The organism is Paenibacillus sp. MCAF9 (assembly GCF_052114265.1).
In the GTDB taxonomy this organism is placed as follows: Bacteria; Bacillota; Bacilli; order Paenibacillales; family Paenibacillaceae; genus Pristimantibacillus.
In genome coordinates, this window is the sequence record NZ_JBFREL010000032.1 from 1 (window position 1) to 56423 (window position 56423).

Genomic DNA, 56423 nt, shown 5'->3' on the forward strand with positions numbered 1-56423 from the left:
CCCTCAAGATGAGATTTCCCAGTATGTAAGACCCCTTGAAGACGACGAGGTTGATAGGTTCGGGGTGGAAGCACAGCAATGTGTGTAGCTGACGAATACTAATCGGTCGAGGGCTTATCCTAAACACGTTTACTGTGACCCATACATCCGGTAGACAGCAGCATAAAGGCTTCAGCAAGCCTAATCTTTCGTATCCAGTTTTCAGGGCGTAAACACCTTGAAGGACTTTGGTTGGATCTTTTCTGAGGAGACTCAGGACTGCATTTCAACGAAAAATCCAGTTTGGTGGCGATGGCGGAGGTGAACCACGCGTTCCCATACCGAACACGACCGTTAAGCCCTTCAGCGCCGATGGTACTTAGACCGCAGGGTCTTGGGAGAGTAGGACGCCGCCAAGCACGAGAGACCTATCGCATAATATGCGATAGGTTTTTTGTTGTTTTTGCATGCAGAAAATAAGCATTAATCATATAAATGAATCTGGCTATGTATAAACAGCATGCAAGCGTACCAAGCTAATGGAAAATCAATTTTGCCGAGCACTTGACCTTTTGCTGAAATTGCATATAATAAAATCAAGGTCAAAGAAAGTCAAAGTCAGTTGTCCGAATATTCGGTGTATATTCTGATTTGATTGCAAGACCTCATTAATACCTATGTTTCAACTTTAGTTTTATTGGTTATTTCTCAGGGAGGTTGGTGGTTTGCGTAACATTTCCGATCTCATCGAACAGTACTTGAAGCTTATGCTTCAAGAAAGTCCAGAGGGCGCAGTAGAAATTCAACGCAATGACCTGGCTGACAAATTTTCTTGTGTACCGTCGCAAATCAACTATGTAATTAGTACTCGATTTACCATGGAGAAAGGATACATGGTTGAAAGTAAGCGCGGCGGCGGAGGCTATATCCGAATACAACGGATTGAGCTTCCTGCATTAAAGGCGATTCAATTCCATATCGAAGAAACGGTTGGAGAATGTGTCGATCAAGGTGCAGCGGAAGGGCTTATTTATCAGCTTGAGGAAGCAAGACTTATCACTAAGCGCGAGGGAAATCTGCTCCGTGCGGCTGTGCATCGCGATACCATTGCATTGAAGCTGCCGCTAAGGGATGAAATTCGTGCAAGGTTGTTAAGGTCCATGCTTATCTCATTGTTGGTCAAATAATGACAAACCGTTTATACCGGGAGGAGGGATCAGGCTTGTTTTGCCAAGATTGCGGTAAAAAACCGGCTACGCTTCATTTCACAAAAATCATTAATGGCGAGAAGACCGAATTTCATATTTGTGAAAGCTGTGCTCGTGAGAAAGGCGAAGGCATTCCAGGCGCGCCGAATAGCTTTTCTATTCATAGCTTACTATCGGGGCTTCTTGATTTCGAACAGCTTGGCGGGTCGACGATTACCGGCATCAAGCAGCCAGCGCTGCGCTGCGAGGAATGTGGACTGACCTATACACAGTTTAGCAAAATCGGTCGATTCGGCTGCAGCTCTTGTTATCAGTCGTTCGAAGGTAAGCTTGATCCACTTCTCAAACGTATTCACAGCAGCACCGTACACAGCGGTAAAATACCTAAGCGCTCAGGCGGGCAAATCCAGTGCAAGCGCGAGATTGAACAGCTGAGGCGGGATCTGCAGGAGAAGATTGATCAAGAGGAATTTGAAAGCGCGGCTGAGCTGCGTGATCGAATACGTGAATTAGAGCGCAAAATGGCAGACCTGTAGGCTGGCATAGAAGGAGTGAAGGAACCTCTTGACTAAGCATCGATTCTCACAGCATGCACTCAGCGAATGGATGAAGGACGCAGGTCCTGAATCTGAAATTGTCATTAGCAGCAGAGTGCGAGTAGCCCGAAATTTACGTCATCAGCCTTTTCCATTACTTGCAACAAATCAGCAATCTAAGGATGTCATGGATCAGCTGACTGAAGTTAGCCAGAGCGGCAAGCTGCAGTCAATTGGATCATTTGAGACCATTATTTTGTCAGATTTAAGCGAGCTTGATAAAAGGGTGCTTGTTGAAAAGCATTTAATCAGTCCCAATTTAGCGAACGAATCGCGATGTGGGGCCGTTATTTTAAGCGATAATGAATCAGTTAGCATAATGATTAACGAAGAAGATCATTTGCGCATTCAATGTCTGTATCCAGGTTTCCAAATCCAGGAGGCATGGGCATTGGCCAGCGGAATTGACGATATTTTTGAAGAGTCGGCTGATTATGCATTTGATGAGAAACGCGGTTATTTGACGACATGTCCAACGAATGTGGGCACAGGCATAAGGGCATCCGTCATGATGCATTTGCCGGCACTCGTTTTAACGTCTCAAATCAATCGGATATTGTCAGCTGTTACACAGGTAGGCTTGGCGGTAAGAGGCTTGTACGGCGAAGGCAGTGAAGCGCTTGGGAATTTATTTCAGGTGTCTAACCAAATTACGCTGGGGCAATCCGAGAATGAAATTATTGAAAATCTTTATGGTGTTGCAAGGCAAATCATCGAGCATGAGAAAGCGGCACGGGGACGTCTTATGCATGAGTCGCGGCTGAGGACAGAGGATCGCGTGAAGCGCTCATACGGTATTTTAGCATATGCTTCAATTATGGATTCCAAGGAAGCTGCGCAGCGGTTGTCAGATGTGCGGCTTGGTGCAGACCTTGGCATTTTATCAGATGTAACGCCACAAGTGTTGAATGAACTTTTGGTCATGACTCAGCCTGGATTTTTACAACAAACCTTCGACGAGAAGATGAGTCCAGAGCAGAGAGATTTCAGGAGAGCAGAACTCATACGCAAGCAATTGCGTGGTGAAAAAGGCCATGGGGGTGCGTAAATATGATGTTTGGAAGATTCACGGAGCGAGCACAGAAGGTGCTTGCATTGGCGCAAGAAGAAGCGGTTCGTCTCGGACATAACAATATTGGTACGGAGCATATTTTGCTAGGCCTTATACGCGAAGGGGAAGGAATAGCGGCTAAAGCATTAATTGGACTAGGACTTGGGCTTGAGAAGATCCAAGATGAAGTTGAGGCGTTGATCGGTCGCGGTCAAGAGCAGCCCAACAACATTGCCTATACGCCACGCGCGAAAAAAGTAATTGAGCTTTCGATGGATGAAGCAAGAAAGCTTGGACATACGTACGTTGGCACAGAGCATATTTTGCTTGGTCTCATCCGTGAAGGAGAAGGCGTTGCGGCACGTGTGCTCAACAATCTTGGCATTAGCCTAAATAAGGCTCGTCAACAAGTCCTTCAGCTTCTTGGCAGCAGTGAAGCTGTTTCAAGCAATCACGGTTCGCCAGCGAATGTTAGCACGCCTACGCTCGATGGACTTGCAAGAGATTTAACTGCTTATGCGAAGGAAGGAAATCTGGATCCTGTGATCGGCCGGAGCAAAGAAATTGAGCGTGTAATTCAAGTGCTTAGCCGCCGTACGAAGAACAATCCAGTACTAATCGGGGAACCGGGCGTCGGTAAAACAGCAATTGCCGAAGGACTCGCGCAGAAGATTATCGAGAATGAAATTCCCGAAACTTTGCGTGATAAGCGTGTCATGACGCTGGATATGGGCTCCGTAGTTGCAGGTACAAAGTACCGTGGTGAGTTTGAAGATCGATTGAAGAAAATCATGGATGAGATCCGCCAAGCGGGCAATATTATTCTATTCATCGATGAGCTTCATACGTTGATTGGCGCAGGCGGAGCAGAGGGTGCAATCGATGCATCTAATATTTTGAAACCTGCATTAGCACGCGGTGAACTGCAATGTATCGGTGCAACTACTCTTGATGAATACCGCAAATATATTGAAAAAGATGCAGCGCTTGAGCGTCGTTTTCAACCTATAACGGTTGATCAGCCATCTCCAGAAGAAGCGATTCAAATTTTGTACGGCTTACGCGATCGTTATGAAGCTCATCACCGTGTGAAAATTACGGATGAAGCTATCGTGCAAGCAGTTAAATTATCGGATCGTTACATTCCGGATCGGTTCTTGCCAGATAAAGCGATTGACCTTATTGATGAAGCCGGTTCAAAGGTACGCTTGCATTCTTACACTGTACCGCCAAACTTGAAGCAGCTTGAAAACCGTTTGGAAGATATCCGCAAGGAGAAGGATGCAGCGGTTCAAAGCCAAGAATTCGAGAAAGCAGCAGCACTTCGCGATACGGAGCAAAAAATTCGCGAAGAGCTTGATATTACCAAAAACCAGTGGAAAGAAAAACAAGGCCGTACTGATTCTGAAGTGACACCAGAGGATATTGCTCAGGTTGTAGCTAGCTGGACAGGTATTCCTGTTAGCAAGCTGGCTGAAGAAGAGACGGAACGACTTCTGAAAATGGAAGATATTCTTCATGATCGCATCATTGGTCAAGATGATGCCGTGAAGTCGGTATCCAGAGCGATTCGTCGTGCGCGTGCCGGCTTGAAAGATCCGAAGCGTCCAATTGGCTCATTCATTTTCTTAGGTCCAACGGGCGTTGGTAAAACGGAGCTCGCCAGAGCACTTGCAGAAGCGATGTTCGGAGATGAAAATGCGGTTATCCGTATCGACATGTCGGAATATATGGAGAAACATTCGACATCCCGTCTAGTCGGAGCGCCTCCTGGTTATGTAGGTTATGAAGAAGGCGGACAGTTAACCGAGAAAGTTCGCCGCAAGCCATATTCCGTTGTGTTATTAGATGAAATTGAGAAAGCTCACCCTGAAGTATTTAACATATTGCTTCAGGTGCTGGAGGATGGTCGATTGACTGATTCCAAAGGCCGCGTTGTCGATTTCCGCAACACACTGATTATTATGACTTCTAACGTTGGAGCGGATCAAATCAAGCGTAATTCCTCGCTCGGCTTCACAGCCGTACAGGATGCGGGACGCGACTTCCAGCAAATGAAGGATAAAGTGCTTGGCGAGCTTAAGAAAAGCTTCCGTCCGGAGTTCTTGAACCGTATTGATGAAAGCATCGTGTTCCATTCGCTTGGCGAGGAGCATATTGCTCAAATCGTAACACTCATGTCGGATGAGCTTCGCAAGCGTCTGCGTGAGCAGGAGGTTGACTTCATCTTGACGGATGCAGCAAAAAGCTTCCTTGCGAAGGAAGGCTACGATCCGCAATATGGAGCTCGTCCGCTTCGCCGGGCAATTCAAAAACATATCGAAGACCGTTTGTCCGAAGATTTGTTGATGGGTAAAATCCAAAAAGGCGATACGTTCACAATCGATGAGAAGGATGGCGGTCTAACCGTTACCAAATCGATTTCCGAACAAGAGCCAGAAGAATCCACTACAAAATAAGCATGATAGTAAACTGTCTCGCAATCAGAATAGCTGCTTGCGGGACAGTTTTTATTAATGCAATAAATTGACAATGATAATCATTATCGTATAATAAGGCTATAGCGTTACATAGAATGGAGGAACAACGATGATAGTTGTCACCAATACGATAAAAGTAAAAAAAGGCCACGGGGAGACGGTGGCGAGTAGATTTCAAAACTCCAAAGGCATAGATTTATCGCCTGGTTTTGTGCGCATGGAAGTGTTGTTAACGGAAGGCTTAGAAGAATATGATGAGCTTAAAGTAAGCACGACTTGGGAAACCAAAGCTTCCTTTGAGGGCTGGGTGAACAGTGATTCTTTTCGGCAAGCGCACGCTCATAGAGGCGGGGGACAACAGGGCGAGGCAGGTCAGCAAACGGAAAGTGTGATGCTCGGCTCACAATTGACAACGCATCGCGTTTTGGTTGCTCGGCAAGCTGGAATTGAGCTTAAGCAGCATTAATTCTATTTATTTATCATTTGGAGCTCTAATAAATATTCTGCGTTGTGACTAATCTTTCGCTCTCTTATCCACTGTGGATAACGAGGGCGTTTTTTATGTTGTATTTATAGAAAAAGGCTTTGGGGATATGTTGATGAGTTGTGGACAATGTTGATAACTTGTTCGTAATTCTGTGGATAACAATGAAAAGACGTGAAATGGATAAGCTTAGCTGTGGGAAACGAATAATAAGCAGGTTATCTCCTTTTTTTCATTAACAATGTGGGTTTATACATGGAGGATAAAATGGTAAACTTTATGTAGTGTGATTTTAAGCACAATCGCTAGGGCTGGCATCATTCATTTACGCTGGTTCATAACGTTTAAGGAGTACAGAATGGCCAAAATTAAATCAAAATTTGTTTGTACGGAATGTGGAACAGAATCGCCAAAATGGCTGGGGAAATGCCCCGGCTGCCACGCTTGGAATTCGATGGTGGAAGAGAAAGAAACCGTTGTGAAAACGAAGGGCGTCGGATTGTCGTCGTTTCATGCGAAAGAAAAGCCGCAGTCCATCATACATATAGAAAGTGGGCAAGAGCCTCGTATAGAAACAAGGATGCTTGAGCTTAATCGGGTGCTCGGCGGAGGTGTTGTTCCAGGCTCGCTAATTCTTGTTGGCGGAGATCCCGGAATCGGAAAATCAACGCTGTTGCTGCAAACGTCTCATGCGCTTGCGGTGAAGGGATTGAAGGTGCTCTATATTTCTGGGGAGGAGTCCGTGCGGCAAACAAGGCTAAGGGCAGATCGACTTGGTGCGCTGACGGAATCGCTTTATGTATTATGCGAAACCAATATGGAGCAAATTAACGATGCCATAGAATCAGTCCAGCCGGATTTTCTCGTTATTGACTCCATTCAAACCGTCTACGATCCAAATGTTCAATCGGCTCCCGGGAGTGTATCGCAGGTAAGAGAATGCACGGCGCACTTTATGCGAGTGGCCAAAATTAAAGGAATTGCGACGGTGCTCGTCGGCCATGTTACGAAGGAAGGCGCGATTGCGGGGCCAAGGCTTCTAGAGCATATGGTGGATTGTGTTCTTTATTTTGAAGGGGAGCGCCATCATACGTACAGAATTTTAAGGGCAGTCAAAAACCGCTTTGGCTCGACGAACGAGATTGGCATTTTCGAGATGGGCGAGGATGGACTGCGAGAGGTTTCGAATCCTTCTGAGCTGTTTTTATCGGAGCGTCCGCTTGGTGTATCAGGGTCAACCGTAGTTGCAAGCATGGAAGGCACAAGGCCTGTGCTTGTTGAGCTTCAGGCACTTGTGGCCACAACTAATTTTCCATCCCCGCGCAGAATGTCAACGGGTATCGACCATAACCGTATGGCACTCATTATTGCGGTGTTGGAGAAGCGGAACGGCATGTTTCTACAAACACAGGATGCTTACTTGAACGTAGCTGGCGGAGTTAAGCTTGACGAGCCGGCAGTCGATCTAGCAGCGGCGGTCAGCATAGCCTCCAGTTTTCGCGATGCGCCAACGAAGCCGTATGACGTTATTTTTGGCGAGGTAGGATTGACGGGAGAAGTGCGTGCGGTATCGCGTGCTGAGCAAAGGGTGAAGGAAGCAGAGAAACTAGGTTTTAAACGTGTCATAATGCCAGAGAAAAGTTTAAAAGGGTGGAAACCGCCCGCAGGCATAGAAATTATTGGCGTATCTACAGTGTCGGAAGCACTTAAGGCAGCGCTTGGATAGGGGGGCAGATGATGAAGGAACCTACACAGCTTGAAATTATGAATCAATTATTGCAATTAGTCGCACCAGGCACCCCTTTTCGGGATGGGCTTGAAAATGTGCTTCGGGCGAAAACGGGGGCGTTGCTGGTTGTTGGCTACAGCCCGGAAGTAATGGAAGTCGTAGACGGAGGTTTCTCCATTAATTGCGACTTCTCGCCTAACTATTTGTATGAGCTTGCAAAAATGGACGGAGCTATTATTTTGAGCGAGGATATGCGCCGAATTTTGTATGCGAATACGCAGCTTATACCAAATAGCTCCATTCCGTCGATCGAAACGGGAATTCGGCACCGTACAGCTGAGCGGGTTGCAAAGCAGACAGGCAAGCTTGTTGTATCCATCTCGCAGCGTCGTAATATTATTACTTTGTATCAAGGCAATCTGCGTTATTCGCTGAAGGACATGGGCGTTATTTTGACGAAGGCCAACCAAGCGATTCAAACGCTCGAGAAATATAAAGCGGTGCTTAGCCAATCCTTTACGAATCTTTCAGCGCTTGAATTCGAAGAGCTCGTTACTCTGCAGGAAGTAGCGCATGTTATTCAACGTGTTGAAATGGTGCTGCGCATCAAGATGGAGATCAAGCGTTATGTAAATGAGCTTGGAACGGAAGGGCGGCTCATCAGCATGCAAATGGATGAGCTCGTTGGCGGAGTAGAAGAGGATGCTTGGTACTTACTTAAGGATTATGCCAAAGAAAATTCGGATGAGAAAATACGGGAAATTCGGGCAGGTCTGAAGAAGCTGAGCTCGGATGAGCTGCTTGATGCGCCTCCAATCATCCGTTTGATCGGTTATCCACATACGAGCAACATGAATGATGAATCTGTGTCACCGCGCGGTTACCGCCTGCTGAATAAAATTCCAAGATTGCCGCTCATTATTATGAACAATCTGATTGAAAACTTCGGTCGATTGCCTCATATTCTGATGGCGACAATTGAAGAATTGGATGAGGTTGAAGGCATTGGTGAGGTGCGGGCACGTGCGATTAAGGAAGGTCTAAAGCGGATACAAGAGCAGATGTTCATTGACAGGCAAATTTAAATCCCATACAATGGATTGAATGTGGTCCTGTAACGTGGAGATACATTCGTTAAGGGTTTTGGGGCATAGTAGAGAAGAGGTGGAAAAGATGATCACAAAATCGATACCGAGCCTTCTCACGGTGGGGAACTTATTCCTAGGAGTAATCGCCATCATTCTTGTATTCAATGAAAAACCAGATACTGCGGCTATGATGGTGTTAATCGCCATGCTGCTTGATGGTGTTGACGGACGCGTTGCTCGGGCGCTGAACGTTCAAAGTGAATTCGGTAAGGAGCTGGACTCATTATCCGATGTGATTTCGTTTGGCGTAGCTCCAGCATTTATTATGTATGTAGTTGCTTTTCAAGATCTAAATCCAGCCTTGGCTTGGATCGTAACGGCATTGTTCCCGATTTGCGGGGCACTGCGGCTTGCTCGTTTCAATGTAATATCAAGTGCGCCAGGTTATTTTATCGGTCTTCCGATACCGGCGGCTGGCGGAGTGTTAGCGACATTAGCTTTATTTCAAAATGACATTTATGTATCCGTGTTGCTTGCAAGCACAGTGGTGCTTTCCATTCTTATGGTTAGTACGATTAAATATCCGAATTTCAAAAAGGTCGGTATTCCTAAGAGCGCAGTATGGGTTGTCCCTATTGTTATTGTTGTATCTGTCGTATTAGGTCTATTGTTCAAAAATGACTTATCCAAAATTTTGTTTGTACCGCTGCTTCTATATGCGCTGTACGGCCTAAAAAAAAACGTTGATCGCCGTTTGCCCAAGCGAAACCGCAAGCGGAAGAAACGTGATGAAAACGCAGAAGACCCTGTTCAAACGGAAAAGCCGGCTTAGTAAAATAGCGTTTCAAGCACAGATCTTTGTGCTTGGGCGCTATTTTTTTTCGTTCTTATAGTCCCTTTTAGCAATCTGTTATGGAATAATTTTGAAACTAATCATCTTCCAAATTCGTATTTAATAGGCGGTCAAAAACGAATTCGAATGGAGAAGATGCTGGTTTGAAACGACTATTTAGTATTAAAAAGCCTTCTTTATGGACCAAAACGATTGTTACTGCTGCTTTATCAGTCAGCCTGCTGGCTCCAGCCGTCTATGCGGCTCCCGTGGAACCGAGTGCTGCGCCTGCTCCAAAAGCGTTAAATGCTGAGAATGCGACAACATTTTTAAACGATTTTTTTGCAACGGAACAAATCAAATCGCAATATGTAGGAGCTTCTGTGGTTATTGTGAAGGATGGGAAAACAGTAGCGCAGCGAGGATATGGCTTTGCAGACCTGGAAACAAAAAAGCCGATTGACCCTGCTTCGAGCGTGTTTCGCATCGCGTCAGTGTCCAAGACCTTTACGGCAGCCGCGGTTATGCAGCTTGTAGAACAGGGGAAGATCTCTCTTCAAGACGATTTCACCAAGTATGTGAAGGATTTGAAGTTCGACAACCCGTTCGGCAAGCCGGTTACGATTGAGCATTTACTTACGCATACGACGGGTTTTGAAATACGTGATCCGCAGCCAGAGGATATACATAGCGACTTCAAGAAAATAGTTGAAATTGAAGACTATGTTCGGGGGCATATGCCCTCTGTTGTTCGGGAGCCAGGCAGCGCCTACATGTACGATAACTTTGCGTCGATGCTGCTTGGATTGATCGTACAAAAAGTCAGCGGTTTACCTTTTAACGATTACATGGAACAGAAAATATTCAAGCCGCTGAAAATGGATTCAAGCCGTTTTTTACTTGATAAAAAACTTAAAGAAAATCTAGTTTCGGAATACGACGCTGCGAACGGCAAACATGAATTATACGCAGTTACTCCTACTGTAATGCCGCAAGGGGGAATGTTCTCTACTGCTGAGGACATAAGCAAGTTTATGATTGCTTTCCTGAATGGCGGGTCATCAGAATCCGGCAGCATTCTTAAGCAAGCAACCGTTGATCAGATGAAAACGTATCGCTCTTCGATTCATTCATTGCTGCCGAACACTACTTATGGATTTGAGGCACCTATTCAGCTTCCTGGTGCGGGAAGCAGTTCTTCCGTGATTGCCAAGTTTGGAGATATTGTGGGGACAAGCTCGCTTATGTTCCTTATTCCGGAACAAAAGACAGGAGTATTTATCACGTACAACAAGCTGGGCCCTCTTCGTGATTTCTTCTATCAGTCGTTTATTAAATCGTTTTTCCCGGCGTATGCTGAACCTGCCAAGTTCGACGCATTCACGCCGAGTACGAGTGATTCATTAAATAAATTCACGGGCATTTATACTGACCTACGTCTTGGACAACTAAATACATCAATAGAAGCAGACGGCAAAGGGAGCTTGATGATTTCAGATGCTTTCCTTGGACCGCGTGCACTTAAACAAGTAGATAAAAATCTGTTTGTAGATAGCCTTACGGGTAAATTCACTGCATTTGTGTTAGGGTCAGGCGATGAAGTGCTTTACTTTAAGGAGCCGTATCTGAATCCGCTCGGCTATGGGATGAAACATAAAGCGCCAACCTTGTTTGCTGATATTGCGAAAGACCACCCTTATGAGAAGGCAATCTATACGCTGAAAACATTAGGGCACTACTCCGATATTGAGGATGAGAAATTTAATGCTGAGCAATCAGTCACTCGGGGACAATTTGTTAAGCATCTGATGGAGATTAGCGGATTAAAAGGAAGCAGTACGGAAGTACTCGTATTTACGGATTTGGAAGGCCATTCGGCCGCTGCTTTTGTTCAGCAAGCGTATGAGCTGGGGCTGGTCAAAGGTACAACAACGAATCTGTTTGAGCCGGATCGCAACATTACTCGACAAGAAGCGGCTGTTATGATGTGGCGCGTCTTCTCTCAGCAGTATCCAGCAGAGTTGTTTGAGTCGGTTAAGCTCTCCGGTGAGACTGATAAATGGGCGCTGCCAGCTGTAAAGATGATCGTTAAGCTCGGCATCTATGGACCAGAGGTTCAAGAGCCAGAGAAAGGTGTTTTCAATTACGCTTCTAAGAAAGTTTTGAACCGCCAAGAGGAAGCTGCTATTTTATATTCTCTACTTACACGTCCGTTAGATGTTATTGTTTCTGGATTCATGCAACAGAAGTAGCACTATTAGCGCTAAAAAAGAGGCCTCCCAAAGTGGGAGGCCTCTTGCGTTACTCGGTGCTCGGGAGGAAGAGATAGCTATAGTCTCTTTCCTGCGCGATTCATATGATGCATATTTACGTTAAGTTAAACAGGCCTAAAGTTGAGCATTTGTCGTATTCATCCGCAATAACTTCATCCAGTTGAATGTCCAGCAAATTACATAAAGCAGTCATATAAAACAAGTTGCGGCCAAGATCGGCCTTGAGCGCATCGCGGCAATGCTCGCATACGGCTCCAGTGAGATGACTTTGCAGCGTCGTTTTCGCATTTTCAAGATTTAGTTCGTCCGAGTATTGTTGTTTGCGGGCATTTAGTTCAATACATCCACAGTCTGTGACTGCTTTCGTGACTGCGCGATTTACCGAAGCGCCTGACTGTCCAAATTTGGACATAACATCTAGCAAGCTGCGGTGCCGAAGCAACAATTCGGATACTTGCTGCTGAAATTGATCCAGTGTAGGAGCGCTCATCGGTTCCACCTCTTTCACCAACCTCTTATGTTTTCTTCCTAATATCCATTATAAGCCTCCTATCTCCCTTTTACAAAATGTGAATTATTAAAAATTATAAATGTTTTCAATTAATCCGTGCCCCCACGGTTAGCAATCCAATTATTGGAACATAATTATAGTGGAGGTGAACCATAATGGTTAGACGAATAATTCAAATATTGGGTATGTTGTTCGGTGGTATGGCAGGCGGTGAAGTATACGGATGGATAAATGGAGCGGCCGTATGGTCTGGCTCATCCTTCGGAATGCTACAGCGATCCGGCACTTATTACATGAATGTAGCAATTGGCGCGGTTTTTGGTGTAGTTGTAGCAACGATGGTTGCAGGGCAAGTCATTCGCTATATGCAGAAGGGTGCGGAGCAAACCGCAGCGCTTCCTATGCAGCAGCTGATTGCTGGAGCTGGCGGTCTTCTAGCAGGTTTATTGCTTACTGTTCTAATCTATCCCGCAGTATCGGGTCTAGATGGTATAGGAAGTCTCCTTCCTGCTGCTATGATGTTATGCTTCGGTTATTTGGGCATGCGAATTGGCCTGCATAAGCAGGAGGAGCTGGCAGAAGGCTTTGCAGCTCTGCTGGAGAAACGGAGAGTCGCGCCTGTAAATGAGGCGGGTGGTTACGAGGAGCATAAGATACTCGATACCAGCGTTATTATTGACGGCCGTATTGCAGACATCTGTAAGACTGGATTTATTGAAGGCACGTTAGTCATTCCTGAGTTTGTGCTTGAGGAGCTGCAGCATATTGCTGATTCATCTGATTTATTGAAGCGCAATAGGGGACGCCGTGGACTTGATATTTTGAACAAGATTCAAAAAGAGCTGGACGTAAAGGTTCTTATTTATGAAGGAGATTTTGAAGAAATCGGAGAAGTAGACAGCAAGCTGGTCAAGCTGGCTAAGGCGCTTCATGGTAAAGTTGTTACCAACGACTTCAACTTAAACAAAGTATGTGAGCTTCAAGGCGTGTCGGTGCTCAATATTAATGATTTGGCTAATGCTGTGAAGCCGGTTGTTCTACCTGGAGAAGAAATCATCGTACAAGTGATAAAAGACGGCAAAGAGCATGGACAAGGTGTCGCATATTTGGATGATGGCACCATGATCGTCGTTGAGGGCGGACGTGAATATATCGGGACAACGATGGAAGTGCTTGTAACGAGCGTGCTTCAAACCTCTGCGGGCCGAATGATATTTGCAAAGCCGAAGCTGTTGGAAAAAGCGCAGTAACAAGGTATGATAGTACTATTGTTATAGCGCAAACGGCTAACGTCGACAAAAGACGGCACAAGCTCGTTTCGCAGAGAAACGTAAGTTTATTTATAAGAAGCTAGGTTTATAAATACTTATGTTTTAACTCAGTGTGAGGCGGGTCGAGGCATGGGAGCAGATTGGGGAGTTATCATCGTAGCAGCCGGACGAGGCACGCGGATGGGAACGAAAGAAAGCAAGCAGTATTTGAAGCTGGCGGACAAGCCTATTCTTGTGCATACGCTAGAGCTGTTTCAATCGATGGATTTGGTAAATGAAGTGGTTCTGGTCGTAGGCAGCGAGGACGTGGAGCGTTGCCGCAATTGGGCTTCCCTATATGGCATAACGAAGGTAACCGCTATTGTTGCCGGGGGGAAAGAACGACAGCACTCGGTATACTTAGGTCTGCAGGAGCTGAAAAGCGACTGGGTGATGGTGCATGACGGTGTACGTCCGCTGGTATCGGCGAATGCCGTCTGCGCTTGCTGTTCGCAGGCTGAGCAGAGCGGTGCATCTGTGCTGGCTGTTCCAGTAAAGGATACGATTAAACAAGTCAATGAAGCGGGAGTTATCGTTTCGACTCCGGACCGCCGAAGCTTGTGGGCGATACAAACGCCGCAAGCTTTTCGACGTGTTCTACTGCAGGAGGCGCATGAGCGCGCACTTGCAGAAGAGTTCATTGGAACAGATGACGCAATGGTTGTAGAGCGCATGGGCGCAAGCGTTACTGTTGCAGAAGGCGAATATACGAATATTAAAATTACGACGCCTGAAGATTTGCCGTGGGCGGAATTTTTGCTTGCGAAGCGTCATGCCGATAGGGCAGAGGGGAAAGGTGAGCAAGGATGATTCGAGTTGGAAATGGATTTGATGTGCATCAATTGGTAGAAGGCCGTCCGTGCATTATTGGGGGAGTAACGATTCCTTATGAGAAGGGACTTCTAGGTCATTCTGATGCGGATGTTCTGTTGCATGCAATAACGGATGCAATACTGGGCGCGCTTGGACTTGGCGATATCGGCAAACATTTTCCGGATACAGATGCCGCGTTTAAAGATGCAGACAGCTTAAAGCTGCTGGAGGAAGTATGGAAGCTTGTGCGTGAGCGCGGATATAAGCTTGGGAACATTGATTCCACGATTATTGCTCAAAAGCCCAAAATGCTGCCATATATTCCGCAAATGGCTGAAATTATAGCGAAAGCGCTTGAGGCTGATGTAACACAGGTGAATGTGAAAGCAACGACAACCGAGCAGCTTGGATTCACAGGACGCGGTGAAGGAATTGCAGCGCAATCCGTTGTCTGTCTAATCAAGGATGTGTTATGATCGGGAGTATTCATTAATCAGCATATGCTTGCGAGACTAGATTTTGCTTCGCAAAACTTTACCTGTATATGCTTACGAAGCCAGTTTGTGCTTCGCAAAACTTTACCTGTATATGCTTACGAAGTTAGTTTATGCTTCGCAAAACTTTAAGGAGGTTATTTATATGACTGCAGAAGTTCGTGTACGTTATGCCCCATCTCCAACGGGTCATTTACATATTGGAAATGCAAGAACGGCCTTATTCAATTATTTGTTCGCGAGAAACCAGGGCGGTAAATTTATTATTCGGATCGAAGATACGGATGTAAAGCGCAATGTTGAGGGCGGAGAAGAGAGCCAGCTTAAGTACTTGAAATGGCTGGGCATGGATTGGGATGAGAGCATCGATATTGGCGGCGGGTACGGACCTTACCGTCAGACTGAGCGTCTAGATATATACAACAAGTACTGGCAGGAACTGCTTGATCGTGGTCTTGCTTATCGCTGCTACTGCTCGGAAGAGGAGCTTGAGAAGGAGCGGGAAGAGCAAACGGAGCGCGGCGAAACACCTCGTTATTCCGGACGCCATCGCAATCTGACGGAAGAACAGCGCCAAGCATTCGAAGCGGAAGGACGTGTGCCGAGTATTCGTTTCCGTGTACCGGAAAATCGGACTTATGCTTTTGACGATATCGTAAAAGGCTCAATCAGCTTTGATACAACAGAGATGGGCGATTTCGTCATCGTGAAGAAGGACGGTATCCCGACTTATAACTTCGCTGTAGTACTGGACGATTATTTGATGAAAATCAGTCACGTATTGCGTGGAGAAGACCATATCTCGAATACGCCGCGCCAGTTGATGATTTATGAAGCTTTTGGCTGGGAAGCTCCAAAATTCGGCCATATGACGCTAATCGTGAATGAGCAGCGCAAAAAACTAAGTAAACGAGATGAATCCATCATTCAGTTTATTTCGCAGTATGACGATCTCGGTTATTTGCCGGAAGCGATGTTTAACTTTATTACATTGCTTGGATGGTCGCCAGAGGGTGAACAGGAAATGTTTACTCGCGAAGAATTGGTTAATGTGTTTAATCCTGAACGTCTAAGCAAAAGCCCTGCCGTATTCGATACGCAGAAGCTTAGCTGGATGAACAATGAATATTTGAAAAAAGCGGACTTGAACCGTGTTGTTGATCTTTGCCTGCCACATTTGCAAAATGCGGGTCGAGTCGCTGCTGAACTTGATGCAGAAGGCAGAGCCTGGGTGACTGCACTAGTGGCGCTTCATCAGGACAAACTGCGTTCCGCCTCAGAAATCGTTCCAATGACAGAGCTATTTTTCCGTGATACGGTAGAGGATGAAAGCGAAGCGGTAGAGGTTCTTGCCGAGGAGCAAGTGCCAACTGTTTTGCAGGCCTTCCTGTCAAAAATCGAAGCGGGAGAAACAGCCTTTGAAGTGGATGGCATCAAAGAGATGATCAAAGCTGTACAGAAGGAAACTGGATTTAAAGGCAAGCAGCTGTTCATGCCGATTCGTGCAGCCCTTACTGGACAAACGCATGGTCCTGATTTGAATCAATCGCTTGCTTTGCTAGGCAAAGATAAGGTTGCTGATCGTCTGCGCGCGCGTTTGGCAGGATCTTTAGCTTAATTCTTGTAGATGAGAGTATGCATAATGCCCTTGTCACATTTTTGGGTATTCGGTATACTATGACTAATAAATGAATGAATCAAACGGCCATGAACAGGAGAAGTACGTTTGCTTGTGGATTCGCAGAGAGGACAACCGTCATTCGAGTCGGAGTCGCATCACAATGTGACTATGAGGAAACGTAATGGGGCTGCAAGTTGTCTGGTCCGCCGAACGGAAATATGCACCTGGGAGCTTTGTTCCGAGCTGTGTCAGCAGGTAATGCGCAATGATGAGGATGGCGGCGACGCTTAATCGGCAATATTGGCATATATTTGTCTGGACAGGGTAGGCAGCAACGTATCGTCTGCGTTAAAGACCTTAAGGTGAATAAACTTCAGCGAGGATAGCTGTCGATTTATTCAAGCAGAGTGGAACCGCGAGATCACACGCCTCTGCAGCATATTATGCTGCAGAGGCTTTTCTTTTATTAGAAATTTATGAGCGTAGGAAAAAGGGGCATTGTTTATGTTTCGTCATTTTCGATCGGACATACTAGCTGTTTTTGAGAATGATCCGGCTGCTCGCAGTCGCTTCGAGGTTATTTTCACCTATTCAGGTGTGCACGCTATTTGGGCGCATCGCATTGCCCATCCCTTATACCGTAGAGGTTGGTATACTACAGCGCGCTTGATCTCCCAGGTTAGCCGCTTTATGACAGGCATCGAAATTCATCCAGGTGCTCGTATCGGCGAGCGATTGTTTATCGATCATGGCATGGGTGTCGTCATTGGTGAAACCTGTGAGATTGGTGATGATGTCGTTATTTATCAGGGAGTAACTCTTGGCGGAACGGGTAAAGAAAAAGGGAAGCGTCACCCGACAATTGGCAATAATGTAGTTATTGGCTCAGGAGCGAAGGTGCTCGGCTCATTTCAAGTGGGCGAATTTTCTAACATAGGATCAAACGCGGTTGTACTCAGAGAGGTTCCTGCCAATTGTACGGTAGTTGGAAACCCGGGACGCGTGGTCAAAAGAAACGGCGAGCGTGTAGGCGATCGACTTGATCATACGAAGCTGCCCGATCCGGTCATCGAAATGTTCCGTACAATGCAGAAGGAAATAGACGAATTAAAATCCGAGCTCGATAAGCTTCGGAATCCTGTAGCTGGAGGAGAAATACGAAAATGACAGTATCCATTTATAATACAGTATCGCGGCTAAAAGAGCCTTTTGTATCGCAAGAGCCAGGTAAGGTGAAAATGTACGTTTGCGGACCAACCGTTTATGACTACATTCATATTGGAAACGCTCGTCCGGTTATTTTCTTTGACGTTGTTCGCCGTTATTTGGAGGATGTAGGTAATGAAGTTCAATATGTTGTTAACTTTACAGATGTCGATGATAAGCTGATTCGAAAAGCAGAGCAGCTTGGTACGACAGTCCCTGAAGTAGCGGAGACGTTTATTGCAGCATTTTATGCAGATATCGAATCGCTGGGTGTTCATAAGGCGACACTTAATCCAAGGGTAACGGAGCATATTCCGCAAATCGTTGCGTTTATTCAAGGCTTGATAGATAAAGGCTATGCTTATATGAGTGATGGAGATGTTTATTATCGTACGTCTGCATTCGCGGATTACGGCAAGCTCTCCCATCAAAATATTGAAGAGCTTCAATTCGGTATTCGAGTAGAGATTGGCGACCGCAAAGAGAATCAACAGGATTTTGTATTATGGAAAGGCGCTAAGCCGGGCGAAATCAAATGGGAAAGTCCTTTCGGCGATGGACGCCCAGGCTGGCATATCGAATGCTCGGCTATGGCTCGCGCGTACCTTGGGGATACTCTTGATATCCATGGCGGCGGTCATGATTTGCAGTTTCCGCATCATGAATGCGAGGTTGCGCAATCGGAGGCGCTGACAGGCAAACCGCTGGCGAACTATTGGATGCATAACGGCTATATTCATATAAATAATGAGAAAATGTCCAAATCGCTAGGCAATGGCATTTCGGTGCATGAGCTGGTGAAGCGGGTTAAACCTCATGCGATTCGTTATTTTATGCTCTCTACACACTACCGCAGTCCACTCAATTTCAGTGATGACACGGTTGCGCAAGCTGAGAACAGCGTCGAGCGGATTGCAAACAGTGCAGCGAATTTAAAGCATAGGCTTTCATCGTTTGAAGGCAAGCTAAATGAGGCGGCAGGAAGTGGCAACGGACTTGTCCCTTCTGGCGACGAAGCGCTGGATGCAAGACTAAAAGTGATTCATGAACAATTCCATGCCAAAATGAGCGATGATTTCAACACCCCTGACGCGATTACAACGGTGTTTGATTTGGTAGCTGAGGCTAATCAATATTTGAATCGTGCAGACGCCTCTGCTGAAGCGATTTATGCTTTGCTTACATTGTTTGAGCGTATGGATGCTGTACTTGGCTTGCTGCCGCAGCAACAAGCGGACGCTGAACTGCTGGATGCGGATATCGAACAGCTTATAGTGGAGCGGACCGAAGCTCGCCAGTCCAAAAACTGGGCTAGAGCGGATGAAATTCGTGATTTGCTCATAGAGAAAAACATCGTCCTTGAGGATACACCGCAAGGTATCCGCTGGCGGCGTAAATGAGCGAGCATATCGATACGAACCGCTTGCTCTTTTACCCGCCGTCCAAATCGCCGCAGCTAATGAACCCGGTCGTTCTCGCTTATATGGGCGATGCTGTGTTTGAGCTTCTTGTAAGACAATATTTTATTTCACTGCCGAATCAGAAATCGCATCACCTTCACCGTGAGGCAACAAAATTTGTTTCTGCCAAAGGACAAAAGAAAACGTTGGATCTCTGGCAGCCGCATTTAACCGAGGAGGAGGCGGACATAGTCCGCCGAGGCCGCAATTCAAAATCGGGAGCGCCTCCCAAAAACGCTGATTTAGCTGATTATCGTCTAGCAACAGCGTTGGAGAGCTTGGTTGGCTATCTTTATTATGAAGGCCGAATCGAAAGAATACATGAACTATTTGCCATTGCAATTAAGAAGCATGAGAATCAACAAGGCTCATGAAGCTATTTTGTAAATGAAAAAATAAAGGAGGGTTACCGATGACAGAAGAAACGATTCAAGATCAAGATGAAATGATAGCCGGTAAACATCCTGTGCTCGAAGCACTGCGTTCCGGACGAGAAATTAATAAAATATGGATTGCTGACGGTGCTCAAAAAACGTTGACGCAGCCCATTGTAGCGGAAGCGAAGAAATCCGGTATCATCGTACAGTTTGTCGACAAGCGGAAACTCGACAGCTTAGCCCCTGGAGTTACACATCAGGGAGTTGTCGCACAAGCAGCGGCATTCGCTTATGTGGATGTTGAGGACATTCTGGAACGAGCAAAACAACGGGATGAGGTTCCATTTATTTTGCTATTGGATGAAATCGAAGATCCTCATAATTTGGGCTCTATATTGCGGACAGCGGAATGTACAGGCGTGCATGGCGTTATCATTCCAAAACGTCGTGCAGCAGGGTTGACGGCTACGGTGCTTAAAACATCTGCGGGTGCTGCTGAGCATGTGCCGGTTGCACGCGTTACTAACTTGGCGCAAACGATCGATAGGCTGAAGGAAGCGGGCGTATGGGTAGCGGGAACTGATGTAAGTGCAAAGCAGGATGTTTATAAAATGAAATTCGACATGCCGCTGGTTGTCGTTATAGGCAACGAGAGTAAAGGCATGGGAAGACTTATTAAGGAGAAATGTGATTTTCTCGTTAAACTTCCTATGCTTGGTCAGTTGAACTCGCTAAATGCTTCCGTTGCAGCTGGTGTTCTTATGTATGAGGTCGTTCGGCAGCGCCGGAGCATTTAGGTTATGAACCGGCGCGACGATATTTTATTAGTCGACGGTTATAACATAATTGGCGCTTGGCCGGTACTCGAGAAGCTGAAGGAACATGATCTGGAAGAAGCGCGGGATAAATTGCTCGATTTAATGGCGGATTATCAAGGTTTTACAGGAATGAAAGTGTATGTCGTGTTTGATGCGCATCAGGTGCCTGGATTAGGCGCTACTTACAGGCACCACAGGCTGACTATCGTGTACACAAAAGAGAAGGAAACAGCTGATGAATGCATCGAGCGTTTATGCTCGGAGCTGTTCCTCAGACGTAGAAATATATATGTAGCCACTTCGGATTTGGTCGAGCAGCATGTGGCATTCGGCAAAGGTGCGCTTCGTGTATCGGCACGGGAATTGCTTATTGATATAGGCCAGAATCGCAAAAATATCGAGCAGACACTCCGTGAGGAACAGCCGGGAAAACGGAATTCAGTAGACGGCAGAATTAGTTTAGAGGTTCGAAGCCAGCTGGAGAAGCTTCGGCGCGGAGAGAAATAAAAGATTGGAAAAGCGATAATCTTCAAATAGATATAGAATGATTTACTCGGGTCGTTCCACTAAGTTACAAAATTCCCAGTATATCTGTGGTTGTCGGGGCTCAGATTGGTTGACGGTGTAAGGTTACATAATGTATACTGACTCTATTATTAGCGATAAGAACGTGTTGATTTTGTTCAGTATACATTCTTATCTTTCGACGTGAAACGCTGCTTGAGCTCAGACTTTGAGTTCAATCAGATAGGTTTGCGTGAATAAGAATCTAGCGGTGTACGCCTTGCAGGCCGGAGGGATAGTTCGTGAGTATCGACCTCAAAGAATGGAGTACGCTCGAGTATGACAGCAGTACGGACGAGGATATCGTCGAAGCGGTCCGCAATGGTGATAGCATAGCGTTGGAATATTTGATAAACAAGTATAAGAATTTTGTGAGAGCCAAAGCGCGCTCGTATTTTCTTATCGGTGCGGATCGTGAAGATATCGTGCAGGAGGGTATGATTGGTCTTTATAAGGCAATTCGAGATTTTAAAGGGGACAAGCTAGCAAGCTTCAAAGCCTTTGCTGAATTGTGTATAACCAGGCAAATTATTACCGCAATCAAAACAGCCACGCGTCAGAAACACATTCCGCTAAATTCCTACGTTTCGCTAGATAAGCCCATTTATGATGAAGATTCGGATCGCACACTGCTGGATGTCATTTGTGGTACGCGAGTATCTGATCCAGAAGAATTAATTATTAATCAAGAAGAATTCATTGGCCTTGAAGATAAGATGTCCGAAATATTAAGCGACCTTGAACGCAAGGTGCTTATGCTTTATTTGGATGGAAGGTCCTATCAGGAAATTGCTGTTGATTTGGATAGACATGTGAAATCTATTGACAACGCTCTTCAAAGGGTGAAACGCAAGCTCGAACGATACTTGGAAGTCAGAGACATTAGCGGCTAGCCGCATTTATACGTAAATCATTTTTACGAGGACTGTCTTCCATCTGGCGGTGTCTAGGTGGAATATACGGTCCTTTTAGTTTTAAATGGACAAAAGTAGACTATAATGGTAGATACGAGACCGATGGCGCTTTTGTTTCCAATCATTCACAGGCTTAACACTTATCTTTTACATTGACATCAAAATTGCTGTATGATAAAGTGTTTAGGTAGGCCTAAAATCGAGGTTTTATTTCGTTTTGGCGTTGGAATCAATGAACTTTCATATAGAGCTTCATGATTCGTATTTTGTAGCAGTTCGGGAGGTGTAATTCAATGCGGGTAATTATCACGTTGGCATGCACAAACTGCAAACAGAGAAACTATGCGAGCAGCAAGAACAAACGCAATCACCCCGACCGCATCGAGTTGAAGAAGTTTTGCAAGTTCTGTAACGAGCAGACTCCTCATCGCGAGACGAGATAGTCAATTGGAGGTGTGAACGTGGCATTTTTGGCTAAACTAAAGCAAAGCTTTGGTACAACGTTTAGTTTTTTTGCCGACAGCTGGGCGGAACTTAAGAAGGTTCGCTGGCCAAGCCGTAAAGAGTTGACAAGCTATTCGATCGTGGTTTTGCTCACGATTACGCTTGTGACTATTTACTTCTGGCTTCTTGACATCGGGATCTCGTCTCTGGTTGAACTCATTGTTTAAGAAGGGTCCAAAGGTGGATTTGTGATGGAAAAAAGATGGTACGTCGTGCATACCTACTCAGGTTATGAGAACAAGGTGAAAGCCAATTTGGAACGCCGTGTTGAATCAATGGGCATGGAAGATAAGATTTTCCGTGTGCTTGTTCCTATGGAAGAAGAAGTGGTAGAGAAGGATGGTAAGAAGAAGACTGTCCAACGTAAGGTCTACCCCGGATATGTTCTTGTGGAAATGGTTCAAACCGACGATTCATGGTACGTTGTTCGAAATACACCAGGTGTAACTGGATTCGTAGGATCAACAGGTTCCGGTTCAAAACCGATTCCTCTATTGCCAGATGAGGTTGAGCAAATACTCAAACACATGGGCATGGAAGAACCAAAACCGAAAATCGAGTTCGATTTGAAAGAAACGGTTCGCGTCAAAGTGGGTCCTTTCGCAGATTTTGTTGGTACAGTAGAAGAAATTTTGCTGGACAAAGCGAAGTTGAAGGTTCATGTAAACATGTTTGGCAGGGAGACCCCGCTAGAGCTGGATTACACTCAAGTGGAAAAGATATAATATCTGGTTTCCGAACCCACTGGGTTAAACTAGTGGAGGTTTGGACGCGAAATAGCAATGCCCCCTTGCGGAGGCGGATGCTATTTACGCATGGAATAAAGGGTTAGGAGGTGTGTCAGGCATGGCAAAAAAGGTCATCAAGATGGTCAAATTGCAAGTTCCTGCAGGTAAAGCAAACCCAGCGCCGCCGATCGGTCCAGCACTTGGTCAAGCAGGCGTTAACATCATGGCGTTTTGTAAAGAGTTTAATGCTCGTACCGCAGATCAAGCAGGCTTGATTATTCCGGTTGTTATTACAGTATTTGAAGACCGTTCTTTCACTTTCGAAACAAAAACGCCGCCGGCAGCAGTATTGCTTCGCGTCGCAGCTGGTATCGAAAAAGGTTCAGGCGAACCGAACAAGAAAAAGGTCGCTACTGTAAAACGTGACAAAGTTCGCGAAATCGCTGAGCAAAAAATGCCGGATCTTAACGCAGCGTCTGTAGAATCAGCAATGCGTATGGTTGAAGGTACTGCTCGCAGCATGGGCGTAACTATTGTTGACTAATACCGCGAGGTAGCTTGCTTTGCGTTAGCTTCGGCTTTCGCGAGTGGGAGGATCATCCCTAGGAGGATTTTCCGCTACAACCACATGAGGAGGAAATTACAATGGCTAAACAAGGTAAAAAGTATGTAGAAGCTGCTAAGCTATTTGATAGCGAAGCAACTTACGAGCCTCTAGAAGCGATTGAGCTTGTTAAGAAGGCTGCAACAGCTAAATTCGACGAGTCCGTTGAAGTAGCAGTTCGTTTGGGTGTAGACCCACGTAAACAAGACCAAGCTGTTCGTGGCGTAGTTGTACTACCACACGGCACTGGTAAAACAAAACGCGTTCTCGTTTTCGCAAAAGGCGAAAAAGTGAAAGAAGCGGAAGCTGCGGGTGCTGATTTTGTCGGCGATGCAGACATGATCAACAAAATCCAACAAGGCTGGTTTGAATTCGACGTTTGCGTAGCAACGCCGGACATGATGGCTGAAGTTGGTAAACTTGGACGTATCCTTGGTGGTAAAGGCTTGATGCCGAACCCTAAAGCTGGTACAGTAACGTTTGACGTTGCTAAAGCCGTTCAAGAAATCAAAGCCGGTAAGATTGAATACCGTCTTGATAAAGCAGGTCAAATCCATGCGCCAATCGGTAAAGTATCTTTCGATGCTGAGAAACTCAACGAGAACCTCAAATCATTGATCGATGCACTTAATCGTGCTAAACCGGCTGCGTCAAAAGGTGTTTACCTGAAAAACATTGCCGTTTCTTCAACAATGGGCCCTGGCGCTCGTGTTTCTACAGCGGCTTACCGCTAAGAAGAACGGAACTAAATTCGAATACGCATACCGTAGACAGTAGGTGCCTTAAGGCTTAATTTCCTACCGAGGTGTTATGATAAAACGTTTGTAAGCAACATTCGATCCTTTAGGGTTGATGCGCGATAACGACATCATGGCCTTCGCAGTGTCTGCGAAGGCCTTTCTCATGCATCGAGGCGTGGAAAGCCCGTCGTAATTAACGGAATGTATACTATTACGGGAGGTGTACAGTTTGGCTAACGCAAATATCATCCAAGAGAAACAAGAGGCAGTTGCCGTAATCGCGGCAAAAATTGCTAATAGCTCTAGCACAGTAGTAGCTGACTATCGTGGATTGAACGTTGCTCAAGTAACTGAACTTCGGAAACAACTTCGTGAAGCAGGAATTGAATTCCAAGTTCTTAAAAACTCGCTCGTTCGTCGCGCAACTGAAGGTACGGATTATGTAGAATTGAACAACATTCTTACAGGTCCTACAGCAATTGCATTCGGTAAAGAAGACGCTGTTGCTCCAGCTAAAATTTTGAACGATTTCGCTAAGAAAAACGATGCTTTGAAACTTAAAGGCGGCGTTGTTGAAGGTAAAGTCGTATCTCAAGAAGAAATTAAAGCTCTTGCGGAACTTCCGTCCCGCGACGGTTTGCTCTCTATGCTCCTCAGCGTATTGCAAGCTCCAGTGCGCAACTTCGCGCTTGCAGTTAAAGCAGTCGGCGAGAAACAAGAAGCACAAGCTTAATTTTTTTCAAGAGTCCCTTATAGTAATGAACCGACGCAAGTCGGCTGTAGGATAAACCAAAAAAAATAAACCATATTCCCGGAGGTATAATCATGTCTAAAGAACAAATCTTAGAAGCGATTAAAGTTATGAACGTTCTTGAACTGAACGATCTTGTTAAAGCAATTGAAGAAGAATTCGGCGTAACTGCAGCAGCTCCAGTAGCAGCAGCAGGTGCTGGCGCAGCTGTAGAAGCTGAGCAAACTGAATTTGACGTTATCCTTAACGGCGCTGGCGCTTCAAAAATCAACGTAATCAAAGTGGTTCGCGAAATCACAGGTCTTGGCCTGAAAGAAGCGAAAGACTTGGTTGATAGCGCTCCTAAAGCAGTTAAAGAGAAAGTTGCTAAAGAAGAAGCAGAAGCTGTTGCAGCTAAGCTTACTGAAGCTGGCGCTTCCGTAGAAGTTAAGTAGTATTTCTTTCAATAAAATAAGCTGATCATGCGATTGAATGATGAATCGGCCGGCGAGCCCCTTGAAACGTCAGGTTTCAAGGGGTTCGTTGTATGTTGAAGGATAAGAATGTGCAAGTTTTGGCTTGTACATTCTTATCCTTCAACGAGAATCGAGTATTTTTTCGCTGAAGCAAGGCAATATCAATATACTCGATGCAATATGGAATAGCGGGGAGTGATGAATAATGTCGAATCACTATTACTCACAGAGCCCAGATGTTAAGCATAATCGTCAAGTTCATGAAGCAATACTCCGAGGCTTTTCTTTGAAGTTTATGACGGATGCCGGCGTATTCTCGAAATCAGGAGTTGATTACGGGAGTCAGGTGTTGATCGATGCTTTGGAGCTGAATGCAAATGCAAACATTCTTGATGTTGGCTGTGGTTATGGTCCTATTGGATTAACATCAGCAAAACTCGCTGAGCATGGGCAAGTAACGATGATTGATATAAATGAAAGAGCGGTAGAGCTTTCGCGTGAGAACGCAAAGCTTAACCAAATATCTAATGTTACCGTTTTGCAAAGTGATCTATTTGAAGCAGTTAAGCAAATGAAGTTCGATGTCATCGTTACTAATCCGCCGATCAGGGCTGGGAAGTCAGTCGTTCATCGGATTTTTGAAGAAGGTTATGAATTGCTCGAACAAGGCGGCAGCATGTGGGTTGTCATACAGAAGAAGCAAGGGGCACCTTCGGCGAAAGCTAAATTAGAGTCATTATTTGCAGATGTAGAGGAAGTAACGAAGGATAAAGGCTACCGTATTTTCCGAGCTGTAAAAGCTTAGAAAATTAGAGAAAAATATGTTTTGAAAATATGTTTGAAAACTGAATAATATTTATTGACTTGACATTTGCGATATGGTAAGATTATAAAATGTCAGCATTAAATTGGGCTCGATCTCTTTAGTTAACTAAAATGTCAAGTGTAAATTTAAAGCGCGGAATGCATAAGTTTTACACATTTGACGTATAATGTTTACGTTTTGGGCAAAATTATTTGATATGAGACTGTCACGGCCGCGCTGTGATTAGTTAACTGCCGGAACATGCTCTTTTTTCGAACCATTCGATAAGGGCTTTTCTTTATTTGACTATATAGGCGGCTGGTTCGTCTATAGTGACGCAGTGATTATCGATGCTGTGATACAGACATGAGGGGTGAGGTTAAGTTGGCAGGACAACTTGTTCAGTATGGTCGGCGCGCGCGCAGAAGCTACGCCAGGATCAACGAGGTGCTGGAAGTCCCGAACCTGATTGAAATCCAACAAAAATCGTATGAGAAGTTTTTGGACAGCGACCTAATTGAGTTGTTCCAAGATATTTCTCCGATTTCGGACTTTACGGGCAATCTATCGCTTGAGTTTATCGACTATAGCTTGGGCGAACCGAAATATTCGGTCGATGAATCAAAAGAGCGCGATGTGACGTATGCAGCTCCTTTACGCGTTAAGGTGCGACTTTTCAATAAGGAAACTGGCGAAGTAAAGGAACAAGAAGTTTTCATGGGTGATTTCCCGCTTATGACAGAGACGGGCACGTTTATTATTAACGGAGCCGAACGTGTCATAGTCAGCCAATTGGTTCGATCCCCGAGTGTGTACTTCAGCACGAAGGTCGATAAGAACGGGAAGAAAAACTACACAGCTACTGTTATTCCTAACCGTGGCGCTTGGCTAGAGCTTGAAACGGATGCTAAAGATATCATCTACGTTCGTATTGACCGGACCCGGAAAATACCGGTAACGGTACTTTTGCGTTCGCTTGGATTCGGTACTGACGCTGAGATTCTTGAACTGCTAGGCCATGATGAGTACATTCGCAACACGCTAGACAAAGATAACACGGATTCTACTGAAAAAGCGCTTATTGAAATTTATGAGCGTCTTCGTCCAGGCGAGCCTCCGACTTTGGATAATGCGAAGAGCTTGCTAGTTGCTCGTTTCTTTGATCCAAAACGTTATGACTTGGCCAATGTAGGCCGTTACAAAATAAACAAAAAACTTCACATCAAGAACCGTTTGTTTAATCAACGTCTTGCGGAAAATCTAATTGATCCTGCGACTGGCGAAATTATTGCTGAGTCCGGACAAATGATTGACCGCCGCTTGCTTGATGAAATTCTCGAGAAGCTTGAGAAGGATGTTGGTTTCAAAACGTATCATGTAGCTAATGGCGTTCTTGATGCTGATAGTATTCCACTACAAACGATCAGCGTATTCTCACCATATGACGAAAGCAAAGTAATTAAAGTTATTGCGAATGGCATTATTGACAAATCCGTCAAGCATATCACGCCTGCGGACATCATTTCTTCCATTAACTACTTTATCAACTTGCTTCATGGCGTAGGCAGCACGGATGATATCGATCATCTGGGTAACCGTCGTCTGCGTTCTGTTGGCGAGCTGCTTCAAAACCAATTCCGTATCGGTCTGTCTCGTATGGAGCGCGTTGTGCGTGAGAGAATGTCCATTCAAGACGCGAATGCAATTACGCCGCAAGCGCTAATTAACATTCGTCCGGTTATTGCATCTATAAAAGAGTTCTTCGGCTCCTCGCAGCTGTCCCAGTTTATGGACCAAACGAATCCGCTTGCTGAATTGACGCATAAGCGTCGTTTGTCAGCACTTGGACCCGGTGGTTTGACTCGGGAACGCGCGGGCTTTGAAGTTCGTGACGTCCATCACTCCCACTATGGGCGGATGTGTCCGATCGAGACGCCAGAGGGACCGAATATCGGTTTGATCAACTCCTTGTCTTCCTTCGCTCGTATTAACGAATATGGATTCATTGAAGCACCATATCGTTGGGTAGATCCGAAGACTGGAATTGTTACAGAACAAATCGCTTACCTGACTGCTGACGAGGAAGATAACTACGTAATCGCGCAAGCGAATGCGAAGCTGACTCCAGACGACAAGTTTGCAGAAGAGAATACGATCGTTCGTTACAATAAACAAGCCGACAACATTTTGACTATGCCTAGTGATCGCGTTGATTACATGGATGTATCGCCTAAACAGGTAGTATCTGTTGCGACAGCGTTAATTCCTTTCTTGGAAAACGATGACTCCAACCGTGCCCTCATGGGATCCAACATGCAACGTCAAGCGGTACCGCTTCTTATCCCTAGATCACCACTTGTTGGTACAGGTATGGAGCACAAGGCAGCGAAAGACTCAGGCGTTTGTATCGTAGCGAAGCATGACGGTATAATCGAACGTTCTTCCGCTAATGAAATCTGGCTTCGTCGCGTCGAGCAAATCGATGGCAAGCCGGTTACTGGTGACTTGGTAAAACATAAACTACACAAGTTTATGCGCTCTAACCAAGGAACGTGCATCAATCAACGCCCGCTTGTACGTAAAGGCGACGTTATTAAAAAAGGTGATATCCTTGCGGATGGTCCTTCCACTGAAAAAGGCGAATTGGCTCTTGGACGCAACGTCGTTGTTGCATTCATGACGTGGGAAGGCTACAACTATGAGGATGCGATCCTGTTAAGTGAAAAGCTAGTGAAAGAGGATGTTTATACATCCATTCACATCGAGGAATACGAGTCTGAGGCTCGTGATACGAAGCTTGGACCTGAAGAAATTACACGCGACATTCCGAATGTCGGTGAAGAAGCTCTTCGCAACCTGGATGAGCGCGGAATCATTCGTGTCGGAGCTGAAATCGGCGCTGGCGATATCCTAGTTGGTAAAGTAACGCCTAAGGGTGTAACTGAACTGACTGCGGAAGAAAGATTGCTGCACGCTATCTTTGGTGAGAAGGCTCGTGAAGTACGTGATACATCGCTACGCGTGCCGCATGGTACAGACGGTATCGTTGTTGACGTTAAAGTATTTACGCGGGAGAATGGCGACGAATTGCCACCAGGCGTTAACCAGCTTGTTCGTGCTTATATTGCTCAAAAACGGAAAATTTCCGAAGGCGACAAAATGGCTGGACGTCATGGTAACAAAGGGGTAATCGCTCGTATCATGCCTGAAGAAGATATGCCTTTCCTACCGGATGGCACACCTGTAGAAGTTGTTCTTAACCCGCTCGGCGTACCGTCGCGGATGAACATCGGTCAGGCGCTTGAAGTTCACTTGGGTATGGCTTGTAAGCATCTCGGCATCCACGCTGCTACGCCAGTATTTGACGGCGCGCGCGAGAATGACGTTTTCGATACGATGGAAGAAGCAGGCATGCAGCGTAACGGTAAAACCGTACTGTATGACGGACGGACAGGCGAGAATTTCGAACGTGAAGTTACGGTTGGGGTCATGTACATGATCAAACTGGCGCACATGGTCGACGATAAAATCCATGCCCGTTCCACTGGTCCTTACTCACTCGTTACACAACAGCCGCTCGGTGGTAAAGCACAGTTCGGTGGACAACGTTTCGGGGAAATGGAGGTATGGGCGCTTGAGGCATATGGCGCTGCGTACACGCTTCAAGAAATATTGACTGTTAAATCCGATGACGTGGTTGGTCGTGTTAAAACGTACGAATCCATCGTTAAAGGCGAAAACGTACCAGAGCCAGGTGTTCCGGAATCGTTCAAAGTTTTGATCAAAGAGCTTCAAAGTTTGGGTATGGACGTTAAAATTCTATCCGAGAATGAAGAAGAGATCGAAATGAAGGAAATGGATGATGAAGACGAGGCAACAGGCGATAAGCTTAACCTCAATATAGAAGGTGCCGAAGTCGGCGCTGCTGAATAAACTAGTTGCTAGATTCCGTCAAATGGTCACGCGCCTATGACGGAATCTAGCTGATTAGATAGACATTGTCATACATGACGGAGGAGGGTTGCTCCTTGTTGGACGTGAACAACTTCGAGTATATGAAGATAGGTCTGGCTTCGCCGGATAAAATTCGCTCGTGGTCCCGCGGAGAAGTTAAAAAACCGGAGACGATCAACTATAGGACCTTAAAACCGGAGAAGGAAGGACTCTTCTGCGAGAAAATTTTTGGACCTACAAAAGACTGGGAATGTCATTGCGGTAAATACAAACGTGTACGCTATAAAGGTGTCGTTTGTGATCGCTGTGGCGTTGAAGTAACTCGCGCTAAAGTTCGCCGCGAACGTATGGGTCACATCGAGCTAGCAGCTCCAGTTTCTCATATTTGGTACTTCAAAGGGATTCCAAGCCGTATGGGCCTTGCACTTGATATGTCGCCTCGTTCGCTTGAGGAGATCATTTATTTTGCATCCTATGTCGTAACGGATCCAGGTGATACCCCACTTGAGAAGAAACAACTTCTATCGGAGAAAGAATATCGCAGCTATCGTGAGAAATACGGGTATGGATTCCATGCTGGTATGGGTGCCGAAGCTGTTAAAAAACTTTTGCAAGATATCGACGTTGACAAAGAATTGGAGCAATTGAAAGAAGAACTGCGTACTGCTCAAGGACAACGACGCAATCGTGCGATCAAACGTCTTGAAGTGGTAGAAGCATTCCGCAATTCCGGCAACGAACCGGAATGGATGATTCTAGACGTGCTTCCTGTCATCCCTCCTGAGCTTCGTCCGATGGTACAGCTTGATGGCGGTCGTTTTGCGACTTCTGACCTCAATGATTTGTATCGTCGTGTTATTAACCGTAACAACCGTCTGAAGCGTTTGCTTGATCTGGGCGCTCCTGATATTATCGTGCAAAATGAAAAACGGATGCTGCAAGAAGCGGTTGACGCATTGATCGATAACGGTCGTCGCGGTCGCCCTGTTACAGGTCCGGGTAACCGTCCGCTTAAATCCCTCAGCCATATGCTGAAAGGTAAGCAAGGACGTTTCCGTCAGAACTTGCTCGGTAAACGGGTTGACTACTCTGGTCGTTCGGTTATCGTAGTAGGTCCAAACCTCAAAATGTTCCAGTGCGGTCTTCCTAAGGAAATGGCACTAGAATTGTTCAAGCCTTTCGTTATGAAAGAGCTTGTTAATAAAGGCCTAGCACACAACATTAAGAGTGCGAAGCGCAAGGTTGAACGCGTAAGCCCTGAGGTATGGGATGTTCTTGAGGAAGTAATCAAGGAGCACCCAGTATTGCTTAACCGTGCCCCGACACTTCACAGACTAGGTATTCAAGCATTTGAGCCTATCTTGGTTGAAGGTCGCGCAATTAAGCTTCACCCGCTCGTATGTACAGCTTACAACGCTGACTTCGACGGTGACCAAATGGCCGTTCACGTCCCGTTGTCTGCTGAAGCACAAGCGGAAGCGCGTTTGCTAATGCTTGCATCAGGCAATATCCTTAACCCGAAAGACGGCAAACCGGTCGTTACTCCTTCACAGGATATGGTACTAGGAAGCTTCTACTTGACGATGGATAACAAAGAGGCTAAAGGCAGTGGTTCCGTATTTGGTACCATTAACGAAGCGATCTCTGCTTACCAACGTGGTATTGTTTCCTTGCACGCCAGAATTTTCATTCCGGTTCGTGTGCTTAAAAAAGTTAACTTCACCGAGCAGCAGCAAAACTCGTTACTCGTTACGACAGTTGGTAAAGTCATCTTCAACGAAATTTTCCCTGAAGATTTCCCTTATATCAACGAAGCAACGAAAACGAACCTATTGCACGGTACACCAGATAAATATTTCGTTTACGAAAAAGGCGCAGATCTTCCTAAATTCTTGGATGCAATCGAAACGCCTGGTGCGGTAGGTAAAGACTATCTTGCATTAGTTATTGCAGAATGTTTCCGCCAATACCACACTACGCTTACTGCGATGCTTCTTGACCGCATTAAGCAGCTTGGTTTCACTTACTCGACTAAGGCTGGTATTACGATCGGCGTCGCTGACGTTATCATTCCGAAAGAGAAAGACGAAATCATGAAGCGCTCCGATGAGAAGGTTGCTACCGTTATGAATCAATACCGTCGTGGTTTGATTACAAACGAGGAGCGCTATGACCGGATCATTACAATTTGGGGTAAATGTAAAGACGAAATCACCGAAGTTCTTATGAAATCGATGGATCGTTACAACAACATCATGCTCATGGTGGACTCCAAAGCACGGGGTAACAAATCTCAAATTACACAGCTTGGCGGTATGCGTGGTTTGATGGCCAATCCATCCGGTCGTATCATCGAGTTGCCAATTAAATCGAACTTCCGCGAGGGTCTTACAGTACTCGAGTACTTTATTTCTACTCACGGAGCGCGGAAAGGTCTTGCCGATACTGCCCTTCGTACTGCCGATTCCGGTTACTTGACTCGTCGACTTGTTGACGTTGCACAAGACGTAATTGTACGTGAAGAAGATTGCGGTACCGATAAAGGCTTCTCTGTAAGCAAAATTCAAGACGGTAAAGAGGTTATTGAAGATCTTTATGACCGTATTGAAGGCCGCTATGCGTTTGAAACGGTTCGTAATCCAAAAACAGGCGAGATTATTGTTAACCGCAGTGAGTTGATTGACTCGAACAAAGCGGATGCAATTATCGACGCTGGCGTTGAAAAACTGCAAATTCGTTCCGTACTAAGCTGCCGTGCTCGTCATGGCGTATGTAAGATCTGTTACGGACGTAACCTTGCAACTGGTAAACACGTTGAGATTGGGGAAGCAGTAGGTATTATCGCAGCTCAATCCATCGGTGAGCCAGGAACACAGCTCACAATGCGTACGTTCCATACGGGCGGCGTTGCGGGAGACGATATCACACAAGGTTTGCCGCGTATCCAAGAGTTGTTTGAGGCGCGTAATCCGAAAGGTCAAGCGATTATTTCTGAGCTTGACGGTGTGGTTAAAGAAATCCGTGAAGCGAAGGACCGTCGTGAAATCGAGGTTCAAGGTGAAGCGGAATCGAAAGTGTATGCTGTTACCTATGGTTCGCGTATCCGCGTAACGCAAGGTCAACAAATCGAAGCCGGCGATGAGCTGACTGACGGTTCAATTGACCCTAAAGATATGCTGCGTATCAAAGGTATCCGTGGCGTTCAAAACTACATTTTGCAAGAAGTACAGCGCGTTTACCGAAATCAAGGGGTAGAAATCAATGACAAGCACGTTGAGGTCATGATTAAACAAATGCTCCGTAAAATTCGTATTGTAGATGCAGGCGGCACAACGTTGCTTCCTGGTGCGTTCGTTGATATTCATGAATATGAAGCTCAAAACCGCACTGCGATTTTCGCAGATCTCGAACCAGCTGTTGCAAAACCAGTTTTGCTCGGTATTACGAAGGCATCGCTTGAGACAGATTCGTTCTTGTCAGCAGCTTCCTTCCAAGAAACAACTCGTGTATTGACTGATGCCGCTATTAAAGGCAAAGTTGACCAGTTGCTTGGACTCAAGGAAAATGTTATTATCGGTAAGTTGATTCCAGCAGGTACTGGAATGGCCCGTTATCGTAACATTCGTTTTGCTGGACTTGAAGATGAAACAACTACTGCAGTTGAAGGCGAACTAGAAACAGAAGCTGTAACAGTCGACTAGTCGGCTTGAACAGATCATGTTCTTAAAACCGGATACTAACTAATATCGAAGGAGCGTCACATCTTCCGTTTCCTTGGAAGCGGAAGATGACCGCTCTTTTATATGTTTACAGTATGAAATTCATTTACAAAAAGTTTACAAGTGATTATCCTAGAAGGTTCTTGACACAAGCACATAGTAGGTGATACTATATCGAAGTGTGCCTAATTGTGTGTTCGCTGAATGGAAGAATTGAAGGTGATTATCATGCAATTCAAAGTCGGCGCGAAGCAAACGACGAAGATGCTCGAGCAGCAAAGAGCCATTAAAGTCTATGTCGCACGAGATGCAGATCCGCAGATGAAAGAGAAGATTGTTCATCTATGTGAGCGGGCGGGAGTTCCAATGAAATGGATCGACACGATGGTAGAGCTTGGGGAAACCTGCGGCATCGATGTCGGGGCCGCGATGGCAGCACTCGTAACCGAAGAAGAATAACACAATAGCCGTTTTTGTTAGTTGATTATTTAGCGATGATTAGCTGGCGAGAACTTTTGTTTGTTCTTTTATGATCCGCCTGGATCTGTGGGCTTAATTTTAGGTAAAATGTCTACCATACATGCGTAAACGGCTATTGCCGGCTTTTGGTGGGAAGAGCCCGCTTACGCGAAAAAGAATATAAGTTGATTTATAAACAACTTCTTTATAAATGCTTATATTTTCAAAAGACATGAATATAGGGAAGGGGGTGGCAACATGCCAACTATTAACCAGCTAGTCCGTAAAGGACGCCAAGCGAAAGTCGTTAAATCGAAATCGCCGGCATTGCAAAAAGGTTTCAATGCATTGAAACGTGAAGCTACAAACATCAGCGCTCCTCAAAAACGCGGTGTGTGCACTCGTGTAGGTACAATGACTCCAAGGAAACCGAACTCCGCACTTCGTAAATATGCTCGTGTTCGTTTAACGAACCGCTTAGAAGTTACGGCTTACATTCCAGGTATCGGACACAACTTGCAAGAGCACAGCGTTGTTTTGATCCGTGGTGGTAAAGTAAAAGACTTAGCAGGAGTACGTTATCACATCGTTCGCGGTGCACTTGATACTGCAGGTGTAAACAACCGTATGCAAGCTCGTTCGAAATACGGTACGAAACGTCCGAAAGTTAAAAAATCATAATCATAACCTTAACAGGTTATTGAAATGCTAGAAATAGCAACTATTAGAAGAAAGGGGGACTTTCTCATGCCACGCAAAGGTCCTGTAACGAAACGCGATGTGCTTCCAGATCCGCTATATAATAGCAAACTGGTAACGCGCCTAATCAACCGCATTATGCTTGACGGTAAAAGAGGCGTTGCACAAACACTATTGTATGATGCTTTCAAACTGATTCAAGAACGCACGGGTAAAGATCCGATGGAAGTGTTCGAAGCTGCTTTGAAAAATATTATGCCTGTACTTGAGGTTAAAGCACGCCGTGTCGGCGGTGCAAACTATCAAGTGCCGATCGAAGTTAAACCAGAGCGCCGTACGGCACTTGGTCTCCGCTGGCTCGTGAACTACTCACGTAACCGCGGTGAGAAAACGATGGAAGAGCGTTTAGCTGCTGAAATCACAGATGCTTCCAATAACACTGGCGCAGCTGTTAAAAAGCGCGAAGATACTCACAAAATGGCTGAAGCGAACAAAGCGTTTGCTCACTACCGCTGGTAGAATTTTTACATTCGAGAGGAGACAATTTTATGTCAAGAGAGTTCTCCTTGAAAAATACGCGTAACATCGGGATTATGGCGCATATTGATGCCGGTAAAACCACAACTACTGAACGGATCTTGTTCTTCACGGGCCGTACTCACAAAATCGGAGAGGTGCACGAAGGTGCAGCTACGATGGACTGGATGGAACAAGAACAAGAGCGCGGTATTACAATTACGTCTGCCGCGACAACTGCTCAATGGCATGGACACCGCATTAATATTATCGACACCCCGGGACACGTTGACTTCACTGTTGAAGTTGAACGTTCCCTACGCGTATTGGACGGGGCCGTTGGGGTTTTCAGTGCAAAAGAAGGCGTTGAGCCACAGTCTGAAACCGTATGGCGTCAGGCTGACCGTTACAACGTACCTCGGATTGCTTACGTAAACAAAATGGATATCATTGGTGCAGATTACCTAAACGTAATCAAAGACATGCGTGAGCGTCTTGGTGCCAATGCCGTAGCAATTCAAATTCCAATCGGCGCGGAAAGCGACTTTAAAGGTATTATCGATATCGTTGAACGTGTAGCTTATATCTACAAAGACGATACTGGTAAAGACCCTGAAAAAGTTGAAGTTCCAGCTGAGTATGTAGAGCAAGTAGATGCACTACGTACGGAATTGATTGAGAAAGTAGCAGAATTGGATGAAGAATTAACGATGAAATATTTGGAAGGTGAAGAAATCACTATTCCAGAAATTAAAGCAGCACTCCGTAAAGGTGTTTGCGAAGTTAAAATCTTCCCAGTTGTAGCTGGCTCCTCATACCGTAACAAAGGTGTTCAGCCGATGTTGGATGCTGTTGTGGATTACCTACCTTCACCTCTTGATGTACCGGCTATCAAAGGTACTCTTGAAGACGGTGAAGAAGGAGAACGTCCATCTTCAGACACAGAGCCTTTCGCGGCTTTGGCATTCAAAATCATGACTGACCCTTATGTTGGTAGACTTACTTTCTTCCGTGTATATTCAGGAGTACTAAAATCCGGTTCGTATGTCCTTAACTCAACAAAAGGCAAACGTGAACGTATTGGACGTATTCTTCAAATGCACGCAAACAGCCGTCAAGAGATCACGGAAGTTTATTCCGGCGATATCGCTGCAGCTGTAGGTTTGAAAGATACGACTACTGGTGATACACTTTGTGATGAGAAGCACATCATCGTTCTTGAATCGATGAACTTCCCTGAGCCGGTTATCTCGGTTGCTATCGAACCAAAAACGAAAGCTGACCAAGACAAACTAGGTATCGCTATTTCCAAGCTTGCTGAAGAAGATCCTACTTTCCGTGCACATACGGATGAAGAAACAAACCAAACAATTATCTCTGGTATGGGTGAGCTTCACCTTGAGATCCTTGTTGACCGTATGTTCCGCGAATTCAAAGTTGAGACAAACGTTGGTAAACCACAAGTTGCTTACCGTGAAACGTTCCGTCAAGCTGCGAAGGTTGAAGGTAAGTTCGTTCGTCAGTCCGGTGGTAAAGGTCAATTCGGTCATTGTTGGGTTGAGTTTTCACCACTTGAGCCTGGTACAGGCTTCATATTCGAAAACAAAACAGTTGGTGGATCAATTCCTCGTGAATTTATCGCTCCAATCCAAGCTGGTATCGAAGAGTCAATGAAGAACGGTGTTGTAGCCGGCTTCCCGCTCGTTGATGTTAAAGCTGTTGTTGTTGACGGATCTTACCATGATGTTGACTCCTCGGAAATGGCGTTTAAAATTGCAGGTTCGATGGCGCTTAAAGCTGCCAAAGAAAAATGTAAGCCAGTTCTTCTTGAGCCAATCATGAAAGTTGAAGTTACTGTTCCAGAAGAGTACATGGGCGATGTTATGGGTATGCTTAACTCCCGTCGTGGTCGTATCGAAGGTATGGATACTCGTGCAGGTGCACAAATTATCCGCTCCAAGGTACCTCTCTCCGAGATGTTTGGTTATTCCACTACACTACGTTCCGGTACACAAGGACGCGGCGTATTCTCCATGGAGCTTTCTCATTATGAAGAAGTTCCAAAATCAATCTCTGATGAGATTATTGCTAAAAACAAAGGCGAGTAATCGTTTTTGGACTAGCGCTCAACAAATTGCTTTTGCCGTCATTTTGGTTTGCTTGCGAGCCAAATGTCGGCCACACATAAAAAATATGATGTTAAATTGAGGAGGCTCAAGTTCAATGGCTAAGGCAAAATTTGAACGTAACAAACCGCACGTTAATATCGGTACTATCGGTCACGTCGATCACGGTAAAACGACTTTGACTGCAGCTATCACAACTGTACTTTCCAAAAAATACGGCGGTGCAGCAATCGCATTCGACCAAATCGATAAAGCTCCAGAAGAGCGCGAGCGTGGTATCACGATCTCGACAGCTCACGTTGAGTATGAGACGCCTGCTCGTCACTACGCACACGTTGACTGCCCAGGTCACGCCGACTATGTAAAAAACATGATCACTGGTGCTGCTCAAATGGACGGAGCTATTCTTGTAGTTTCCGCTACTGACGGTCCTATGCCACAAACTCGTGAGCACATCTTGCTTTCGAAACAAGTAGGCGTACCTTACATCGTTGTATTCTTGAACAAATGCGACATGGTTGAAGACGAAGAGCTTCTTGAGCTAGTTGAAATGGAAGTTCGTGACCTTCTTTCTGAGTATGAGTTCCCAGGCGACGACACTCCAATCATCCGTGGTGCAGCTCGTGAAGCACTTGCTAACCCAGATGGTCCTTGGGCTGAAAAAATCATCGAGCTTTTCGAGCAAGTGGATACTTATATCCCTACTCCTGAGCGCGATACTGCTAAACCTTTCCTTATGCCTGTCGAGGACGTATTCACAATCACTGGCCGTGGTACTGTTGCTACAGGTCGTGTTGAGCGTGGCGTTATCAAAGTTGGCGACGAGATCGAAATTATCGGTCTTGCTGAAGAATCCCGTAAGTCCGTAGTAACAGGCGTTGAAATGTTCCGTAAATTGCTTGACTCCGCTCAAGCTGGTGACAACGTAGGTGCTTTGCTTCGTGGTGTAGACCGCAGCAACATCGAGCGTGGTCAAGTTTTGGCTAAACCGGGTTCGGTTAAACCACACACTAACTTCACTGCTCAAATCTACGTTCTAACTAAAGAAGAGGGTGGCCGTCACAAGCCTTTCTTCACTGGTTACCGTCCACAGTTCTACTTCCGTACAACTGACGTAACGGGTATCATCAACTTGCCAGAAGGTACTGAAATGGTTATGCCTGGCGACAACATCACTGTAACGGTTGAGCTTATCGCTCCAATCGCTGTTGAAGAGGGAACTCGTTTCTCTATTCGTGAAGGCGGCCGTACTGTAGGCGCTGGCGCTGTAGCTTCTATCCAAAAATAATTCATTGCGGCTTAGCCGCTATGAATAACAAAAGCCCTCACTTCGGTGAGGGCTTTTTATTTTTCTATGTAAAACGGTCAATAGGGCTTCTTACTTAATTTTACAAATAACTATTCATTGACTGTATGCCTTAAGCCCATTTAATATTAAGGAATAGTAGGTAGAGCTTGTCCTTCACTCATTAATTGTAGTCATTACGCACAGACATAGGCTTTAATGATAGAAAGCGATAATGCTTTGCTGTACATTTTTTTTGCAAACGGCTTCATTACAAGAGAATTTATATGATGAGAGGGGTTTGAAGAATGAACAGAAAATTTTTACTTAGCTTGGTATTAGCTTCAGTTATGGTAGTAACAGCAGCATGTGGTGCAAACTCAGGTAAAGCAGGTACAGAGAACGAAGGAAATAAATCGGGTTCAGGCAACAGTGAGAAACAGTATACGATCGCGATCTCACAAATTGTTGAGCACCCATCATTGGATGCAACGCGCGAAGGCTTTATTGCAGCACTAAAAGATGGTGGATTTGAAGAAGGCAAAAACCTTAAAATCGACTTCAATAATGCGCAAGGTGAGCAAGCGAATATTGCTACAATTGCACAAAAGATTAAATCAAGTAAAAGTGACCTTGCATTAGGAATTGCAACTCCTACTGCACAAAGCTTGGCTGATGAAGTCAAGGATATCCCTGTATTATTCGCAGCAGTTACAGATCCGATTGATGCAGGAATCGTTACACAATTGAAAGCTCCAGGAGGAAATGTTACTGGTGCTTCTGATACGAATCCAGATGCCATTAAACAAACGATGGATTTTATCGCAGCTCAATTTCCTAATGTAAAAAATGTGGGCCTTGTTATTAATGAAGGAGAACCAAATGCGGTTGTAATGGGCGATATTGCTGAAAAGGCACTTGCTGAACATGGCATTAAGCTCGTTAAAGCTTCAGTAGCGAACTCTTCAGATGTTAAACAAGCGGCAGAATCACTAGTTGGTCGTGTAGAAGCTATCTACATCACTTTGGATAATATGGTTGTAAGCGGCGTTGACGCTATTATTGAAGTGGCTAATAAAAATGATATTCCTTTCTTCTCTGCTGACCGTGATACGGTAGAAAAAGGTGCTTTTGCGGCAGTAGGCTTCAAATATTACGATCATGGTTATGAAGTTGGTCAAATGGCAGTTGAGATTTTGAAAAATGGTAAAAAACCAGCAGACATGGATGTTACAGTGCCACAGAAGCTTGACTTCATTTTCAACTTGAAAGCAGCAGCTGAGCAAGGCATTACCGTTACTGACGAGATGAAAGCATTCGTTAAAGATCAAGCAAACAATATTATCGAGTAAATTTAAATTCATTTGCTAAAAATAACAGGCTCATAAGTTCAAAAGGGGTGACCGGGCTACTCGTTCACCCCCTTGTTATGAAAAAGGAGGTATGTCATATGCTCGTATCAATGCAGGGAGCTTTAGAGAGTGGATTATTGTATGCGCTTATGGCACTTGGAGTATATATAACGTTTCGAATTCTTGATTTTCCGGATTTGACGGTAGATGGCAGCTTTACAACAGGCGCAGCTATCGGTACAGTTATGACGGTTAATGGAACAGCTCCATGGATTGCTGTATTATGCGCATTTGCAGGTGGGGCTATAGCGGGTACATGTACTGGCTTACTGCATACAAAGGGTAAAATAAACGGACTATTGTCAGGCATTATTATGATGATAGCACTGTATTCAATCAATTTAAGAATTCTGGGAAAACCAAACGTTTCCTTAAGGGGACAGGAAAATCTATTTAGTAATGTATCCACATTAGTTGTTATGATCATTTTTGTCGTTGTGGTTAAGTTGGTTCTTGATCTGTTTTTCCGTACGGATCTGGGATTGAGTCTTCGCGCAACTGGGGATAACTCTCGGATGATTCGCAGCTTTGGCGCAAATACAGATGTTACGACGATTTTTGGCGTGGCTTTGTCGAATTCACTAGTTGCGACCTCAGGTGCATTAGTCGCACATTACAATAAATATGCGGATAATAGCATGGGTATTGGTATGATCGTTATTGGTCTTGCATCCGTAATTATTGGTGAAGCGATATTCGGATCCCGCACAATCTTTAGAGCAACTTTGGCTGTTATACTTGGTTCGATTATTTATCGAATTATATATGCATTTGCACTACGTGTTGAATGGTTGGATGCTTCTGATATGAAGCTTATTACAGCAGTAATTATCATTTTTGCATTGATTATACCTACGATAAGAAGAACATGGAAGCAAAAGAATATAGCCAAAAGACGAACGGCAGAAATGCTGGCATCCTTGGATAATATTCAACCTGGAGGTGGACGCTAATGTTGGAGATCGCTAAAGTGTCCAAGCTGTTTAATCCTGGTACCGTTGATGAGAAGACAGCGCTCGTAGGTGCCAATCTGATTATGAAGCCAGGCGATTTTATTACGGTTATCGGTAGTAACGGAGCAGGCAAATCTACATTAATGAACATTATATCCGGTGTGATGAAGCCGGACGCGGGCGAAGTGCGAATTGACGGCAACAATATAAGTCATCTATCGGAATATGAGCGCAGCCGCTGGATTGGCCGAGTATTTCAGGATCCAATGGCAGGAACAGCGCCGCGTATGTCTATAGAAGAGAATTTGGCGATAGCGTATGCTCGTGGAAAGTCACGTGGTTTTTCCTTTGGCGTAACACGCGCAAAACGTGCCATTTTTAAGAAAGAGCTGCAGCGCCTCGGTATAGGTCTCGAAAATCGACTTGGCGCAAAGGTTGGTTTATTGTCAGGTGGAGAACGCCAAGCGTTAAGCCTATTGATGGCTACCTTTACAAGGCCGCAAATCTTATTGCTTGATGAACATACGGCAGCGCTTGATCCTTCTAGAGCAGAGCTCATTACGACTTTAACGGAAAACCTAGTTCGCGAGATGAATTTGACCACTCTTATGGTTACTCATAATATGGAGCAGGCCATACGTCTTGGCAATCGACTTATTATGATGGACAAAGGCCGGATTATACTTGATGTACCAGAAGAACGCAAAAAGGATCTTACCGTACAGCAACTACTAGGCGAGTTTGAGTTGATAAGCGGAAAGAAACTTGCGGATGATCGTATCGTACTTGGTTAGGGCGTTATAACTCTGAATATGAAGTGTTGGATGGAGAGTGTGCAGCTCTGTTAGAAAAGTCATAGCTGCCTGCACCTTCTAAACAAGTAGAATCAGAGCCTGCGGATACTTCACATCAACTCTGTTATTATAGAAGGAAAACACGCAGCGACATGTGGTCGCTGCGTGTTTTTTATGTAAATGTGAAGGTTGGCGTTATTTGGTGGTGTATTTTCATCCGGATGATGTATATAATCATATAGCGCCCATTAAGTCCGTTATTATAATGATAGTGTTCTAAATACTTGTAATAAGGGACATAATGGGCGAATGTAAGGATAGATTACAATGCATTATTGACGATCTTTCCGCAGTTGTATGACGGTAAAAAGAAAGAAGAAACTTTATGTTGCATTTGCCTATTAGATTCGGTATAATATTGACTGTTGGTCTGACGTTGCGATGATGTGAGAGGTTGCCGACACACCCGGCCCCTTTGCCATGGGGCATGTGCAGGGTTTTCTCACGGAGTATGTCCGATAATAAATTGGGCGAAAGAAGGAGGGACTTATATGGCAAAGCAAAAGATTCGTATCCGCTTGAAAGCATACGATCACAGGATTCTTGATCAATCCGCAGAGAAAATCGTTGAAACTGCAAAACGTTCCGGTGCAGGCGTATCCGGGCCGATTCCGTTGCCAACGGAAAAGCAAATCATCACCATTCTCCGTGCGGTACACAAGTACAAGGATTCTAGGGAGCAATTCGAACAACGCACTCATAAGCGTTTGATCGACATTGTAAACCCAACGCCGCAAACGGTTGATGCGTTGATGCGCCTGGATTTACCATCCGGTGTAGATATCGAAATCAAACTGTAATATCAGCATATGCGATTATAGAAAGGAAATGAGGTGTCAACATGAAAGGTATCTTAGGAAAAAAACTTGGTATGACTCAAGTGTTTACTGCTGAAGGTAATGTCGTTCCTGTAACGGTTATCGAAGCTGGACCTTGCGTAGTACTTCAAAAGAAAGACCAAGAAAACGATGGCTACGAAGCAGTTCAATTCGGTTTCTCCGATAAGAAGGAGAGCAGATCGAACAAGCCAGAAGCTGGTCACGCTAAAAAAGCTAACACAACACCTAAGCGCTACGTTCGTGAAATTCGCGGAATTAATCTAGGTGATTATGAAGTTGGCCAAGAAGTTAAAGCTGACCTATTCACAGAAGGCGAATTCGTTGACGTAACAGGTATTTCAAAAGGTAAAGGCTTTGCCGGCGTTATCAAACGTTGGGGACAAAGCACGGGTCCTATGTCTCACGGTTCCCGTTACCACCGTGGACCAGGTTCGATGGGTTCTATCCAAGCGAACCGTGTACCGAAAGGCAAACGCCTTCCAGGACATATGGGTCACGAAACAATTACGATTCAAAAGCTTGAAGTTATCCGTGTAGATGTAGAACGTAACGTTCTTCTAATAAAAGGTTCGATTCCGGGCCCGAAAAACGGATTCGTAAAAGTTAAGCAAACTGTTAAGAAATAATTGATCTTAAAGAAAGGAGGAACAGGAAATGCCAAAAGTAACAGTATATAACGTGAGTGGCGCGCAAGTGGGCGAACTTGAACTGGCTGAAACGGTTTTCGGAATTCAACCAAATGTTCACGTTTTGCACAGTGCTGTTGTTAATCAACAAGCATCTGAACGCTTCGGCAATCACAAAACTAAAGGACGCTCCGAAGTACGCGGTGGCGGTCGTAAACCTTGGAAACAAAAAGGTACTGGCCGTGCTCGTCAAGGTAGTATTCGCTCCCCGCAATGGGTTGGCGGCGGTGTGGTTTTCGGACCGACTCCACGCTCTTATGGCTTCAAACTTCCTAAGAAAGTTCGTCGTCTAGCGATTAAATCAGCATTGTCTTCGAAAGTGATTGCAAACGAGATTATCGTTTTGGATCAACTGACATTTGCAGCTCCTAAGACGAAAGAATTCGCAGCAATTCTAAGCAACCTTAAAGTTGGCCGCAAAGCTCTTGTAGTAACGGCTAATTATGAAGATAACGTAGCATTGTCTGCTCGTAACATCCCAGGTGTGAAGTTCGTTGCAGCTGACGGCATCAATGTTCTGGATGTTTTGGTGCATGACAACCTTATCATCACTAAAGAAGCAGTAGAGAAAGTACAGGAGGTGCTTGCGTAATGAAAAATCCACGCGATATTATCAAGCGCCCGGTTATCACGGAACGTACGAGCGATTACATGGTTGATAAAAAGTATGTTTTCGAAGTTGATCTTCGTTCAAACAAAACTGAAATCAAACTTGCGATTGAATCAATCTTTAAAGTAAAAGTAACCGGCGTTAACACAATGCGTGTTGCGGGTAAACCGAAACGTTATGGTAAACATAGCGGATACAGACCGGATTGGAAAAAAGCCATCGTTCAATTGAGCGCTGATAGCAAAGAACTTGAATTCTTTGAAACGTCTGTTTAGAAAAGGAGGAAATCAAAGTGCCTATTAAAAAGTACAAACCGACCTCTCCTGCACGTCGTAACATGTCGGTCTCGACTTTCGAAGAGATCACGACAAGTACACCGGAGAAATCGTTGCTTGCTCCGCTTTTCAAAAAAGCTGGACGCAACAACCAAGGTAAAATTACGGTTCGTCACCATGGCGGCGGACACAAACGTAAATACCGTATCATCGACTTCAAACGTACTAAAGACGGTATCGTTGGTAACGTAGCTACGATCGAGTATGATCCAAACCGTTCTTCCAACATCGCTTTGATCCATTATGTTGATGGTGCAAAAGCATATATCATCGCTCCTAAAGGCTTGAAAGTTGGAGATCAAGTGGTATCTGGAGTAGGCTCTGATATTAAACCCGGCAATGCAATGCCGCTTGTTAATATCCCTGTCGGTACAGTTATCCACAACATCGAATTGAAACCAGGCAAAGGCGGACAACTTGTTCGTGCAGCTGGTACTAGTGCTCAACTTCTTGGTAAAGAAGAAAACTATGTATCCGTTCGTTTGTCTTCAGGTGAAGTTCGTCGTATCTTGAACACTTGCCGTGCAACAATTGGTTCTGTTGGTAACGAAGATCACGAACTCGTGAAAATCGGTAAAGCCGGCCGTAACCGTTGGTTAGGCAATCGTCCAACTGTACGTGGTGTTGTCATGAACCCTAACGATCACCCACACGGTGGTGGTGAAGGCCGTGCTCCAATCGGACGTAAATCTCCGTTGTCACCATGGGGTAAACCAACTCTTGGTTACAAAACACGTAAGAAGAAAAAAGCATCAAGCCAATACATTATTCGTCGTCGCACGAAATAATAGCTGCTTGATAAAAACCGCGTGATACGAAAGTATCGCTACCGCTTATTTGAAGGGAGGAACACAAATGGGTCGCAGTTTAAAGAAAGGTCCGTTTATTGACGGATACCTGCTTAAAAAAGTCGAGGTATTGAACGAAGCTGAGAAAAAGGTCGTTATCAAAACCTGGTCCCGCCGCTCGACCATTTTCCCACAATTCATAGGTCACACGTTTGCGGTATATGACGGACGCAAGCACGTGCCTGTATATGTAACGGAAGATATGGTTGGACACAAGCTTGGTGAATTTGCACCAACTCGTACGTATAAAGGCCATGCCGGTGAAGACAAAAAAACGGGCAGACGTTAATTTGCCCTTAAACATCTCTAACTGAACGAGAGGAGGTTCCTACATGCCAGAAGCTAAAGCGCACGCTAAATATATTCGTATTGCACCTCGTAAAGCACAGCTTGTTGCGGATTTGATTCGCGGTAAACAAGTTGGCGAAGCAATCGCGATTTTGCGTCACACGCCTAAGTCTGCATCCCCAATTTTGGAGAAGCTGTTGAACTCTGCGATTGCTAACGCTGAGCATAACTACCAGCTTGACGTGAACAAATTGGTTATCTCGCAAGCCTTTGTTAACCAAGGGCCAACGATGAAACGTTTCCGTCCACGTGCGATGGGTCGCGCAAGCCGGATCAATAAAAGAACCAGCCACATTACCTTGGTGGTATCTGAAAAATAAGGAGGGAATACGTGTGGGTCAAAAGGTAAATCCAATAGGCTTCCGGGTCGGTGTTATCCGTGATTGGGAGTCCAAATGGTTCGCTGGCAAAGATTTCGGCGATCTTCTTATGGAAGACGTTAAAATCCGTGAATATTTGAAAAACAAGCTGAAAGACGCAGCAGTTTCTCACATCGAGATCGAACGTGCAGCTAACCGCGTGAACGTTACGATTCAAACCGCAAAACCAGGTATGGTTATTGGTAAAGGCGGTTCAGAGGTAGAAAACCTACGTACTGAGCTTGGTAAAATTTCTAAAGGCAAAAAAGTTCACATCAACATTTCTGAAATCAAACATGCAGATCTTGACGCTATTCTTGTAGCTGAAAGCATTGCACAACAACTTGAGCGTCGTGTATCTTTCCGTCGCGCATTGAAGCAAGCAATTCAACGCTCCATGCGTTCAGGTGCTAAAGGGATTAAAACCGCAGTTAGCGGTCGTCTCGGTGGCGCGGAAATCGCACGTTCGGAAGGCTACAGCGAAGGAACAGTACCACTTCATACACTACGTGCAGATATCGATTATGGCACGGCTGAAGCGGCTACAACATACGGCCGTATCGGCGTAAAAGTATGGATCTATCGCGGCGAAGTCCTTCCGATTAAGAAGAAAGCTCCCCAGGAAGGAGGCAACTAATCATGTTGGTACCTAAACGTGTCAAACACCGCAAACAACAACGCGGTCATATGAAGGGTCGCGCTAAAGGCGGCACTACAGTAGCATTCGGTGAATTCGGTCTACAAGCTCTAGAACCATCATGGATCACAAACCGTCAGATTGAAGCGGCTCGTATCGCTATGACTCGCTACATTAAACGTGGCGGTAAAGTTTGGATCAAGATTTTCCCTGCAAAACCAATTACTCAAAAGCCTCTTGAAGTGCGTATGGGTAGTGGTAAAGGTAACGTTGAGAAATGGGTAGCCGTAGTTAAACCAGGTAAAATCCTGTTTGAACTTGCTGGTGTATCCGAAGAAACCGCTCGTGAAGCGATGCGTCTTGCGGCTCATAAATTGCCAATCAAGACTAAATTCGTGAAGCGTGAAGAAGTGGGTGGTGAAGCAAATGAAAGCTAGTGAATTTAGAAACCTAACCTCTGCTGAGCTTGAACAACAGGTCGCTGGTTTTAAAGAAGAGCTTTTCAATCTTCGTTTCCAACTGGCTACTGGCCAATTGGATAACCCGACTCGGATCCGTGATGTGCGTAAAGGAATCGCTCGTGCTAAAACGATTTTGCGTGAAAGAGAACTCGGAATTAGCAGCTAGTAAATCCCTTACATGAATGCATAATCATGGCTGAAGGAAGGAGGAAGAACATGAGCGAACGCAATGCCCGCAAAGTGTTAATTGGCAAAGTGGTAAGCGACAAGATGGATAAAACAATCGTAGTTGCTATTGAAACATATAAAAAACACGAATTGTACCATAAACGCATTAAAGTTACGAAAAAATTTAAAGCGCACGATGAAAATAACCAAGCGAAGATTGGCGACATCGTGAAAATCATGGAGACTCGTCCGCTATCGAAAGATAAGCGCTTCAGACTTGTGGAAGTTGTTGAAGTTGCTGTTATTATCTAATGAGCGTATGCAGTATCTGAGCATTTTTCCGAAAGGAGGACGTTGAAATGATTCAACCATTTTCGCGCTTAGCGGTTGCTGACAACTCTGGCGCAAAACAATTGATGTGTATCCGTGTACTTGGTGGAACGGGACGTCGCGTTGGACACATCGGCGATTTGATCGTTTGCTCAGTAAAACAAGCAACACCAGGCGGCGTTGTCAAAAAGGGTGACGTTGTTAAAGCGGTTATCGTTCGTACAAAACGTTCGGTTCGTCGTAAAGACGGTTCGTACATCGCATTTGACGAAAACGCAGCTGTTATCGTTAAAGAAGACAAAAGCCCACGTGGCACACGTATCTTTGGACCAGTTGCCCGTGAACTTCGCGATAGAGATTTCATGAAAATCGTATCGCTTGCTCCAGAAGTAATCTAACAACCTATATAAGCTTGAAAGCACAAGCGTGCAGGAGGTGTAACTCATGCCAAGGCTGAAAAAAGTACTCGAATCCCATAACAACAAATTGCACGTGAAAAAAGACGATACGGTTATCGTAATTACCGGTAAAGATAAAGGTAAGAAGGGCCGCGTTATCGCTGCATACCCGCGTGAAAATCGCGTTCTTGTAGAAGGTGTAAATACTGTTAAGAAACATACTCGTCCATCACAAGCTAACCCACAGGGCGGTATTATCGAACAAGAAGCACCAATTCACGTATCAAACGTTATGCATATCGATCCGAAGAGCGGTAAAGTAACACGTATCGGATACAAAGTGCTAGACAACGGCAAGAAAGTTCGGATCGCGAAACGTTCCGGAGAAGTAATCGACTAATCGTTACGGTAGGAAAGGAGGTCCATGATCAATGGCAGCAAGATTGAAAGGTCGTTTCTTAAACGAAATAACTCCTGCTCTTATGCAGAAGTTCAACTATACGTCTGTTATGCAAGTGCCGAAAATTGAGAAGGTAGTTATCAACATGGGGGTAGGCGAAGCGGTTTCCAATTCGAAAATCCTTGATGTAGCTGTTGAAGAACTACGTATCATTTCCGGTCAAAAACCAGTCGTTACTCGTGCGAAGAAGTCTATTGCAGGCTTTAAGCTTCGTGAGAACATGCCAATCGGGGTTAAAGTTACTTTGCGCGGTGAGCGCATGTACCATTTCCTTGATAAACTGTTCAACATTTCTCTTCCGCGTGTACGTGACTTCCGCGGTGTATCAAACAAAGCTTTTGATGGCCGCGGTAACTATACGCTTGGTTTGAAAGAGCAATTGATATTCCCAGAGATCGAGTACGACAAAGTCGATAAAGTGCGCGGTATGGACATCGTCATCGTCACGACGGCAAAAACGGACGAAGAATCTCGTGAACTGCTGACCCAAATGGGCATGCCGTTTACGAAGTAATCCACTTTTAGGAGGTGTAATACCCAGTGGCAAAAACTTCGATGAAAGTGAAGCAACAACGCACACCGAAATTTAAAGTGCGCGCGTATACGCGCTGTGAGCGTTGCGGCCGTCCGCATTCTGTTTTGCAAAAGTTTAAAGTTTGCCGGATTTGTTTCCGTGAGTTAGCACATAAGGGCCAGATTCCTGGCGTTAAAAAAGCAAGCTGGTAATCAGCCTAGTTTGGGAAGGAGGTTAACACAATGGTTATGTCTGATCCGGTTGCAGATATGTTGACGCGTATTCGTAACGCGAATGTCGTTCGTCACGAGACCGTGGAAATGCCCGCTTCGAAAATGAAGAAGCAAATCGCTGAGATTTTGAAGCGCGAGGGTTTTATCCGCGACGCTGAATATATCGAAGACAACAAACAAGGGATTATCCGTATTTTCTTGAAATACGGCCCTAACCAAGAACGCGTTATTACTGGCTTGAAACGTATTTCAAAACCAGGCCTTCGCGTTTATACACAATCAACTGAAATCCCTCGTGTACTCGGTGGACTTGGAATTGCAATTATTTCCACTTCCAAAGGGATTATGACTGATAAAGAAGCTCGCCAAGTTAAATCTGGCGGCGAAGTAGTTTGCTACGTTTGGTAAGTAACAAGTCACAAAGATAGGAGGTGTAACAATGTCCCGTATTGGTCGCAAACCAATCCAAGTGCCTAACGGCGTAACAATCAGCTTGGACAACACAGTTATTACTGTAAAAGGACCGAAAGGCTCACTTTCCCGTGAAATTCACAAAGATATGGTTGTGAATGTAACTGAAACTGAAATCCTAGTAGAACGTCCTTCCGATAATAAATTGCATCGCTCGTTGCACGGAACAACTCGCAGCATCATCGCTAACATGGTGAGCGGCGTTACTGAAGGCTTCTCCAAAAACTTGGAGCTAGTTGGCGTAGGTTACCGTGCAAGCAAAACTGGAGACAAAATCACACTTAACGTTGGTTACTCTCACCCAGTTGAGATCACTCCAGATAGCGGCATCGAGTTTGACGTTCCTGCGAACACTAAGATTACTGTTCGTGGTATCGATAAAGAACTAGTTGGCGCAACTGCAGCGAAAATTCGTTCAGTACGTGAACCAGAACCGTATAAAGGTAAAGGTATCAAGTATGAAGGCGAACGCATCATCCGCAAAGAAGGTAAAGCTGGTAAGAAAAAATAAGCAAACGGTTCGTTTGCTTAAGATAGCGTCTTAAGGCTGAAAGAAAGGAGTGAACTTTGTATGATTACGAAAGGCGACAAAAACAAGGCTCGTCTGAAAAGACACCTTCGTGTTCGTAAAAAAATTAACGGTACAGCTGCACGTCCGCGTCTATCTGTATTCCGTTCCTCCAAGCATATGTATGCTCAATTAATCGACGATGTTTCAGGAGTAACAATCGTTTCTGCATCCACACAGGATAAAGAATTGACTGAAGCAATTGGCAACGGTGGTAACATCGATGCAGCTAGCAAAGTCGGAGAATTGATTGCGAAACGCGCTCAAGCTAAGGGTGTAACCCAAGTAGTATTTGATCGCGGCGGTTACTTGTATCACGGCAGAATTCAGGCACTTGCTACAGCAGCTCGTGAAGCTGGCCTAGAATTCTAATCGACTTTATTTATAAGGAGGTTAAACGACTTGCGTGTAGATCCAAATACGTTAGAACTGACTGAAAAAGTTGTTAATATCAATCGCGTATCTAAAGTTGTAAAAGGCGGACGCCGTTTCAGCTTTAGTGCACTAGTAGTAGTCGGCGACGGTAAAGGCTACGTTGGCGCAGGGATCGGTAAAGCAGGCGAAGTACCTGATGCAATCCGCAAAGGTATTGAAGATGCTAAGAAAAACCTGATCCACGTACCAATCGTTGGCACGACTATTCCCCATCTTGTACTCGGACATTTCGGTGCAGGTGAAGTTCTTTTGAAGCCAGCTTCAGAAGGTACTGGCGTTATCGCTGGCGGCCCAGTTCGTGCAGTTCTTGAACTTGCTGGTGTCGGCGACATCTTGACGAAATCGCTAGGTTCTTCGAACTCCATGAATATGGTTAATGCAACGCTTGAAGGTCTTTCCCGTCTTAAACGCGTGGAAGAAGTTGCTAAGCTTCGTGGAAAAACAGTCGAAGAGCTGTTACGCTAAGGAGGGAAATAAGATGGCAAAATTGCAAATCACCCTCGTTCGCAGTTTAATCGGTCGCAACGAGAAACAACGTGCAACGGTTGAGTCTTTCGGTCTTAAGAAGATTCGTCAAGCAGTTGTTTTGAACGATAGCCCAGCTGTCCGCGGCATGGTTAACACTGTTAGTCACTTGGTAAAAGTAGAAGAAGTACAAGAATAGATAGCTGTTCCAAGAAATAAATAAGGAGGTGCACGAACGATGAAATTGCATGAGCTAGCACCAGCACCGGGCTCAACCCAAGCGCCAAAGCGCAAAGGTCGCGGTATCGGTTCCGGTAACGGTAAAACCGCCGGTAAAGGTCACAAAGGTCAAAACGCTCGTTCCGGCGGCGGCGTTCGTCCTGGTTTCGAGGGCGGACAAAATCCTTTGTATCGTCGAGTGCCGAAACGCGGATTTAACAACCCGTTCCGCAAAGAGTACGCAATTGTCAACATTGAAGAGCTAAATGCTTTTGCAGCAGGTACTGAAGTCACTCCAGAAGTTCTCATCGAGACTGGGATCGTTAAGAACCCGCTCGCAGGAATCAAAATTTTGGGTAATGGTGAAGTTAGCGTTACACTTACTGTTAAAGCAAACAAGTTCTCTCAATCTGCGGTAGAGAAAATCCAGGCTGCCGGCGGTAAAACCGAGGTGATCTAATTGTTCAAGACCGTGTCCAATATTTGGAAAGTGGCGGATCTTCGTACAAGGATCCTCTTCACCCTTTTCATCCTATTAATATACCGCATCGGTGCTTTTATTCCGGTACCTGATGTAAACAAAGATGTGTTTAAGCAAGTTAATACAGCCGGTTCGGAACTGTTCGGCTTGCTTAACACGTTTTCCGGCGGTGCTTTGTTCCAATTCTCTATCTTTGCAATCGGAATTACCCCATATATTACAGCGTCGATTATCGTACAGTTGTTGTCTATGGATGTTATCCCGAAATTTGCTGAGTGGGCAAAGGAAGGCGAGAACGGTAAACGTAAGCTCGCACAAATCACTCGTTATGGTACGATTGTTCTTGGTATGATCCAAGGTTTCGCAACAGCGATCGGCTTTAACCGTCAATACGGTTATGAAATGATCGTTGGCGCAACATTCGTTGATTACTTGCTTATCGCTATTATCTTGACAGCAGGTACTGCTTTCTTGATGTGGCTGGGTGAGCAAATTACGGAAAAAGGAATCGGAAATGGTATTTCCATTCTTATCTTTGCAGCAATCGCAGCTGGTATTCCTGGACACATTCGTACGATCGTCGAAGATCAGTTCGTAGGTGCTCAAGACCAACTGTTCCTGAACATTATCAAAATGGTACTGATTCTGATTGCGATTATCGCAATCATCGTCGGTGTTATATTCGTACAGCAAGGTATTCGTAAAATTCCTGTTCAATACGCAAAACGTGTTGTTGGACGGAAAATGTACGGCGGACAATCGACGCACATTCCGATGAAAGTGAACGGCGCAGGCGTTATTCCGGTCATTTTCGCGGTTTCACTCATCATGTTCCCGGTTACGATTGCTCAGTTTTGGTCCACTCAGGGTTGGGCAGACTGGATTATTAAGAATATGAGCTATGACCAGCCGCTTGGTATGGTATTGTACGTATTGTTAATCATCGGGTTTACCTTCTTCTACACTTTCGTTCAGATTAATCCGGTTCAAATGGCCGATCAAATGAAGAAAAATGGCGGATATATTCCAGGTATTCGTCCAGGAAAGCCAACTTCGTCTTACCTAACACGCGTTATGTCGCGTATTACGTTGACAGGTGCAATTTTCTTGGCCGTTATCTCAATCATTCCGGTATTCTTCGGGACACTTGCTGGATTACCTAAGTCAGTGCAGCTAGGTGGTACTTCATTACTAATCGTTATCGGTGTTGCACTTGATACGATGAAGCAAATCGAGAGCCAGTTGATCAAACGCCATTACAAAGGGTTTATCAATAAATAACAATAGGTTCTGACCGGGCTTCCGCGTTCGTCAACAGGCGCTCTGCGGCAGCCCGCCCGAGCCTATTGTGCTTAAAGCGAGGAACTCAGCAATGAACATTTTATTCATGGGCCCTCCGGGTGCCGGTAAAGGTACACAAGCTGAACGGATCGTAGAAGAGTTCGGTATTCCCCACATTTCCACTGGTGATGCATTCCGCCTCGCTATGAAACAAGGAACCGCACTTGGAATCAAAGCGAAAGAGTATGTCGATCAAGGCTTGCTCGTTCCCGATGAGATCACGAACGGCATTGTAAAGGAAAGACTTGAACAAGCCGATTGCAAAAATGGATTCTTGCTCGACGGGTTTCCTCGCACACTGCAGCAAGCAGAAGCACTTGATGTTATGCTTGCGGAGCTCGGACGCAGTATTGACCATGTTGTAAATTTAAAAGTTGATCGCAGCTTGCTGCTTGCTCGTTTGACGGGCAGACGCATATCGAAAACGACTGGTACGACTTATCATGTAATCTTTAATCCACCTAAGGTCGAAGGTATCTGCGACAAAGACGGCGGAGAATTGTATCAGCGATCTGATGATACAGAGGAAAAGGTCGGAACTCGTTTGGATGAGTATACTTCCAAAACCGCACCTCTACTCGATTACTACAGTGCTAAAGGTCTCCTTCGCGAAGTCGACGGCGAGAAGGACATTGATGTTGTAACATCAGACATCGTTTCCTGCTTGCGAGGTTCATTGTAATGATTATATGCAAATCCGAATCGGAGCTGCGTTATATGAGGGAAGCAGGACGCATTGTTGCGGAAACGCATCGATTGATGGCGCAGGCTGTGAAACCMGGCATCACTACTCGTGAGCTTGACCAAATCGCTGAAACGTACATTAAGAGTCAAAATGCGATTCCTTCCTTCAAAGGTTACAATGGTTTCCCTTCCAGCATTTGTGCTTCTGTGAATGATGAGCTGGTGCACGGCTTCCCTGGGTCACGCAAGTTGAACGAAGGCGATATAATTAGTATCGATATCGGTGCGCAATTTGAAGGCTATCACGGTGATTCAGCTTGGACCTATGCGGTAGGAGCTGTAACCCCTGAAGTTCAGAAGTTGCTCGATGTGACGGAAGCATCCCTTTATGCGGGGCTTGCGCTCGTCAAACCGGATATTAGGCTATATACAATTTCGCATGCTATTCAAAAGGTAATTGAAGATGCAGGATTCTCCGTAGTACGGGAATACGTAGGGCACGGAATCGGCGCGGACCTCCATGAGGAACCACAAATACCGAACTACGGCATACCAGATCGCGGACCTCGTCTGAAGACCGGAATGGTGCTTGCAATCGAACCAATGGTTAATATCGGTGAACGATATGTCCGGACGCTCGAAGACAATTGGACGGTTGTAACGGAAGACGGCTCATGGTGTGCTCATTTCGAGCATACAGTAGCTGTTACAGAGGACGGCTTTGAAATATTGACCATTTTGCCGCAGCAGCCATAGTATGACGATGGAAGCTCGTCCCCAGATTGGTCAGTTCGTCAAAGTACTTCGCGGTAAAGATGAGGAAAGCTATGCTGTTATCCTAGCAATCGTTGATGAGCGATTCGTCATGATTGCCGATGGCCATAAGCGCCGATTCGATGGACCGAAGAAAAAGAACGTTCTGCATCTCGAGTTACAACCTGCAATTAGTTCTGAGGTTTCTAGCAGTATGCAAGAGACCGGCAGGGTGACCAACGCAAAGTTACGTTATGCAATTCAGAAGTATTTAAATGCGAAAGGAGAATGACGGTTGGCTAAGGAAGACATCATTGAGGTCGAAGGTACGGTTATTGAACCGTTGCCGAATGCCACGTTCAAGGTGGAGCTGGAGAACGGTCATCAAATTCTCGCACATGTTTCCGGTAAGCTCAGAATGCACTTTATTCGCATCCTGACAGGAGACAAGGTGGTTATACAGTTATCGCCTTATGATTTATCAAAAGGGCGCATCACCTATCGTAAATAGGCTCAATTTGGAGCTTATTACGAAAGATTCGGGAGGTAATCACAATGAAGGTTAGACCTTCGGTAAAGCCGATCTGCGAAAAATGCAAAGTCATTCGTCGCAAAGGCAACGTTATGGTGATTTGTGAAAATCCGAAACACAAACAAAAACAAGGATAGAAGGAGGGGAATATAGCCTATGGCACGTATAGCTGGTGTAGACTTGCCGCGTGACAAACGCGTCGAAATCGCCCTGACATACATTTTCGGTATCGGCAAAACAACGTCGCAAAAACTTTTGAATACAGCTGAAGTTAGCTACGACACTCGTGTTCGTGACTTGACAGAAGACGAACTTGCTCGCCTTCGCGAAGCAATTGATAAATCTGTTAAAGTAGAAGGCGACTTGCGTCGTGAAATTTCACTTAACATTAAACGTCTGACTGAAATCGGATGCTACCGTGGACTTCGTCACCGTCGCGGCTTGCCTGTTCGCGGTCAACGTACTAAGACAAATGCACGTACGCGTAAAGGTCCTCGTCGGACTGTAGCTAACAAGAAGAAATAAGAAGGGAGGATAATGGACAATGGCTAAACCAAAAAAAGTCGTTCGTACAAAACGCCGCGACCGGAAGAATATTGAGACTGGCGTTGCGCACATTCGCTCGACATTCAACAATACGATCGTTACGATCACGGATCCTCACGGCAATGCAATTTCATGGGCAAGCTCTGGCAACATGGGCTTCAGAGGCTCACGTAAGAGCACGCCTTTCGCAGCGCAAATGGCTGCTGAAACAGCTGCTAAAGCTGCGATGGAGCATGGCATGAGAACTGTAGAAGTGATGGTAAAAGGACCAGGCGCTGGCCGCGAAGCTGCGATTCGTTCGCTTCAAGCTGCTGGATTGGAAGTTAACCT

The 56423-nt window shown here is 45.3% G+C and carries 67 protein-coding genes, 2 rRNA genes and 1 other annotated feature (1 of these 70 running past the window's edge); of the genes, 68 read left to right on the forward strand and 1 reads right to left on the reverse strand.

Annotated features, from left to right (window positions below):
- The 11 genes from AB4Z45_RS27980 to AB4Z45_RS28030 all read left to right on the forward strand — a co-directional run.
- Nucleotides 1-122 (forward strand): 23S ribosomal RNA (locus AB4Z45_RS27980); the annotation flags it as partial.
- A 159-nt stretch (nucleotides 123-281) separates the two neighbouring features.
- Nucleotides 282-398, forward strand: a 5S ribosomal RNA gene (rrf, locus tag AB4Z45_RS27985).
- 306 nt (nucleotides 399-704) lie between these two features.
- Nucleotides 705-1166, forward strand: a complete 462-nt coding sequence (locus AB4Z45_RS27990; protein ID WP_339205306.1) for a CtsR family transcriptional regulator — start codon at nucleotides 705-707, stop codon at nucleotides 1164-1166.
- Between the two features lie 35 nt (nucleotides 1167-1201).
- The gene (locus tag AB4Z45_RS27995) at nucleotides 1202-1723 is read left to right on the forward strand and encodes a UvrB/UvrC motif-containing protein (RefSeq protein WP_076271458.1); all 522 of its coding nucleotides are present in this window, start codon (nucleotides 1202-1204) and stop codon (nucleotides 1721-1723) included.
- A 28-nt stretch (nucleotides 1724-1751) separates the two neighbouring features.
- A complete protein-coding gene (locus AB4Z45_RS28000; RefSeq protein WP_441912726.1) occupies nucleotides 1752-2831 on the forward strand; it encodes a protein arginine kinase in 1080 nt (359 codons plus the stop codon).
- A 2-nt stretch (nucleotides 2832-2833) separates the two neighbouring features.
- Nucleotides 2834-5293, forward strand: coding sequence for an ATP-dependent protease ATP-binding subunit ClpC (gene clpC / locus AB4Z45_RS28005; protein WP_339205304.1), 2460 nt, complete (start codon nucleotides 2834-2836; stop codon nucleotides 5291-5293).
- 130 nt (nucleotides 5294-5423) lie between these two features.
- Nucleotides 5424-5780 (forward strand): antibiotic biosynthesis monooxygenase, encoded by a 357-nt coding sequence (locus tag AB4Z45_RS28010; RefSeq protein ID WP_076271455.1) that lies wholly within the window; start codon nucleotides 5424-5426, stop codon nucleotides 5778-5780.
- 376 nt (nucleotides 5781-6156) lie between these two features.
- Entirely contained in the window at nucleotides 6157-7524 is a 1368-nt protein-coding gene (radA, locus tag AB4Z45_RS28015; RefSeq protein ID WP_076271454.1) for a DNA repair protein RadA, read from the forward strand.
- Nucleotides 7525-7535: 11 nt separating this feature from the next.
- Nucleotides 7536-8612, forward strand: a complete 1077-nt coding sequence (gene disA, locus AB4Z45_RS28020) for a DNA integrity scanning diadenylate cyclase DisA (protein WP_076271453.1) — start codon at nucleotides 7536-7538, stop codon at nucleotides 8610-8612.
- An 88-nt stretch (nucleotides 8613-8700) separates the two neighbouring features.
- Nucleotides 8701-9447, forward strand: a complete 747-nt coding sequence (pssA, locus tag AB4Z45_RS28025; protein ID WP_076271452.1) for a CDP-diacylglycerol--serine O-phosphatidyltransferase — start codon at nucleotides 8701-8703, stop codon at nucleotides 9445-9447.
- A 164-nt stretch (nucleotides 9448-9611) separates the two neighbouring features.
- Nucleotides 9612-11699, forward strand: coding sequence for a serine hydrolase (locus tag AB4Z45_RS28030; RefSeq protein ID WP_441912727.1), 2088 nt, complete (start codon nucleotides 9612-9614; stop codon nucleotides 11697-11699).
- Nucleotides 11700-11814: 115 nt separating this feature from the next.
- Here the strand turns inward: AB4Z45_RS28030 and AB4Z45_RS28035 are convergent, their stop codons facing one another.
- The gene (locus tag AB4Z45_RS28035) at nucleotides 11815-12210 is read right to left on the reverse strand and encodes a hypothetical protein (RefSeq protein WP_054025352.1); all 396 of its coding nucleotides are present in this window, start codon (nucleotides 12208-12210) and stop codon (nucleotides 11815-11817) included.
- Nucleotides 12211-12386: 176 nt separating this feature from the next.
- Here AB4Z45_RS28035 and AB4Z45_RS28040 point away from each other — a divergent pair, with 176 nt between their 5' ends.
- The 57 genes from AB4Z45_RS28040 to rpsK form a co-directional block, all read left to right on the forward strand.
- Nucleotides 12387-13481, forward strand: a complete 1095-nt coding sequence (locus AB4Z45_RS28040; RefSeq protein WP_441912728.1) for a PIN/TRAM domain-containing protein — start codon at nucleotides 12387-12389, stop codon at nucleotides 13479-13481.
- Nucleotides 13482-13631: 150 nt separating this feature from the next.
- Nucleotides 13632-14351: a 2-C-methyl-D-erythritol 4-phosphate cytidylyltransferase gene (gene ispD, locus AB4Z45_RS28045; RefSeq protein WP_441912729.1), complete on the forward strand. Its 720-nt coding sequence runs from the start codon at nucleotides 13632-13634 to the stop codon at nucleotides 14349-14351.
- Entirely contained in the window at nucleotides 14348-14830 is a 483-nt protein-coding gene (ispF, locus tag AB4Z45_RS28050) for a 2-C-methyl-D-erythritol 2,4-cyclodiphosphate synthase (RefSeq protein ID WP_441912730.1), read from the forward strand. The genes ispD and ispF overlap by 4 nt, the downstream gene beginning before the upstream one ends.
- A 163-nt stretch (nucleotides 14831-14993) precedes the next feature.
- Nucleotides 14994-16466, forward strand: a complete 1473-nt coding sequence (gene gltX / locus AB4Z45_RS28055; protein ID WP_076271447.1) for a glutamate--tRNA ligase — start codon at nucleotides 14994-14996, stop codon at nucleotides 16464-16466.
- 507 nt (nucleotides 16467-16973) lie between these two features.
- On the forward strand, nucleotides 16974-17636 hold the full coding sequence (gene cysE, locus AB4Z45_RS28060) for a serine O-acetyltransferase (RefSeq protein ID WP_076271445.1): 663 nt from the start codon (nucleotides 16974-16976) through the stop codon (nucleotides 17634-17636).
- Nucleotides 17633-19075: a cysteine--tRNA ligase gene (cysS, locus tag AB4Z45_RS28065; protein WP_441885595.1), complete on the forward strand. Its 1443-nt coding sequence runs from the start codon at nucleotides 17633-17635 to the stop codon at nucleotides 19073-19075. Before cysE ends, cysS begins: the two co-directional genes overlap by 4 nt.
- Nucleotides 19072-19509, forward strand: coding sequence for a Mini-ribonuclease 3 (locus tag AB4Z45_RS28070; protein ID WP_441912731.1), 438 nt, complete (start codon nucleotides 19072-19074; stop codon nucleotides 19507-19509). The genes cysS and AB4Z45_RS28070 overlap by 4 nt, the downstream gene beginning before the upstream one ends.
- Before the next feature lie 38 nt (nucleotides 19510-19547).
- Nucleotides 19548-20309 carry a 23S rRNA (guanosine(2251)-2'-O)-methyltransferase RlmB gene (gene rlmB, locus AB4Z45_RS28075; protein ID WP_076271442.1) on the forward strand — a complete coding sequence of 254 codons (762 nt, stop codon included), beginning with the start codon at nucleotides 19548-19550 and terminating at the stop codon, nucleotides 20307-20309.
- A gap of 3 nt (nucleotides 20310-20312) precedes the next feature.
- A complete protein-coding gene (locus AB4Z45_RS28080) occupies nucleotides 20313-20837 on the forward strand; it encodes an NYN domain-containing protein (protein WP_339205296.1) in 525 nt (174 codons plus the stop codon).
- A gap of 299 nt (nucleotides 20838-21136) precedes the next feature.
- Nucleotides 21137-21787: an RNA polymerase sporulation sigma factor SigH gene (gene sigH, locus AB4Z45_RS28085; RefSeq protein ID WP_053373882.1), complete on the forward strand. Its 651-nt coding sequence runs from the start codon at nucleotides 21137-21139 to the stop codon at nucleotides 21785-21787.
- Between the two features lie 314 nt (nucleotides 21788-22101).
- Entirely contained in the window at nucleotides 22102-22251 is a 150-nt protein-coding gene (gene rpmG / locus AB4Z45_RS28090; RefSeq protein ID WP_015847242.1) for a 50S ribosomal protein L33, read from the forward strand.
- Nucleotides 22252-22269: 18 nt separating this feature from the next.
- Entirely contained in the window at nucleotides 22270-22479 is a 210-nt protein-coding gene (secE, locus tag AB4Z45_RS28095) for a preprotein translocase subunit SecE (RefSeq protein WP_053373883.1), read from the forward strand.
- Between the two features lie 24 nt (nucleotides 22480-22503).
- Complete coding sequence (gene nusG, locus AB4Z45_RS28100; protein ID WP_054025341.1) at nucleotides 22504-23037, forward strand: transcription termination/antitermination protein NusG; 534 nt, start codon at nucleotides 22504-22506, stop codon at nucleotides 23035-23037.
- Between the two features lie 121 nt (nucleotides 23038-23158).
- On the forward strand, nucleotides 23159-23584 hold the full coding sequence (gene rplK, locus AB4Z45_RS28105) for a 50S ribosomal protein L11 (protein WP_054025340.1): 426 nt from the start codon (nucleotides 23159-23161) through the stop codon (nucleotides 23582-23584).
- Nucleotides 23585-23685: 101 nt separating this feature from the next.
- A complete protein-coding gene (gene rplA / locus AB4Z45_RS28110; RefSeq protein WP_076271440.1) occupies nucleotides 23686-24378 on the forward strand; it encodes a 50S ribosomal protein L1 in 693 nt (230 codons plus the stop codon).
- 12 nt (nucleotides 24379-24390) lie between these two features.
- Nucleotides 24391-24556, forward strand: a sequence feature (ribosomal protein L10 leader region).
- A 57-nt stretch (nucleotides 24557-24613) separates the two neighbouring features.
- Complete coding sequence (rplJ, locus tag AB4Z45_RS28115) at nucleotides 24614-25117, forward strand: 50S ribosomal protein L10 (protein WP_054025338.1); 504 nt, start codon at nucleotides 24614-24616, stop codon at nucleotides 25115-25117.
- Nucleotides 25118-25209: 92 nt separating this feature from the next.
- Entirely contained in the window at nucleotides 25210-25569 is a 360-nt protein-coding gene (rplL, locus tag AB4Z45_RS28120; protein ID WP_076271439.1) for a 50S ribosomal protein L7/L12, read from the forward strand.
- Between the two features lie 226 nt (nucleotides 25570-25795).
- Nucleotides 25796-26395, forward strand: coding sequence for a class I SAM-dependent methyltransferase (locus AB4Z45_RS28125; RefSeq protein ID WP_339205294.1), 600 nt, complete (start codon nucleotides 25796-25798; stop codon nucleotides 26393-26395).
- Between the two features lie 384 nt (nucleotides 26396-26779).
- Nucleotides 26780-30328 carry a DNA-directed RNA polymerase subunit beta gene (gene rpoB, locus AB4Z45_RS28130; RefSeq protein ID WP_076271437.1) on the forward strand — a complete coding sequence of 1183 codons (3549 nt, stop codon included), beginning with the start codon at nucleotides 26780-26782 and terminating at the stop codon, nucleotides 30326-30328.
- Nucleotides 30329-30423: 95 nt separating this feature from the next.
- On the forward strand, nucleotides 30424-34050 hold the full coding sequence (gene rpoC, locus AB4Z45_RS28135) for a DNA-directed RNA polymerase subunit beta' (RefSeq protein ID WP_076271436.1): 3627 nt from the start codon (nucleotides 30424-30426) through the stop codon (nucleotides 34048-34050).
- A gap of 246 nt (nucleotides 34051-34296) precedes the next feature.
- Nucleotides 34297-34527 carry a ribosomal L7Ae/L30e/S12e/Gadd45 family protein gene (locus tag AB4Z45_RS28140; RefSeq protein ID WP_441912732.1) on the forward strand — a complete coding sequence of 77 codons (231 nt, stop codon included), beginning with the start codon at nucleotides 34297-34299 and terminating at the stop codon, nucleotides 34525-34527.
- A gap of 258 nt (nucleotides 34528-34785) precedes the next feature.
- Nucleotides 34786-35208, forward strand: a complete 423-nt coding sequence (gene rpsL, locus AB4Z45_RS28145) for a 30S ribosomal protein S12 (RefSeq protein ID WP_054025332.1) — start codon at nucleotides 34786-34788, stop codon at nucleotides 35206-35208.
- Nucleotides 35209-35274: 66 nt separating this feature from the next.
- Nucleotides 35275-35745, forward strand: coding sequence for a 30S ribosomal protein S7 (gene rpsG / locus AB4Z45_RS28150; protein ID WP_028609662.1), 471 nt, complete (start codon nucleotides 35275-35277; stop codon nucleotides 35743-35745).
- Between the two features lie 29 nt (nucleotides 35746-35774).
- A complete protein-coding gene (fusA, locus tag AB4Z45_RS28155) occupies nucleotides 35775-37850 on the forward strand; it encodes an elongation factor G (RefSeq protein ID WP_339205292.1) in 2076 nt (691 codons plus the stop codon).
- A 115-nt stretch (nucleotides 37851-37965) separates the two neighbouring features.
- On the forward strand, nucleotides 37966-39156 hold the full coding sequence (tuf, locus tag AB4Z45_RS28160) for an elongation factor Tu (RefSeq protein ID WP_076271433.1): 1191 nt from the start codon (nucleotides 37966-37968) through the stop codon (nucleotides 39154-39156).
- 305 nt (nucleotides 39157-39461) lie between these two features.
- Entirely contained in the window at nucleotides 39462-40505 is a 1044-nt protein-coding gene (locus AB4Z45_RS28165) for an ABC transporter substrate-binding protein (RefSeq protein WP_076271432.1), read from the forward strand.
- Between the two features lie 98 nt (nucleotides 40506-40603).
- The gene (locus tag AB4Z45_RS28170; protein WP_339205290.1) at nucleotides 40604-41518 is read left to right on the forward strand and encodes an ABC transporter permease; all 915 of its coding nucleotides are present in this window, start codon (nucleotides 40604-40606) and stop codon (nucleotides 41516-41518) included.
- Entirely contained in the window at nucleotides 41518-42312 is a 795-nt protein-coding gene (locus AB4Z45_RS28175; RefSeq protein ID WP_076271430.1) for an ABC transporter ATP-binding protein, read from the forward strand. The genes AB4Z45_RS28170 and AB4Z45_RS28175 overlap by 1 nt, the downstream gene beginning before the upstream one ends.
- Before the next feature lie 551 nt (nucleotides 42313-42863).
- Nucleotides 42864-43172: a 30S ribosomal protein S10 gene (rpsJ, locus tag AB4Z45_RS28180; RefSeq protein ID WP_017692074.1), complete on the forward strand. Its 309-nt coding sequence runs from the start codon at nucleotides 42864-42866 to the stop codon at nucleotides 43170-43172.
- Between the two features lie 41 nt (nucleotides 43173-43213).
- Nucleotides 43214-43837: a 50S ribosomal protein L3 gene (rplC, locus tag AB4Z45_RS28185; RefSeq protein ID WP_076271429.1), complete on the forward strand. Its 624-nt coding sequence runs from the start codon at nucleotides 43214-43216 to the stop codon at nucleotides 43835-43837.
- 28 nt (nucleotides 43838-43865) lie between these two features.
- Nucleotides 43866-44489, forward strand: a complete 624-nt coding sequence (rplD, locus tag AB4Z45_RS28190) for a 50S ribosomal protein L4 (protein ID WP_053373899.1) — start codon at nucleotides 43866-43868, stop codon at nucleotides 44487-44489.
- The gene (rplW, locus tag AB4Z45_RS28195) at nucleotides 44489-44782 is read left to right on the forward strand and encodes a 50S ribosomal protein L23 (protein WP_054025324.1); all 294 of its coding nucleotides are present in this window, start codon (nucleotides 44489-44491) and stop codon (nucleotides 44780-44782) included. The genes rplD and rplW overlap by 1 nt, the downstream gene beginning before the upstream one ends.
- Nucleotides 44783-44799: 17 nt before the next feature.
- Nucleotides 44800-45630, forward strand: a complete 831-nt coding sequence (gene rplB / locus AB4Z45_RS28200; protein WP_076271428.1) for a 50S ribosomal protein L2 — start codon at nucleotides 44800-44802, stop codon at nucleotides 45628-45630.
- A 67-nt stretch (nucleotides 45631-45697) separates the two neighbouring features.
- Nucleotides 45698-45979, forward strand: a complete 282-nt coding sequence (gene rpsS / locus AB4Z45_RS28205) for a 30S ribosomal protein S19 (RefSeq protein WP_053373902.1) — start codon at nucleotides 45698-45700, stop codon at nucleotides 45977-45979.
- Nucleotides 45980-46022: 43 nt separating this feature from the next.
- The gene (rplV, locus tag AB4Z45_RS28210) at nucleotides 46023-46358 is read left to right on the forward strand and encodes a 50S ribosomal protein L22 (RefSeq protein ID WP_076271427.1); all 336 of its coding nucleotides are present in this window, start codon (nucleotides 46023-46025) and stop codon (nucleotides 46356-46358) included.
- Nucleotides 46359-46371: 13 nt separating this feature from the next.
- Complete coding sequence (rpsC, locus tag AB4Z45_RS28215; RefSeq protein ID WP_054025321.1) at nucleotides 46372-47034, forward strand: 30S ribosomal protein S3; 663 nt, start codon at nucleotides 46372-46374, stop codon at nucleotides 47032-47034.
- A 2-nt stretch (nucleotides 47035-47036) separates the two neighbouring features.
- Nucleotides 47037-47471 carry a 50S ribosomal protein L16 gene (rplP, locus tag AB4Z45_RS28220; protein ID WP_028609647.1) on the forward strand — a complete coding sequence of 145 codons (435 nt, stop codon included), beginning with the start codon at nucleotides 47037-47039 and terminating at the stop codon, nucleotides 47469-47471.
- Entirely contained in the window at nucleotides 47461-47661 is a 201-nt protein-coding gene (gene rpmC / locus AB4Z45_RS28225; protein ID WP_053373905.1) for a 50S ribosomal protein L29, read from the forward strand. The genes rplP and rpmC overlap by 11 nt, the downstream gene beginning before the upstream one ends.
- Before the next feature lie 50 nt (nucleotides 47662-47711).
- The gene (gene rpsQ, locus AB4Z45_RS28230; protein ID WP_076271426.1) at nucleotides 47712-47975 is read left to right on the forward strand and encodes a 30S ribosomal protein S17; all 264 of its coding nucleotides are present in this window, start codon (nucleotides 47712-47714) and stop codon (nucleotides 47973-47975) included.
- A 47-nt stretch (nucleotides 47976-48022) separates the two neighbouring features.
- Nucleotides 48023-48391: a 50S ribosomal protein L14 gene (gene rplN / locus AB4Z45_RS28235; RefSeq protein ID WP_076271425.1), complete on the forward strand. Its 369-nt coding sequence runs from the start codon at nucleotides 48023-48025 to the stop codon at nucleotides 48389-48391.
- A gap of 46 nt (nucleotides 48392-48437) precedes the next feature.
- Nucleotides 48438-48791: a 50S ribosomal protein L24 gene (gene rplX, locus AB4Z45_RS28240; protein WP_076271424.1), complete on the forward strand. Its 354-nt coding sequence runs from the start codon at nucleotides 48438-48440 to the stop codon at nucleotides 48789-48791.
- Nucleotides 48792-48822: 31 nt separating this feature from the next.
- Complete coding sequence (rplE, locus tag AB4Z45_RS28245) at nucleotides 48823-49365, forward strand: 50S ribosomal protein L5 (RefSeq protein WP_053373908.1); 543 nt, start codon at nucleotides 48823-48825, stop codon at nucleotides 49363-49365.
- Between the two features lie 26 nt (nucleotides 49366-49391).
- Nucleotides 49392-49577, forward strand: coding sequence for a type Z 30S ribosomal protein S14 (locus AB4Z45_RS28250; RefSeq protein ID WP_054025317.1), 186 nt, complete (start codon nucleotides 49392-49394; stop codon nucleotides 49575-49577).
- Between the two features lie 30 nt (nucleotides 49578-49607).
- Entirely contained in the window at nucleotides 49608-50006 is a 399-nt protein-coding gene (gene rpsH, locus AB4Z45_RS28255; protein WP_053373909.1) for a 30S ribosomal protein S8, read from the forward strand.
- Between the two features lie 31 nt (nucleotides 50007-50037).
- Nucleotides 50038-50580, forward strand: coding sequence for a 50S ribosomal protein L6 (gene rplF / locus AB4Z45_RS28260; RefSeq protein WP_076271423.1), 543 nt, complete (start codon nucleotides 50038-50040; stop codon nucleotides 50578-50580).
- 60 nt (nucleotides 50581-50640) lie between these two features.
- A complete protein-coding gene (gene rplR / locus AB4Z45_RS28265) occupies nucleotides 50641-51009 on the forward strand; it encodes a 50S ribosomal protein L18 (protein WP_054025315.1) in 369 nt (122 codons plus the stop codon).
- Between the two features lie 30 nt (nucleotides 51010-51039).
- Nucleotides 51040-51537, forward strand: a complete 498-nt coding sequence (gene rpsE, locus AB4Z45_RS28270) for a 30S ribosomal protein S5 (protein ID WP_054025314.1) — start codon at nucleotides 51040-51042, stop codon at nucleotides 51535-51537.
- 13 nt (nucleotides 51538-51550) lie between these two features.
- A complete protein-coding gene (gene rpmD / locus AB4Z45_RS28275; RefSeq protein WP_076271422.1) occupies nucleotides 51551-51736 on the forward strand; it encodes a 50S ribosomal protein L30 in 186 nt (61 codons plus the stop codon).
- Between the two features lie 39 nt (nucleotides 51737-51775).
- On the forward strand, nucleotides 51776-52216 hold the full coding sequence (gene rplO, locus AB4Z45_RS28280) for a 50S ribosomal protein L15 (protein ID WP_053373914.1): 441 nt from the start codon (nucleotides 51776-51778) through the stop codon (nucleotides 52214-52216).
- The gene (gene secY / locus AB4Z45_RS28285; RefSeq protein ID WP_076271421.1) at nucleotides 52217-53518 is read left to right on the forward strand and encodes a preprotein translocase subunit SecY; all 1302 of its coding nucleotides are present in this window, start codon (nucleotides 52217-52219) and stop codon (nucleotides 53516-53518) included.
- Between the two features lie 91 nt (nucleotides 53519-53609).
- Nucleotides 53610-54260, forward strand: a complete 651-nt coding sequence (locus AB4Z45_RS28290; protein ID WP_076271420.1) for an adenylate kinase — start codon at nucleotides 53610-53612, stop codon at nucleotides 54258-54260.
- A complete protein-coding gene (map, locus tag AB4Z45_RS28295) occupies nucleotides 54260-55018 on the forward strand; it encodes a type I methionyl aminopeptidase (protein ID WP_339205286.1) in 759 nt (252 codons plus the stop codon). The genes AB4Z45_RS28290 and map overlap by 1 nt, the downstream gene beginning before the upstream one ends.
- Nucleotides 55019-55025: 7 nt before the next feature.
- Nucleotides 55026-55307 carry a KOW domain-containing RNA-binding protein gene (locus AB4Z45_RS28300; RefSeq protein ID WP_144376900.1) on the forward strand — a complete coding sequence of 94 codons (282 nt, stop codon included), beginning with the start codon at nucleotides 55026-55028 and terminating at the stop codon, nucleotides 55305-55307.
- A 3-nt stretch (nucleotides 55308-55310) separates the two neighbouring features.
- Nucleotides 55311-55526 (forward strand): translation initiation factor IF-1, encoded by a 216-nt coding sequence (gene infA, locus AB4Z45_RS28305; RefSeq protein WP_053373919.1) that lies wholly within the window; start codon nucleotides 55311-55313, stop codon nucleotides 55524-55526.
- Nucleotides 55527-55570: 44 nt separating this feature from the next.
- The gene (gene rpmJ / locus AB4Z45_RS28310) at nucleotides 55571-55684 is read left to right on the forward strand and encodes a 50S ribosomal protein L36 (protein ID WP_003333770.1); all 114 of its coding nucleotides are present in this window, start codon (nucleotides 55571-55573) and stop codon (nucleotides 55682-55684) included.
- A gap of 19 nt (nucleotides 55685-55703) precedes the next feature.
- On the forward strand, nucleotides 55704-56072 hold the full coding sequence (rpsM, locus tag AB4Z45_RS28315) for a 30S ribosomal protein S13 (protein WP_054025308.1): 369 nt from the start codon (nucleotides 55704-55706) through the stop codon (nucleotides 56070-56072).
- Nucleotides 56073-56091: 19 nt separating this feature from the next.
- On the forward strand, nucleotides 56092-56423 hold the 5' portion of the coding sequence (gene rpsK, locus AB4Z45_RS28320) for a 30S ribosomal protein S11 (RefSeq protein ID WP_054025307.1). The gene runs 64 nt beyond the window's last position; 332 of the gene's 396 nt are visible here — the first part of the coding sequence; it begins with the start codon at nucleotides 56092-56094; its stop codon lies beyond the right edge, outside the window.

What these genes read in the sequence shown, in the direction of transcription:
- clpC (WP_339205304.1), top strand. Translation starts at nt 2,834, where the DNA reads ATGATGTTTGGAAGATTCACGGAGCGAGCACAGAAGGTGCTTGCATTG.
- AB4Z45_RS28010 (WP_076271455.1), top strand. Translation starts at nt 5,424, where the DNA reads ATGATAGTTGTCACCAATACGATAAAAGTAAAAAAAGGCCACGGGGAG.
- radA (WP_076271454.1), top strand. Translation starts at nt 6,157, where the DNA reads ATGGCCAAAATTAAATCAAAATTTGTTTGTACGGAATGTGGAACAGAA.
- disA (WP_076271453.1), top strand. Translation starts at nt 7,536, where the DNA reads ATGAAGGAACCTACACAGCTTGAAATTATGAATCAATTATTGCAATTA.
- pssA (WP_076271452.1), top strand. Translation starts at nt 8,701, where the DNA reads ATGATCACAAAATCGATACCGAGCCTTCTCACGGTGGGGAACTTATTC.
- AB4Z45_RS28035 (WP_054025352.1), bottom strand. Translation starts at nt 12,210, where the DNA reads ATGAGCGCTCCTACACTGGATCAATTTCAGCAGCAAGTATCCGAATTG.
- AB4Z45_RS28040 (WP_441912728.1), top strand. Translation starts at nt 12,387, where the DNA reads ATGGTTAGACGAATAATTCAAATATTGGGTATGTTGTTCGGTGGTATG.
- ispD (WP_441912729.1), top strand. Translation starts at nt 13,632, where the DNA reads ATGGGAGCAGATTGGGGAGTTATCATCGTAGCAGCCGGACGAGGCACG.
- ispF (WP_441912730.1), top strand. Translation starts at nt 14,348, where the DNA reads ATGATTCGAGTTGGAAATGGATTTGATGTGCATCAATTGGTAGAAGGC.
- gltX (WP_076271447.1), top strand. Translation starts at nt 14,994, where the DNA reads ATGACTGCAGAAGTTCGTGTACGTTATGCCCCATCTCCAACGGGTCAT.
- cysE (WP_076271445.1), top strand. Translation starts at nt 16,974, where the DNA reads ATGTTTCGTCATTTTCGATCGGACATACTAGCTGTTTTTGAGAATGAT.
- cysS (WP_441885595.1), top strand. Translation starts at nt 17,633, where the DNA reads ATGACAGTATCCATTTATAATACAGTATCGCGGCTAAAAGAGCCTTTT.
- AB4Z45_RS28070 (WP_441912731.1), top strand. Translation starts at nt 19,072, where the DNA reads ATGAGCGAGCATATCGATACGAACCGCTTGCTCTTTTACCCGCCGTCC.
- rlmB (WP_076271442.1), top strand. Translation starts at nt 19,548, where the DNA reads ATGACAGAAGAAACGATTCAAGATCAAGATGAAATGATAGCCGGTAAA.
- AB4Z45_RS28080 (WP_339205296.1), top strand. Translation starts at nt 20,313, where the DNA reads ATGAACCGGCGCGACGATATTTTATTAGTCGACGGTTATAACATAATT.
- rpmG (WP_015847242.1), top strand. Translation starts at nt 22,102, where the DNA reads ATGCGGGTAATTATCACGTTGGCATGCACAAACTGCAAACAGAGAAAC.
- nusG (WP_054025341.1), top strand. Translation starts at nt 22,504, where the DNA reads ATGGAAAAAAGATGGTACGTCGTGCATACCTACTCAGGTTATGAGAAC.
- rplK (WP_054025340.1), top strand. Translation starts at nt 23,159, where the DNA reads ATGGCAAAAAAGGTCATCAAGATGGTCAAATTGCAAGTTCCTGCAGGT.
- rplA (WP_076271440.1), top strand. Translation starts at nt 23,686, where the DNA reads ATGGCTAAACAAGGTAAAAAGTATGTAGAAGCTGCTAAGCTATTTGAT.
- rplL (WP_076271439.1), top strand. Translation starts at nt 25,210, where the DNA reads ATGTCTAAAGAACAAATCTTAGAAGCGATTAAAGTTATGAACGTTCTT.
- AB4Z45_RS28125 (WP_339205294.1), top strand. Translation starts at nt 25,796, where the DNA reads ATGTCGAATCACTATTACTCACAGAGCCCAGATGTTAAGCATAATCGT.
- AB4Z45_RS28140 (WP_441912732.1), top strand. Translation starts at nt 34,297, where the DNA reads ATGCAATTCAAAGTCGGCGCGAAGCAAACGACGAAGATGCTCGAGCAG.
- rpsL (WP_054025332.1), top strand. Translation starts at nt 34,786, where the DNA reads ATGCCAACTATTAACCAGCTAGTCCGTAAAGGACGCCAAGCGAAAGTC.
- rpsG (WP_028609662.1), top strand. Translation starts at nt 35,275, where the DNA reads ATGCCACGCAAAGGTCCTGTAACGAAACGCGATGTGCTTCCAGATCCG.
- fusA (WP_339205292.1), top strand. Translation starts at nt 35,775, where the DNA reads ATGTCAAGAGAGTTCTCCTTGAAAAATACGCGTAACATCGGGATTATG.
- tuf (WP_076271433.1), top strand. Translation starts at nt 37,966, where the DNA reads ATGGCTAAGGCAAAATTTGAACGTAACAAACCGCACGTTAATATCGGT.
- AB4Z45_RS28165 (WP_076271432.1), top strand. Translation starts at nt 39,462, where the DNA reads ATGAACAGAAAATTTTTACTTAGCTTGGTATTAGCTTCAGTTATGGTA.
- AB4Z45_RS28170 (WP_339205290.1), top strand. Translation starts at nt 40,604, where the DNA reads ATGCTCGTATCAATGCAGGGAGCTTTAGAGAGTGGATTATTGTATGCG.
- AB4Z45_RS28175 (WP_076271430.1), top strand. Translation starts at nt 41,518, where the DNA reads ATGTTGGAGATCGCTAAAGTGTCCAAGCTGTTTAATCCTGGTACCGTT.
- rpsJ (WP_017692074.1), top strand. Translation starts at nt 42,864, where the DNA reads ATGGCAAAGCAAAAGATTCGTATCCGCTTGAAAGCATACGATCACAGG.
- rplC (WP_076271429.1), top strand. Translation starts at nt 43,214, where the DNA reads ATGAAAGGTATCTTAGGAAAAAAACTTGGTATGACTCAAGTGTTTACT.
- rplD (WP_053373899.1), top strand. Translation starts at nt 43,866, where the DNA reads ATGCCAAAAGTAACAGTATATAACGTGAGTGGCGCGCAAGTGGGCGAA.
- rplW (WP_054025324.1), top strand. Translation starts at nt 44,489, where the DNA reads ATGAAAAATCCACGCGATATTATCAAGCGCCCGGTTATCACGGAACGT.
- rpsS (WP_053373902.1), top strand. Translation starts at nt 45,698, where the DNA reads ATGGGTCGCAGTTTAAAGAAAGGTCCGTTTATTGACGGATACCTGCTT.
- rplV (WP_076271427.1), top strand. Translation starts at nt 46,023, where the DNA reads ATGCCAGAAGCTAAAGCGCACGCTAAATATATTCGTATTGCACCTCGT.
- rplP (WP_028609647.1), top strand. Translation starts at nt 47,037, where the DNA reads ATGTTGGTACCTAAACGTGTCAAACACCGCAAACAACAACGCGGTCAT.
- rpmC (WP_053373905.1), top strand. Translation starts at nt 47,461, where the DNA reads ATGAAAGCTAGTGAATTTAGAAACCTAACCTCTGCTGAGCTTGAACAA.
- rpsQ (WP_076271426.1), top strand. Translation starts at nt 47,712, where the DNA reads ATGAGCGAACGCAATGCCCGCAAAGTGTTAATTGGCAAAGTGGTAAGC.
- rplN (WP_076271425.1), top strand. Translation starts at nt 48,023, where the DNA reads ATGATTCAACCATTTTCGCGCTTAGCGGTTGCTGACAACTCTGGCGCA.
- rplX (WP_076271424.1), top strand. Translation starts at nt 48,438, where the DNA reads ATGCCAAGGCTGAAAAAAGTACTCGAATCCCATAACAACAAATTGCAC.
- rplE (WP_053373908.1), top strand. Translation starts at nt 48,823, where the DNA reads ATGGCAGCAAGATTGAAAGGTCGTTTCTTAAACGAAATAACTCCTGCT.
- rpsH (WP_053373909.1), top strand. Translation starts at nt 49,608, where the DNA reads ATGGTTATGTCTGATCCGGTTGCAGATATGTTGACGCGTATTCGTAAC.
- rplF (WP_076271423.1), top strand. Translation starts at nt 50,038, where the DNA reads ATGTCCCGTATTGGTCGCAAACCAATCCAAGTGCCTAACGGCGTAACA.
- rplR (WP_054025315.1), top strand. Translation starts at nt 50,641, where the DNA reads ATGATTACGAAAGGCGACAAAAACAAGGCTCGTCTGAAAAGACACCTT.
- rpmD (WP_076271422.1), top strand. Translation starts at nt 51,551, where the DNA reads ATGGCAAAATTGCAAATCACCCTCGTTCGCAGTTTAATCGGTCGCAAC.
- rplO (WP_053373914.1), top strand. Translation starts at nt 51,776, where the DNA reads ATGAAATTGCATGAGCTAGCACCAGCACCGGGCTCAACCCAAGCGCCA.
- AB4Z45_RS28290 (WP_076271420.1), top strand. Translation starts at nt 53,610, where the DNA reads ATGAACATTTTATTCATGGGCCCTCCGGGTGCCGGTAAAGGTACACAA.
- AB4Z45_RS28300 (WP_144376900.1), top strand. Translation starts at nt 55,026, where the DNA reads ATGGAAGCTCGTCCCCAGATTGGTCAGTTCGTCAAAGTACTTCGCGGT.
- rpmJ (WP_003333770.1), top strand. Translation starts at nt 55,571, where the DNA reads ATGAAGGTTAGACCTTCGGTAAAGCCGATCTGCGAAAAATGCAAAGTC.
- rpsM (WP_054025308.1), top strand. Translation starts at nt 55,704, where the DNA reads ATGGCACGTATAGCTGGTGTAGACTTGCCGCGTGACAAACGCGTCGAA.